Source organism: Vibrio sp. DW001 (assembly GCF_029016285.1).
GTDB lineage: Bacteria > Pseudomonadota > Gammaproteobacteria > Enterobacterales > Vibrionaceae > Vibrio.
In genome coordinates this window covers 634,388-692,058 of record NZ_CP091976.1, presented here as the reverse complement: position 1 = coordinate 692,058, position 57,671 = coordinate 634,388, and the positions used below count along the sequence as shown (strand labels likewise).

57 protein-coding genes (2 of these 57 running past the window's edge) are annotated in these 57,671 nt (G+C 41.1%); 42 read left to right on the top strand and 15 right to left on the bottom strand.

Annotated features, from left to right (window positions below; all coding sequences use genetic code 11):
- The 8 genes from fucU to L3V77_RS20460 form a co-directional block, all read left to right on the top strand.
- Nucleotides 1-251 carry the 3' portion of an L-fucose mutarotase gene (fucU, locus tag L3V77_RS20495; RefSeq protein WP_275138090.1) on the top strand. It extends 181 nt beyond the left edge of the window, so only the last 251 of its 432 coding nucleotides appear in the window; its start codon lies beyond the left edge, outside the window; it ends in the stop codon at nt 249-251.
- A gap of 9 nt (nt 252-260) precedes the next feature.
- Nucleotides 261-908 (top strand): L-fuculose-phosphate aldolase, encoded by a 648-nt coding sequence (gene fucA, locus L3V77_RS20490; protein WP_275138089.1) that lies wholly within the window; start codon nt 261-263, stop codon nt 906-908.
- Between the two features lie 51 nt (nt 909-959).
- Nucleotides 960-2,108, top strand: coding sequence for a lactaldehyde reductase (gene fucO, locus L3V77_RS20485; RefSeq protein WP_275138088.1), 1,149 nt, complete (start codon nt 960-962; stop codon nt 2,106-2,108).
- A gap of 83 nt (nt 2,109-2,191) precedes the next feature.
- Nucleotides 2,192-4,165 carry a methyl-accepting chemotaxis protein gene (locus L3V77_RS20480; protein WP_275138087.1) on the top strand — a complete coding sequence of 658 codons (1,974 nt, stop codon included), beginning with the start codon at nt 2,192-2,194 and terminating at the stop codon, nt 4,163-4,165.
- 64 nt (nt 4,166-4,229) lie between these two features.
- Complete coding sequence (locus L3V77_RS20475) at nt 4,230-5,825, top strand: FGGY-family carbohydrate kinase (protein ID WP_275138086.1); 1,596 nt, start codon at nt 4,230-4,232, stop codon at nt 5,823-5,825.
- Between the two features lie 291 nt (nt 5,826-6,116).
- Complete coding sequence (locus tag L3V77_RS20470; protein ID WP_275138216.1) at nt 6,117-6,989, top strand: patatin family protein; 873 nt, start codon at nt 6,117-6,119, stop codon at nt 6,987-6,989.
- Between the two features lie 160 nt (nt 6,990-7,149).
- Nucleotides 7,150-8,610, top strand: coding sequence for a catalase (locus L3V77_RS20465; RefSeq protein WP_275138085.1), 1,461 nt, complete (start codon nt 7,150-7,152; stop codon nt 8,608-8,610).
- Nucleotides 8,611-8,698: 88 nt separating this feature from the next.
- Nucleotides 8,699-9,220 (top strand): ankyrin repeat domain-containing protein, encoded by a 522-nt coding sequence (locus tag L3V77_RS20460; protein WP_275138084.1) that lies wholly within the window; start codon nt 8,699-8,701, stop codon nt 9,218-9,220.
- Between the two features lie 627 nt (nt 9,221-9,847).
- On the opposite strand, the gene L3V77_RS20455 is transcribed toward L3V77_RS20460, so the two are convergent.
- Nucleotides 9,848-10,951 carry a LacI family DNA-binding transcriptional regulator gene (locus L3V77_RS20455; protein WP_275138083.1) on the bottom strand — a complete coding sequence of 368 codons (1,104 nt, stop codon included), beginning with the start codon at nt 10,949-10,951 and terminating at the stop codon, nt 9,848-9,850.
- Nucleotides 10,952-11,256: 305 nt separating this feature from the next.
- Between L3V77_RS20455 and L3V77_RS20450 the strand changes: the two genes are divergently transcribed.
- The 25 genes from L3V77_RS20450 (at nt 11,257) to L3V77_RS20330 (ending at nt 33,369) form a co-directional block, all read left to right on the top strand.
- Nucleotides 11,257-12,426 carry a glycoside hydrolase family 88 protein gene (locus L3V77_RS20450; RefSeq protein WP_275138082.1) on the top strand — a complete coding sequence of 390 codons (1,170 nt, stop codon included), beginning with the start codon at nt 11,257-11,259 and terminating at the stop codon, nt 12,424-12,426.
- A gap of 35 nt (nt 12,427-12,461) precedes the next feature.
- A complete protein-coding gene (gene dctP / locus L3V77_RS20445) occupies nt 12,462-13,442 on the top strand; it encodes a TRAP transporter substrate-binding protein DctP (protein ID WP_275138081.1) in 981 nt (326 codons plus the stop codon).
- 74 nt (nt 13,443-13,516) lie between these two features.
- Complete coding sequence (locus tag L3V77_RS20440; protein ID WP_275138080.1) at nt 13,517-15,442, top strand: TRAP transporter large permease subunit; 1,926 nt, start codon at nt 13,517-13,519, stop codon at nt 15,440-15,442.
- 12 nt (nt 15,443-15,454) lie between these two features.
- Nucleotides 15,455-17,185 (top strand): DUF2264 domain-containing protein, encoded by a 1,731-nt coding sequence (locus L3V77_RS20435; protein ID WP_275138079.1) that lies wholly within the window; start codon nt 15,455-15,457, stop codon nt 17,183-17,185.
- 84 nt (nt 17,186-17,269) lie between these two features.
- Nucleotides 17,270-18,031 (top strand): 2-dehydro-3-deoxy-D-gluconate 5-dehydrogenase KduD, encoded by a 762-nt coding sequence (kduD, locus tag L3V77_RS20430; RefSeq protein ID WP_275138078.1) that lies wholly within the window; start codon nt 17,270-17,272, stop codon nt 18,029-18,031.
- Between the two features lie 83 nt (nt 18,032-18,114).
- Nucleotides 18,115-18,756 carry an RpiB/LacA/LacB family sugar-phosphate isomerase gene (locus tag L3V77_RS20425; RefSeq protein WP_275138077.1) on the top strand — a complete coding sequence of 214 codons (642 nt, stop codon included), beginning with the start codon at nt 18,115-18,117 and terminating at the stop codon, nt 18,754-18,756.
- A 679-nt stretch (nt 18,757-19,435) separates the two neighbouring features.
- Nucleotides 19,436-19,648 carry a cold-shock protein gene (locus L3V77_RS20420; RefSeq protein ID WP_195705871.1) on the top strand — a complete coding sequence of 71 codons (213 nt, stop codon included), beginning with the start codon at nt 19,436-19,438 and terminating at the stop codon, nt 19,646-19,648.
- 359 nt (nt 19,649-20,007) lie between these two features.
- Entirely contained in the window at nt 20,008-20,217 is a 210-nt protein-coding gene (locus L3V77_RS20415) for a hypothetical protein (RefSeq protein WP_275138076.1), read from the top strand.
- A gap of 556 nt (nt 20,218-20,773) precedes the next feature.
- A complete protein-coding gene (locus tag L3V77_RS20410; protein WP_275138075.1) occupies nt 20,774-21,430 on the top strand; it encodes an LON peptidase substrate-binding domain-containing protein in 657 nt (218 codons plus the stop codon).
- 58 nt (nt 21,431-21,488) lie between these two features.
- Entirely contained in the window at nt 21,489-22,127 is a 639-nt protein-coding gene (locus L3V77_RS20405) for a sigma-70 family RNA polymerase sigma factor (protein WP_275138074.1), read from the top strand.
- Nucleotides 22,120-22,833, top strand: a complete 714-nt coding sequence (locus L3V77_RS20400) for a ChrR family anti-sigma-E factor (protein ID WP_275138073.1) — start codon at nt 22,120-22,122, stop codon at nt 22,831-22,833. The genes L3V77_RS20405 and L3V77_RS20400 overlap by 8 nt, the downstream gene beginning before the upstream one ends.
- Nucleotides 22,834-22,868: 35 nt before the next feature.
- On the top strand, nt 22,869-23,813 hold the full coding sequence (locus L3V77_RS20395) for a DUF523 and DUF1722 domain-containing protein (RefSeq protein WP_275138072.1): 945 nt from the start codon (nt 22,869-22,871) through the stop codon (nt 23,811-23,813).
- The gene (gene phrB / locus L3V77_RS20390; RefSeq protein ID WP_275138071.1) at nt 23,810-25,204 is read left to right on the top strand and encodes a deoxyribodipyrimidine photo-lyase; all 1,395 of its coding nucleotides are present in this window, start codon (nt 23,810-23,812) and stop codon (nt 25,202-25,204) included. The genes L3V77_RS20395 and phrB overlap by 4 nt, the downstream gene beginning before the upstream one ends.
- 12 nt (nt 25,205-25,216) lie before the next feature.
- Nucleotides 25,217-25,648: a nuclear transport factor 2 family protein gene (locus L3V77_RS20385; protein ID WP_275138070.1), complete on the top strand. Its 432-nt coding sequence runs from the start codon at nt 25,217-25,219 to the stop codon at nt 25,646-25,648.
- Complete coding sequence (locus L3V77_RS20380) at nt 25,648-26,364, top strand: SDR family NAD(P)-dependent oxidoreductase (RefSeq protein ID WP_275138215.1); 717 nt, start codon at nt 25,648-25,650, stop codon at nt 26,362-26,364. Before L3V77_RS20385 ends, L3V77_RS20380 begins: the two co-directional genes overlap by 1 nt.
- 2 nt (nt 26,365-26,366) lie before the next feature.
- On the top strand, nt 26,367-27,626 hold the full coding sequence (locus tag L3V77_RS20375) for an FAD-dependent oxidoreductase (RefSeq protein ID WP_275138069.1): 1,260 nt from the start codon (nt 26,367-26,369) through the stop codon (nt 27,624-27,626).
- Complete coding sequence (locus tag L3V77_RS20370; RefSeq protein WP_275138068.1) at nt 27,623-28,351, top strand: DUF1365 domain-containing protein; 729 nt, start codon at nt 27,623-27,625, stop codon at nt 28,349-28,351. Before L3V77_RS20375 ends, L3V77_RS20370 begins: the two co-directional genes overlap by 4 nt.
- Nucleotides 28,352-28,405: 54 nt before the next feature.
- Nucleotides 28,406-29,686, top strand: coding sequence for a cyclopropane-fatty-acyl-phospholipid synthase family protein (locus L3V77_RS20365; RefSeq protein WP_275138067.1), 1,281 nt, complete (start codon nt 28,406-28,408; stop codon nt 29,684-29,686).
- Complete coding sequence (locus L3V77_RS20360) at nt 29,664-30,173, top strand: DUF2878 domain-containing protein (RefSeq protein ID WP_275138066.1); 510 nt, start codon at nt 29,664-29,666, stop codon at nt 30,171-30,173. The genes L3V77_RS20365 and L3V77_RS20360 overlap by 23 nt, the downstream gene beginning before the upstream one ends.
- A 3-nt stretch (nt 30,174-30,176) precedes the next feature.
- Complete coding sequence (locus tag L3V77_RS20355; RefSeq protein WP_275138065.1) at nt 30,177-30,698, top strand: chalcone isomerase family protein; 522 nt, start codon at nt 30,177-30,179, stop codon at nt 30,696-30,698.
- On the top strand, nt 30,695-31,216 hold the full coding sequence (locus L3V77_RS20350; protein WP_275138064.1) for a DUF3833 domain-containing protein: 522 nt from the start codon (nt 30,695-30,697) through the stop codon (nt 31,214-31,216). Before L3V77_RS20355 ends, L3V77_RS20350 begins: the two co-directional genes overlap by 4 nt.
- 100 nt (nt 31,217-31,316) lie before the next feature.
- Nucleotides 31,317-31,592: a nitrogenase-stabilizing/protective protein NifW gene (locus L3V77_RS20345; RefSeq protein ID WP_275138063.1), complete on the top strand. Its 276-nt coding sequence runs from the start codon at nt 31,317-31,319 to the stop codon at nt 31,590-31,592.
- A gap of 88 nt (nt 31,593-31,680) precedes the next feature.
- On the top strand, nt 31,681-32,139 hold the full coding sequence (locus tag L3V77_RS20340; RefSeq protein WP_275138062.1) for a hypothetical protein: 459 nt from the start codon (nt 31,681-31,683) through the stop codon (nt 32,137-32,139).
- Between the two features lie 216 nt (nt 32,140-32,355).
- Nucleotides 32,356-32,817: a hypothetical protein gene (locus L3V77_RS20335; protein WP_275138061.1), complete on the top strand. Its 462-nt coding sequence runs from the start codon at nt 32,356-32,358 to the stop codon at nt 32,815-32,817.
- A 117-nt stretch (nt 32,818-32,934) separates the two neighbouring features.
- The gene (locus L3V77_RS20330) at nt 32,935-33,369 is read left to right on the top strand and encodes a VOC family protein (protein ID WP_275138060.1); all 435 of its coding nucleotides are present in this window, start codon (nt 32,935-32,937) and stop codon (nt 33,367-33,369) included.
- Nucleotides 33,370-33,426: 57 nt separating this feature from the next.
- Here the strand turns inward: L3V77_RS20330 and L3V77_RS20325 are convergent, their stop codons facing one another.
- The 8 genes from L3V77_RS20325 to L3V77_RS20290 all read right to left on the bottom strand — a co-directional run bounded on the left by L3V77_RS20325 (nt 33,427) and on the right by L3V77_RS20290 (nt 42,273).
- The gene (locus L3V77_RS20325; protein ID WP_275138059.1) at nt 33,427-33,885 is read right to left on the bottom strand and encodes a hypothetical protein; all 459 of its coding nucleotides are present in this window, start codon (nt 33,883-33,885) and stop codon (nt 33,427-33,429) included.
- A gap of 10 nt (nt 33,886-33,895) precedes the next feature.
- Nucleotides 33,896-35,848, bottom strand: a complete 1,953-nt coding sequence (locus tag L3V77_RS20320) for an alkyl sulfatase dimerization domain-containing protein (RefSeq protein ID WP_275138058.1) — start codon at nt 35,846-35,848, stop codon at nt 33,896-33,898.
- Nucleotides 35,849-36,072: 224 nt separating this feature from the next.
- Complete coding sequence (locus tag L3V77_RS20315; RefSeq protein WP_275138057.1) at nt 36,073-37,047, bottom strand: helix-turn-helix domain-containing protein; 975 nt, start codon at nt 37,045-37,047, stop codon at nt 36,073-36,075.
- Between the two features lie 207 nt (nt 37,048-37,254).
- On the bottom strand, nt 37,255-38,526 hold the full coding sequence (locus tag L3V77_RS20310; protein WP_275138056.1) for a hypothetical protein: 1,272 nt from the start codon (nt 38,524-38,526) through the stop codon (nt 37,255-37,257).
- 59 nt (nt 38,527-38,585) lie between these two features.
- Nucleotides 38,586-39,380, bottom strand: coding sequence for an HAD-IIB family hydrolase (locus L3V77_RS20305; protein WP_275138055.1), 795 nt, complete (start codon nt 39,378-39,380; stop codon nt 38,586-38,588).
- A gap of 18 nt (nt 39,381-39,398) precedes the next feature.
- Complete coding sequence (locus L3V77_RS20300) at nt 39,399-40,682, bottom strand: TRAP transporter large permease (protein ID WP_195705895.1); 1,284 nt, start codon at nt 40,680-40,682, stop codon at nt 39,399-39,401.
- A gap of 9 nt (nt 40,683-40,691) precedes the next feature.
- Nucleotides 40,692-41,168 carry a TRAP transporter small permease gene (locus tag L3V77_RS20295; protein ID WP_275138054.1) on the bottom strand — a complete coding sequence of 159 codons (477 nt, stop codon included), beginning with the start codon at nt 41,166-41,168 and terminating at the stop codon, nt 40,692-40,694.
- A gap of 88 nt (nt 41,169-41,256) precedes the next feature.
- Nucleotides 41,257-42,273, bottom strand: coding sequence for a C4-dicarboxylate TRAP transporter substrate-binding protein (locus L3V77_RS20290; RefSeq protein ID WP_275138053.1), 1,017 nt, complete (start codon nt 42,271-42,273; stop codon nt 41,257-41,259).
- Nucleotides 42,274-42,558: 285 nt separating this feature from the next.
- On the opposite strand from L3V77_RS20290, the gene L3V77_RS20285 reads away from it, so the two are divergent.
- Both L3V77_RS20285 and L3V77_RS20280 read left to right on the top strand, forming a co-directional pair.
- A complete protein-coding gene (locus L3V77_RS20285; RefSeq protein WP_275138052.1) occupies nt 42,559-43,263 on the top strand; it encodes a glycerophosphodiester phosphodiesterase family protein in 705 nt (234 codons plus the stop codon).
- A gap of 15 nt (nt 43,264-43,278) precedes the next feature.
- The gene (locus L3V77_RS20280) at nt 43,279-44,031 is read left to right on the top strand and encodes a DeoR/GlpR family DNA-binding transcription regulator (protein ID WP_275138051.1); all 753 of its coding nucleotides are present in this window, start codon (nt 43,279-43,281) and stop codon (nt 44,029-44,031) included.
- Between the two features lie 85 nt (nt 44,032-44,116).
- Here L3V77_RS20280 and L3V77_RS20275 read toward each other — a convergent pair whose 3' ends face one another.
- Nucleotides 44,117-45,562, bottom strand: coding sequence for a sucrose-specific PTS transporter subunit IIBC (locus L3V77_RS20275; RefSeq protein WP_275138050.1), 1,446 nt, complete (start codon nt 45,560-45,562; stop codon nt 44,117-44,119).
- 236 nt (nt 45,563-45,798) lie between these two features.
- On the opposite strand from L3V77_RS20275, the gene L3V77_RS20270 reads away from it, so the two are divergent.
- From L3V77_RS20270 to L3V77_RS20245, 6 genes are all read left to right on the top strand, one after another.
- Complete coding sequence (locus L3V77_RS20270; protein ID WP_275138049.1) at nt 45,799-46,788, top strand: LacI family DNA-binding transcriptional regulator; 990 nt, start codon at nt 45,799-45,801, stop codon at nt 46,786-46,788.
- 109 nt (nt 46,789-46,897) lie between these two features.
- Nucleotides 46,898-48,508, top strand: a complete 1,611-nt coding sequence (locus L3V77_RS20265) for a glycoside hydrolase family 32 protein (RefSeq protein ID WP_275138048.1) — start codon at nt 46,898-46,900, stop codon at nt 48,506-48,508.
- Between the two features lie 23 nt (nt 48,509-48,531).
- Nucleotides 48,532-49,449, top strand: coding sequence for an aminoimidazole riboside kinase (locus L3V77_RS20260; protein WP_275138214.1), 918 nt, complete (start codon nt 48,532-48,534; stop codon nt 49,447-49,449).
- Between the two features lie 146 nt (nt 49,450-49,595).
- Complete coding sequence (locus tag L3V77_RS20255; protein WP_275138047.1) at nt 49,596-50,705, top strand: HD domain-containing phosphohydrolase; 1,110 nt, start codon at nt 49,596-49,598, stop codon at nt 50,703-50,705.
- A gap of 110 nt (nt 50,706-50,815) precedes the next feature.
- A complete protein-coding gene (locus L3V77_RS20250) occupies nt 50,816-51,529 on the top strand; it encodes an HAD family hydrolase (protein WP_275138046.1) in 714 nt (237 codons plus the stop codon).
- Between the two features lie 107 nt (nt 51,530-51,636).
- The gene (locus tag L3V77_RS20245) at nt 51,637-52,050 is read left to right on the top strand and encodes a GFA family protein (protein WP_275138045.1); all 414 of its coding nucleotides are present in this window, start codon (nt 51,637-51,639) and stop codon (nt 52,048-52,050) included.
- Between the two features lie 107 nt (nt 52,051-52,157).
- Here the strand turns inward: L3V77_RS20245 and L3V77_RS20240 are convergent, their stop codons facing one another.
- From L3V77_RS20240 to L3V77_RS20230, 3 genes are all read right to left on the bottom strand, one after another.
- Entirely contained in the window at nt 52,158-52,583 is a 426-nt protein-coding gene (locus tag L3V77_RS20240) for an SRPBCC domain-containing protein (RefSeq protein WP_275138044.1), read from the bottom strand.
- Between the two features lie 144 nt (nt 52,584-52,727).
- On the bottom strand, nt 52,728-53,195 hold the full coding sequence (locus L3V77_RS20235) for an SRPBCC domain-containing protein (RefSeq protein ID WP_275138043.1): 468 nt from the start codon (nt 53,193-53,195) through the stop codon (nt 52,728-52,730).
- Nucleotides 53,195-53,530 (bottom strand): metalloregulator ArsR/SmtB family transcription factor, encoded by a 336-nt coding sequence (locus L3V77_RS20230; RefSeq protein WP_275138042.1) that lies wholly within the window; start codon nt 53,528-53,530, stop codon nt 53,195-53,197. Before L3V77_RS20230 ends, L3V77_RS20235 begins: the two co-directional genes overlap by 1 nt.
- A gap of 129 nt (nt 53,531-53,659) precedes the next feature.
- On the opposite strand from L3V77_RS20230, the gene L3V77_RS20225 reads away from it, so the two are divergent.
- Nucleotides 53,660-54,280: a hypothetical protein gene (locus tag L3V77_RS20225; RefSeq protein ID WP_275138041.1), complete on the top strand. Its 621-nt coding sequence runs from the start codon at nt 53,660-53,662 to the stop codon at nt 54,278-54,280.
- 143 nt (nt 54,281-54,423) lie between these two features.
- Here L3V77_RS20225 and L3V77_RS20220 read toward each other — a convergent pair whose 3' ends face one another.
- Together L3V77_RS20220 and L3V77_RS20215 are read right to left on the bottom strand one after the other, a co-directional pair.
- Nucleotides 54,424-54,951, bottom strand: coding sequence for a copper-binding protein (locus L3V77_RS20220; RefSeq protein WP_275138040.1), 528 nt, complete (start codon nt 54,949-54,951; stop codon nt 54,424-54,426).
- 70 nt (nt 54,952-55,021) lie between these two features.
- Nucleotides 55,022-57,671: the 3' portion of an efflux RND transporter permease subunit gene (locus tag L3V77_RS20215; protein WP_275138039.1), read on the bottom strand. 497 nt of this gene lie beyond the right edge of the window; the window shows 2,650 of its 3,147 coding nt (coding positions 498-3,147); its start codon lies beyond the right edge, outside the window; it ends in the stop codon at nt 55,022-55,024.

Genomic DNA, 57,671 nt, shown 5'->3' with positions numbered 1-57,671 from the left:
TTGAGTTAGACCAATATAGCGAAGCCCCATTAATAATGATGCTAGCGGTAGAAGGCGATAGCCTCGATCCATTGGTTGAAGAGAAATATCGAGCGGCAATACACAAATCATTGGATCCAATTCCCAGTGTAGAAAGAATAGAGCGCTTTGCATTTTATGAACGCGTTAAAGATTGTTATGCCGTTGTATTAAGCGGAGAAACCGCAAAATACGGCAACATTATTTTAAAAAAGGGTGTAACCACCTACTAAGGACTAATCATGACACGTAACGAATTATCACAACAAATTATTGATACTTGTATTGAAATGACTCGGCTTGGCCTTAATCAAGGAACGGCTGGTAATGTCAGTGTGCGCTTTGATAACGGTATGCTTATCACTCCTACTGGTGTTCCATATGAAAAATTAACACCAGAACATATTGTTTATGTAAGCAACGAAGGTGAGTTTGAAGAAGGCAAGTTGCCGTCAAGCGAGTGGTTATTCCACCTTACTTGCTATAGAACTCGAGACGACGCTGATGCGGTGGTCCATAACCACTCCATTAATTGTGCTGCTGTTTCTATTCTTAATAAACCGATCCCGGCTATTCATTATATGGTTGCTGCATCAGGTGCTAACGAGATCCCTTGTGTTCCTTATGCCACATTCGGTAGCGCTAAACTTGCTGACAATGTTGCCGAAGGGATGGCAAAAAGTAAGGCGATTTTACTTCAACATCACGGTCTTATAACCGCAGAGCAAAACTTAGACAAAGCACTTTGGTTAGCGCATGAATGTGAAGTGCTTGCAGAACTGTATTTAAAAACGATGGCGATTCAAAAAGATATTCCAATTCTGGACGACGCTGAAATGGATGTTGTGCTAAATAAATTCCAATCTTACGGCCTTCGCGTAGAAAAATAATAAATCAAAGCCTGCTCTTCGCAGGCTTTTTTAACTCTTGAGGTATATGAAATGGTATTTTCTCTAAATTTACCACGGTTAGCGATGTCTGGCGTTGGCGCGGTGGCAGAGTCCGTTGACGTGCTTACACAGCAACCCGTTAATAAAGCGTTGGTTGTGACGGATAAAAATTTAATCGATTTGGGTATATTGGATTCGCTTTTTTTATCGTTGGATGAGAAAGGAGTAAGTTATGTTGTATTCGATAAAGTAACACCAAATCCAACCGCGAGTTTGGTTCGAAGTGGTCATCAATTTTATTTAGAAAATCAATGTGATTGCTTTATTGCTGTTGGTGGAGGGAGCCCTGTCGATTGTGCCAAAGCCATTCGTATTATGGCTTCTAATCCGGGAGATATCTGTGATTATGATGGTGTCGGTTTGGTCAAGAATAGTGGCGATTTCTTTATCGCTATAAATACAACCGCAGGCACGTCAGCTGAGATGACATCTAATTCGGTTATCACCGATGAAGAACGTGCAGTTAAGATGGTCTTGGTTGATAGCAAACAGATACCTGACGTTTCGGTCAATGATCCTTCTCTTATGGTTGGATTGCCGTCAAATGTTACTGCGGCAACAGGCATGGATGCATTAACTCATGCCATAGAATCTTATGTCACACCAGGTGCGCATACCTTAACTCAGCCGACAGCATTAGAAGCAATAAGACTGATTAGTCTCTGGTTACCCGTTGCCGTTGAAAATGGCAAAAATATTGAAGCTCGTGCAAAAATGGCGGACGCACAATTTCTCGCGGGAATGTCGTTCAATAGTGCAGGCTTAGGTTTGGTTCACGCTATGGCCCATCAACCAGGCGCAACACATAATCTTCCGCATGGTGTATGTAATGCAATTCTACTTCCTGAAGTCTGCGAATTTAATGCTCAAACTCAACCAGAGCGTTTCCGTGCAGTAGCGGAGGCCATGGGAGGAAATACGAGTCAACTCAATGATAACCAAGCTGCCGAGTTAGCTGTAGAGCTGATTCGTCGCCTATCTAAGCAGGTCGGTATTCCATCTGGATTTACGGAACTTGGAATTAAGGCGTCTGACTTAGGGCAATGGATAGATAAAGCGATGCAGGATGTCTGTCTAGGTGGTAACCCTCGCCAACCGACACCGGATGAAGTCAAAGCGTTGTACGTGTTGTCTTTATAGTTCACCTCTTTCTCTCTAAAGGTAGTCGGCATTTCAATTGCCACTACCTTTATTTCCTCAGTAAAGACCAAAGGTATGTCGTTATGTCTATCGTTCAGCGTACTGTGTTCGGATTTGTTTTAATGTTTACCTTGATGCTCATTATCGCAATAACGAATTATTCAAATACGATCAAGTTGAACAACCAAATAGAGCAGATAACAAGTCGGTCAAATCCGATTTTACTTGCCACATTACCGCTTCAAAAAATAATCCAAAATAGTCATCAATATTTTTCTACCTATATTTCGCAAGTAAATAGTTCTGAGCTTGTTGCAATACGTAATCAGGTTCTTGAGCAAAAAGTAAAGTATGTAAAGGCGATAGAGCATCTACAGAGCTTTGATCCGGGCACGGATGAGATTGACCAAATTAATGGTATTAATGTGTTGACCGACCAGTACTTTATCAATGTATTGCAAAGTATGTCCGCACATGAAAAATTGATCATGACGAGAGAGGCGTTAATGGTGACCAACAAAGACCTGATCAAGCTGGAAGATACGTATACGTGGGCAAAAGAGCAGATAACGGATGAGTCATCGACAAGCCGTGTTATAAAAAACAAAGTAGAATTTATTATTAGTAGTGTTGATCAAGGTTTAAAAAATATTCGTAGGATCGATAAGAATATCGATATTGCCATCGCAAAGAAAAAATTGGAGAACGATACTAAAATTGCTATTCAACGTTCTCAAGGTTTGGAAATATCAGCTCGTACTAAAGAGCAGTTTATTAGCATCATTGAGAAACTAAGAGCGATCACGCTGACGGACCATGGTTTGTTTAATAACCTTATTAAAGAACGTGCTTTGCACGAGGAAAGTACGGCGTATTTTGAGCGCGCGTCAATAGATATAAACAAGATACAGAATCAGATTCAAGGGCTAACCAATCTGGCTCAAGAAAAGGCATTAGAGAGCACTTCAGAAGCGGAGACAGTGGCCAATAGAGCGATCATGACCACGATCTCAGTCGCCGCGGTTTCAGGGGTCATTGCTTTAATCATTGGCTACACCATTGCAATTAGTATCAAGAGACCAATCGGAAAAACCAGTCCGGTATTAATAAAAATGGCAGAAGGCGACATGACTCAGAGAACCAACTATGTTGACAAAACAGAGTTTGGTGTCATCTCCAGAGCGATAGACACATTAGCAGACAATACCTCATCGATATTGAAGGAGATAGGAGAAGGCTCGACGGTGTTAGCGAAAGAGGCCTCTCGAACCGCAGAAATCAGCGAAAGAACCCTCGATTTGGTGGAGCAGCAAAAGACAAAAACTGAACTGGTCGCAACGGCGATAGCTGAATTAGAAGTGAGCTCAGGCGAAGTCTCTAACTATACGCGTAATACATTAATGGAAGTTGAAAAAACCAATGAAGCAACATTGATGGGTCAGAAAGAGGTGGTAAAAAACAGAGAAATCACGATGACGTTAGTCAACTCTATAGAAGAAGCGGTCACCTATTCTGAGCAATTAGGGAAAATAACCTCAAACATCGGCAGTATATTGGATGTTATTCGCAGTATTGCGGAGCAGACGAACCTACTTGCGTTAAATGCGGCTATTGAGGCTGCTCGGGCCGGTGAGCAAGGAAGGGGCTTCGCCGTTGTGGCAGATGAAGTTCGCGCCTTAGCGACCCGTTCGCACAATTCAACAGAAGAGATTCAACGCATGATTGAGAGCCTTCAAGAGAGCTCTACACAGATAACCAATGTGATGGTTAAAAGCTTGCAACAGACGAACAGTTGCGCGCATCAGACTCAACTCACAGAAAAGTCACTAGACGTCGTCACGTCTAGAATGAAAGATATATTTGATATGTCGAGTCAAATCGCCCACGCAGCACAAGAGCAGATTTCGGTGAGTGGTGAGGTTGCCATGTATATCAATGGTATTGCGGAAGGTGCACAGCAAACGGGTATGGAAGCAAAACAGTCTGCTGATAGCAGTGGGGTTCTGGTTGAGTTAGCCCAGCGGCAACAAACGTTAATCGAACAATTTAAAGTCTAATGGATATTCAAATTATTATCCCGTCAGATCCAGTTATCAATTTAGGGTATTAGGAAACGTTATTATGGCAAAAATAAGCACTAAGTTATTTATCTCTGAAGGGAAAGCGATTCTTGGTATTGAACTAGGTTCAACTCGAATTAAAGCTATATTAATTGGTGAGGACCAACAGCCCATCTCAAGTGGAAGTTATCTCTGGGAAAATAAACTTATTGATGATAATTGGAGCTATGACCTAGATGATGTCTGGATCGGAATACAGGCTTGTTACAAAGATCTTTACGAGAACGTTTACCAACAACATAACGTTGAGTTAAGGAAGTTAGCAGGGCTGGGTATCAGTGCAATGATGCATGGTTACCTTGTTTTTGATCGTTCAGATAAGTTGCTTGCGCCTTTTAGAACATGGAGAAATAACAATACGTTAGAGGCATCGGAAAAACTGATGTGTGTCTTTGAACACCCTATTCCTCAGCGTTGGAGCATCGCCCATCTTTATCAATCAATATTGGATAATCAAGAACATGTTCCTAACATTGACTTTATGACAACACTATCTGGTTATGTGCATTGGAAATTAACAGGATGTAAGGTACTAGGCATTGGAGATGCGTCTGGTATGTTTCCAATTGATATCGATGAAACAGCATTTGATTCAGAGCTGATGATGCGCTTTGATCATTTAGTTAAAGGTGAAGTCCTGCCTTGGAAATTTGACCAAATTATTCCTGAAGTGCTTACTGCAGGGCAGAATGCTGGTTTCCTAACAGAAGCCGGAACTCTGTTATTAGACCCTAATGGTCAGTTGCAATCTGGTTGCCCGATGTGCCCACCGGAAGGTGATGCGGGTACGGGTATGATAGCAACGAACACCGTTTCAATAGGTACTGGTAACATTTCAGCAGGTACATCAATTTTCGCTATGGTCGTACTTGATGAGAAGCTTAAAAAAGTACACTCGGAACTCGATCTGGTCACGACACCAGATGGAAAACTAGTTGCGATGGTTCATTCTAATAACTGCTCATCCAATCTCGATGCTTGGATGCAGTTATTCAAGGAAGTCGCTCATGGACTAGGAAGTAATGTTTCTCAAGATGAACTATATGAAACGTTGTTTAAAACCTCCCATAAAGGTGATGATGATTGCGGAGGTCTTATGGTGTATGGCTATTTATCTGGTGAACATTTGACCCACTTTGAAAAAGGGTGTCCGCTCTTTCTAAACCCATCAGATAGCAAATTTACATTAGCCAATTTCATGCGAGCAAATTTACTGTCTGCTTTTGGTGCAATGAAGATAGGTATAGACATCTTAGTTGAAGAAGAAGGTGTAAACCTTGAAAAAATCTTGGCTCACGGTGGTCTATTCAAAACGAAAGGTGTGGTTCAACATCTTATGGCTACCGCTCTAAATGTACAAGTGGCGACAGTAGAGAATGCTTCTGAGGGTGGGGCTTGGGGTATTGCTTTACTCTCTTCTTTTTTAATAGACGAAGAGGTTAATCTTGATTCGTTTTTAAAGCGTAAAGTATTCTTAGCAGACGACGAGTTTATAGTCGGCCCAGAGAAAAAAGAATTCGAAGGTGTGCAAGAATTTATGAGGCGTTATAAAGATTGTTTACCCGTAGAACGAGAAGCCGTAAATCGCCTCACGTAGCTTTGAGCCAATCAGGAAGTATTCTGCGTCAAGCAATGGTGGTTGCTGATACTGCTTCTAGCGCCTATATGAGCCAAGGATGCTTATCGGAGTGACTGTTTACATTCCTGAGGCCCAGATATACATTGGTTTTCCCAATGTATATCCAACCGAACCTTCGTAATCAAATCCCTCTTTCAAATGTCTTTAAATAGTTTTTAGCTATCAAAATTATAGTTTTAATCGATTTAACTTATCGATTCAATCGATATATTCTGTTGTTATTGAGTGGATTTGGATAGAGTAATGGATATGGCAACAAGTGCGCTAATTGTTGAAGGTGGGGCGATGAGAGGTATATTCGCCAGTGGGGTGTTAGATGCATTTATGGAGAAAGCGTTCCTGCCTTACGATTTTGCTATTGGTGTTTCTGCCGGTGCTACTAATTTAGTAGGCTACCTTGCCAATGCACCTCAACGCAGTTTTAATATCATTACCACATTGGCAGTAGACAAAGGTTTTTTTAACCCAATACGTTTTACTAAAGGTGGGCATCTCGTTGATGTGAAATGGCTTTGGAATGAATCCAACCAACGTTACCCTCTCGATTCAGAAGTGCTATTTTCAAGTATCCCTATGTATGCCGCGATCACAAATATTGATACGGGTCGTGCGGACTACCATCAGATAAAACCTGACTCACTGTCTAACATTATTGAAGCGACAACCGCACTCCCTGTGGCTTACCGTGAAATACCGTGTTTTTCAGGTGGCTGTTATATCGATGGAGGTGTCGCTGACTCCATTCCAGTAAAAGAGGCGTATCGACGTGGCGCCCGTGATATCACGGTGATCCTATCCCATCCCCTTAGCTATCAAATGCAACCCAATAAATATCCGTGGTTAATAAAAAGGCTGCTATCTAAACACCCAAATATTGTGAAATCTATGATGGTAAGAGCCAATAATTATAATCAATCTCTTGAGTTCATCAGAAACCCACCCAAAGAGGTGATTATTCGAGTGATAGCGCCACCAGAAAACTTTGCTGTAAAGAGGTTAACAATGAATAAAGCTACATTGCATGACGGCTACCAGATGGGGATAACTGCCGGGAAAGAGCATCTATCCATTAGAAGTGGTACTTATGGGTTGAACGAAGAAAACTGCCATTTTTGTGTTTAATTATATGATATTAAATAATTAGTAATCGATTCGAGGTCGGGTTGAAAAAGTTGTTGTTTTAGTCTGAGGTCTAAACTGATTCTAAACCACTGCATTTTTCTGTTCTGTTCACCTCAGGCAGTAACAGTCAAAAAAATGCCCTACAAAAAATGGAAATAAAATGATGAAACAAAAAAAACTGACCACAGCCAATGGCTGCCCTGTTGCAGATAACCAAAATGTACAAACCGCAGGTCCTCGCGGACCTATGCTTCTGCAAGATGTATGGTTTCTTGAAAAGCTGGCTCATTTCGACAGAGAAGTTATTCCAGAAAGACGCATGCACGCCAAAGGATCTGGCGCTTATGGCACCTTCACCGTAACGCATGACATTTCTAAATATACTAAAGCCAAGCTATTTTCTGAAGTCGGCAAGAAGACCGATCTTTTTGTCCGCTTCTCTACCGTCGCTGGTGAGCGTGGTGCCGCAGATGCTGAACGTGATATTCGCGGGTTTGCAATGAAGTTCTACACAGAAGAAGGGAATTGGGACTTAGTTGGTAACAACACTCCCGTATTCTTCCTTCGTGATCCTTTGAAGTTTCCAGATCTAAATCATGCTGTTAAACGAGACCCTCGTACAAATATGCGCAGTGCTAATACGAACTGGGATTTCTGGACATTGCTTCCTGAGGCGCTTCACCAAATTACCGTTCTAATGAGTGAGCGTGGTATTCCTCGTACTTACCGCCATATGCATGGATTTGGGAGCCATACCTTTAGCTTTATCAACTCTCAAAATGAAAGGTTCTGGGTAAAATTTCACCTACAAACGCAACAAGGTATTGAGAACTTAACCGATCAAGAGGCGGAGGAATTGATTGGCAAGAACCGTGAAAGTCATCAACAAGACCTGTATGAGTCAATTGAAAGTGGTGAATTTCCTCGTTGGAATTTGAAAGTTCAAATTATGCCCGAGAACGAAGCTGGAGATTACCGCTTTCATCCGTTCGATCTCAGTAAAGTCTGGCCACATGAGGATTACCCACTGATTGATGTTGGTGTCATGGAGCTTAATCGAAATCCAGAGAACTACTTTGCCGAGGTAGAGCAAGCCGCATTTAATCCTGCCAATATTGTGCCTGGAATTGGATTTTCTCCTGACAAGATGTTGCAAGGACGATTATTTTCGTATGGAGACGCACAGCGTTATCGCTTGGGTGTCAACCATGCGCATATTCCAGTCAATCAGGCCCGTTGCCCTGTGAATGCCTACCACAGAGATGGAGCAATGCGTGTAGATGGAAACTACGGAAGTACAAAAGCATATGAGCCAAACAGTTTAGGTTTATGGCAAGAGCAACCGGATACTAAAGAACCGTCAATGCAACTTAATGGTGATGCGCATAGCTGGGATTTCCGTGAGGATGATAGTGATTACTTCACGCAGCCTAGAGATCTGTTCAACCTAATGACATCGAGTCAACAGAAAGCGCTCTTTGAAAACACGGCTCGCAGTGTTGGTGGGGCATCGATTGAAGTCCAACACCGCCATATCTCCAACTGCTCCAAAGCAGACCCTGCTTATGGTAAAGGTGTCGCTAAAGCGTTAGGAATTGCTTTAGAAGACAGTAAACAATAAGAAAAACCGCTCTTAACGGCAGGCCTTAGCTATTGGCCTGCCGTTAATTATCACTGACTTAACCAGCGAATGCTGAAAGGGGTATGGTATGAGAAACTGGAATGATTATAAGACAACCTATCGCAGTGAGTCAGATATCTTTGATTTCGCAAGAGTTGGTGACTTTAGAGGGCTTGTAAATATTTTATCTCAACATACTGAAATAGACTTAGATGCTAAAAATAACAGAGGCTACTCCCCACTTATGCTTGCCGTTTATAATGGAGAGAGAGATTTCTGTGAAGCGCTCTTGAGAAGTGGCGCAGATGCAAACTCGATGGACTTCATGAAGAATACAGTGCTGATGGCTTCAGCTTTCAAAGGTAATGTAGACATTATAAAGCTTCTATTACAATTTGGAGCAATAACCACGAATAGAAATAAGACCAACATGAATGTGCGAGACTGGGCGTTAATGTTTGGACGAACAGAGGTTGTACAATACCTTGATAATACATTTCCTAATTTAGTTGCTTCATCGAAAATTAAAAATTTCATAAGGTTTTTAGGACTTAGCTTTCTGATGATTAAGCCGAGGATACAATCCCAAGATAAGAGTGAATATTCTTAACGTATGTAAAATATGTCATCTGAATTAATCATGATACGTAATATTGTCGGGTGGATAGGGAGATAAAGGGCTTTTTTCTGAAGTGTTCTAACGAATATAATGACCTCAACATAAAATATTGATGAATGACTGTGATCCCACAAATTAATTGTGTGAAAGACCAGCGAATGTAAGTGATGCCCATCTAACTATTCGTATTCTTGCCTATCTCCTATAATTTTATAGGAGTAGTGTGGTGTCTCAAATAACCGGTTGAACACGAAATTTCAGAGGTAATTATGAGTTTGTTTTATGTTGATAAGAAAGCGCAAAATAATGGCGATCATGAGATTCACACAGCAACATGCACTCACGGTCCTGGGGTGCAAAATTGTGATCCACTTGGCTACCATACAGCATGCAGTACAGCACTGAATGCAGCTAAAGAAATATATCCACAATCAAATGGTTGCTATTACTGCTCATATTCAAGTTACAATTCTGAAGAAAAGTAAAAATGATGAAGGGCAATTAAATCTACTAATTGTCCTTTTTTAAGAACTACCGGCTTGTTCTTTCGCGTCTAGATTCACCACAATGTAACCGTTAATTTGTAAAGCGTAGAAGAATTGCTGATACCATTCCCCTTCAAAATATCTGAGCGACCGAACCTCGTTCAATCAATTCAACCGCAACACTGGAGCGCGTAGCAGCCTTGTTTGGGGTACTAATAGTTGTTAAGAGTTTATGTAACGCTGTCTGAGCAATTTTGTTGTAATCAGTACTGATCGTTGTAAGGGGAGGCACTGATATCGCTCCCACATCAAGATTATCAAAACCTATGACAGAAATGTCTTCAGGTACTCGAATACCGACACTTGATAAAGCCTCAATTAGTGATAACGCCATCATGTCGCAGATACAAAAAACCGCTGTGCACTGTTCGAATACTTTTTCTTTTATTAATAAAGGTAAAATCTCACGTGCACCAAAATCACCTGACGGATTGGTAATTAATGCCTTACCGACTAAACCTCTGTTTGACACTACCTTATCGATATAATCTATGAAATCGATCACCGTATCGGCTCTTTGATAGTCAACGCCAGCCATGGTGAGTGCTCTTAGAAAGCCTTCTGTACGTTGGAACGTAGAATGTCTGTCGTTTGCAGTGAGTATCTTAATACGTCTGTGTCCATGTTGGATAAGATAATCTGCCGCCATGAATCCGCCAAATTCATAGTCAGGAGAAATGCTTTGGGTTTTCATATACGGATCGACGCCGTTGATGATGACAACTGGAATACGTTTTCGCGCCATTAATTGAACAATATCTTCATTAGGGTTACCTAATATTAATAGGGCTTCTGTGTCGGATAGTCTTTGGCTCGCTTGGCTTGGAGATGTGAGTTGATTGAACATCGACATTTCTAACTGAATGGAGAGCTTGCTTGTCTCTAGCTTAAGCTCGCTAAGTAGGTTGCCATAAAAGGTATGCGGAGCAAAAGCGGAATCATCACAGACAACGGTTAATTTTTTGAAACTTGAGGGTATCTCAACGCTCTTACGCTTTTTTACGTAGCCAATCTCTTCAATCACCTCTAGCACTCGTGTGACAACATCAGGCTTCACAAGGGAGCTATCGTTTAATACCCGTGAAACGGTTGCTTTTGACACTCCAGCGAGCGATGCAATTAGATCGAGTGTTGGTTTACGTTTAATTACTTGTGTTTTATCCAAGGTTTTATCCATATTTTGATTTATCTTTATTCTGCTCTAGATCTGACAACGTACATTCATTTACCGGAATTAATTTGAATATATAGTTTATCACTTTTTTTGTACTGATCGTCATTTATGAAACGTTTCATTTAATATGAATGTTTCATGGCGTGATTTTAATCACAATAAGCTAATTTGTGCCGATATACTATAGATTTTAACATGTTTAATGCAAGTTCTAGTTCGTGAAACTATTAATAGTTGCAATAGAAATGAAACGTTTCACTAAATAGGTAAATGAATAAAGACATTTTTGAACAGTTGAGGCTTGATAGATGAACCATGCTTTCGAACAGATAAAGCTAGATATTATTAACAGTGTTGAGCGTAATGCGCCAATTATCGGTTTGAGAAATCCGATGGTTGGTGCTGGAGCGGAACAATACCAATGGCTATACCCAGAAGAGTATTTTTGGACAGACTCTTTTTGGACTGGTGAGCTTTGGCTTGCTTATATGATTACCGGTAAGCAAGAATTAAAAAATATGGCTCGCATGCGTTATTCACATTTGGCCAAAATCTTAGATACCCCGCTTTGGTTAAATCATGATTTAGGATTCGAATTTAGTCTTTCTGCGGTGGCAGATTACAAATTGACAGGCAATTTGAAAGCTCGAGATTTAGCGCTAAAAGCGGCAGAGGCATTGCGAAATCGTTACAACTGGAATGGTGAGTATATTGTCGCTTGGACTGCAGGGGCTGAAGATAAAGTTCATGCTGAAACCGTGCAAGGTAAGATTATTATTGATTGCATGCAGAATCTGCCTTTGTTGTTGTGGGCTTACGAAGAAACCAATATTGAATCATTTAAGCAGGTTGCTATTGGTCAGGCAGAAACGTCACTTAAGCATCTTGTTCGCGACGATTTCAGCACTTATCACACCTTTGATTTTGATCCTGTAACAAACAAACCTTTACGCGGATGTACGCACCAAGGCTACAGTGATGAATCATGTTGGAGTCGCGGACAAGCATGGGCAATACATGGCTTTGCGCAGTTAGCCTTGATGACTGGCGACATACGTTATGCCGAGCTAAGTGAAAAACTAACCGGTTATATGTTAGATAAAATCACGGATGACATGGTACCAATTTGGGATTATCTGCTTCCTGAAAATGAAATCCAATTTAAAGACACTTCTGCTGGTTCCATTACCTCTGCAGGTCTTTACGTTTTGTCAGAGTTCTTTAATAAATGTGGTCAAAAAGACAAGTCGGAACGATACGCAAAAATTGCAAGCCAGATGCTACTAGCATTACGTGAAAATTATGATCTGACGCAACAATTGGATGCTCAAGGTTTGCTTTCTAATTCAGCTTCGTCGGTTCCGCATGCGATGGATAGAGATCTACCTTATCTGGCAAATGCGATGCTTCCTTATGGTGATTATTACTATTTTGAAGCGACTTTGCGAGCAGCAGGGCATACCCATTTTTTTTGGTAGACAATAAAAATATACAAAATAATAAAAGGTGATATATGAAAGGATTTAACACAAAACTTTTACTTGTTAGTGCCTTAGTGCTGGCCTCTAGCGGCTTACAAGCAAAAACCTACAAATTTGCCACAAACATTCCAAGTAAAGATGCAGCAGGCACACTGTTGACTGAGCTTGGTGATAATATAAAAAATCGTACCGAAGGTCGCGTTAAGATTCGTTTCTTCTGGAATGGTACGTTAGGTGGACAAGCACAGTACTTACAACAGGTTCAAAGTGGGGTTATCGATTTAGGACTCGTTAATAGCGCAACCTTAGAAAATTTAGCGCCAGAAATTACTGGGGTTAATTTACCGTATGTGTTTAGAAGTTTAGAAGAGTATGAAGATACGATGCTAAATCCCGAAGTGGCGAAAATCATTGAAGATTCGGTTGCGGCCAAAAAGGTATACCCTATGGGTTTTCTTAGCAACGGATTTAGAAGTATTTACACCACGAAACCTACTTCATCACTTGAAGAGCTTGAAGGACTAAAACTTCGTACATCACCTAGCGATACTTACATGACGCTTATCAGAGCTTTAGGTGGAGTACCTACACCAATGGATTTTGGTGAAGTTTATCCTGCTTTGCAGCAAGGAATTATTGATGGTGCAGAAGGCGGTTTAGCTGGTCTTTGGGAAGTGAAGTTCGGAGAAGTATCTAAATATGCTTTGCGCACAGAACATACACGATTGACTGATTTCCTTATTGCAAGTGAGAAATTCACAACATCAGTAAGTGCCGATGATATGGTGATTGTGAAAGCAGAATTCTTAAAGACAACTAAGAAATCATTTGGTGCAGTAGCGGCTCAGATTGAGAAATCGGAAGCATTAGCAGAGTCAGAACTTGGTGTACAGTACACTGAAATAGATAAAGTGCCGCTTATCAAACGCATGCAGCCAATGTATGACGACGCACTTTCCAATCCAGTTAAAAAAGAGTTGCTGGAAACTATATTTAGAATCCAAGGACGTTAACGTTCAGGACTGGCAAGCTATCTATCGGTTTGTCAGTCCTCTCATTTCTAACGTATCGCAACTAGGATATTCAAATGAATCAGTTAGAGTCAGAAATTCCAAAGGTTTTCAAATGTAAGCCTTGGTCTTTCAACCAAGCCGTGGAAAAAACATTAAAGATAATTTTAGTTTCATTGCTTGCAGTAATGAGTATTCTCATCGTTTATCAAGTTGCCGCTCGTTACATATTTAACTCGCCTAGCGCAATGTCTGAAGAGTTATTGCGATTTTCGTTGATATGGTTGGGCATTTTAGGCGCTGCTTTGTGTTTTATGAAATCGACACATTTGAGTTTGCCGCTATTACTAGATTATGTCGGACCATCTACAAGACAAAAGATGGAACTGTTCAATCAGTATATGTATGTACTACTTGGTGCGACAATGATGTGGGGTGGTTACGTAGCATCCGTAAAAAACCTGAGTATGTTGACCCCAACGTTACAAGTTCCACTTGGTTTGGTACAAAGTGTTCTCATAATCAGTGGTGTTTTGATTGTTAGCAGTCAATGTTACAAAGTACTGCAAGAGGTAAAGCGTAAGCCAAGTCAGGCCATTATGTTGGCTATTTATGTCATTGTTTCTCTAACCACCTACTTTGGCTTCTCTTATGTAAAGGGCTTGGATGACTTTGATACCTACCTATATGACAATATTGAGATAATTTCCTTTTTCACGTTGTTTATCTCGTTTTTGTTCTTCTTGCTTATGGGGACATCAATTGCCGTAGGCCTTGCTTTTTCAGGAATATTTACATTATTTCTACAGATTGAATTTGTTGATCTTATCGGCACAACCAGTGAGAAACTGTTTAGTGGACTAGATAGTTTTGGTTTTTTAGCTCTGCCATTTTTCATCCTTGCAGGGAATATTATGAATCAGGGTGGCATTGCAAAGCGGCTTATTGTTTTTGCGATGTTAGTCGGTAAACGCGTGCCGGGAAGCCTTTGGCAAACAAATATTGTTGCTAACATGATGTTTGGTTCATTGTCTGGTTCGGCTATCGCAGCATCAACAGCAATTGGGGGAATCATAACGCCAATGGCTAGAGAAAAAAATTATGATATGCCTTTTTCAACGGCTGTTAATGCTAGTTCATCTATCGCTGGTATGTTGATTCCACCAGCGGGTGCGTTTATTGTTTACTCGATGATTACTGGTGGAAGTGCGTCAATAGCTGCACTATTTTTGGGCGGATATATCCCAGGGATTATCATCGGTCTAAGCGTTATGTTGGTAGCTTATCGCTTTGCTAAAAAGAACAATTACCCAGTAGATACCACTCATTACTCACTTGGTGATGTTACGCTCATTATTGGACGCGCACTGCCCAGTATGTTACTTGTATTTGTGGTTATTGGAGGGATTATTGGTGGCATGTTTACTGCCATTGAAGCCTCCGGTATCGCCGTTATTTATAGTTTGGTGCTGGCGATTTGCTATAGAACTTTGACCATCAAAGGTTTGATTAAGACTCTTTATGATTCCGCATTAAGTACCTCGGTTATTTTGTTTTTGATTGCTTGCTCTGGTCTGATGAGCTGGTCGATGACGTTTGCAAGTATCCCAGAAACTGTCGGCGAAATGTTGATTGCGGTAAGTGATAATAAATATGTGATTTTGTTAGTGATTAATATCACCTTGCTGTTGGTTGGTGTATTTATGGATATGGCACCAGCGCAGCTCATCTTTACACCAATTTTATACCCTGTGGTCACGGAAATGGGTGTCGACCCAGTGCATTTTGGCATCATTATGATTTACAACCTTTCCATGGGTATTGTGACACCACCTGTAGGGACCGTATTGTTTGTGTCGTGTGGTATCAGTGGTGAGAAGATTACCAATGTGATTCGGCCCCTTCTACCTATTTTCTTAGTGCAGTTTATCGGACTTTTACTGGTAACTTACTTTCCTATAATTAGTCTGGGCTTGCCTAGGTTTTTTGGACTTATTAATTAACAGGTAGTAGCAATGAAGTATTCATTATTTTCAGAAAATCCTCTGGTTAGCAAGGCTGATTTTCAACAGTTGGTGAAGGACTTATTTGAGCCATTAATACCCTATTATCAGACACAGGGTTCCCGAATAGATTTTGATGAAGGGGGGGCTTGCTTTGATATGGTTGCCGCTTCACTAGAAGGTGTCGCTCGACCATTATGGGGGCTGGTACCTCTAGAGATTGGAGGAGGTAATTTTGAACACTGGGGTTTGGTTCGTAAGCTCATTATACAAGGAACAGACCCCAATTCCGATGGGTATTGGGGTCTGTTACATGATGTAGACCAACGCAGCGTAGAAATGGCAGCGATTGGATTTTTTGTGGCTTTGTTACCACAACAGGCTTGGGAACCGTTAAGTACAACCGAGAAAGAAAACTTGGTGCTTTGGTTATCCAGTATTCAAGATAAAGAAACATCTCATAATAACTGGCTCTTTTTTACACTAATCGTTCAGCAAGCTTTAAAAACAGTTGGGCGCAGCGATCTCGTTGATTTAAAAATGGAGCAGAAGTTTTTAGAAAAGTTAAAGAGTTGGTATTTAGGTGATGGTTGGTATGGTGATGGTGATATTGAAACTGTTGACCACTATGGTGGCTTTGCTTTGCATTACTATGGCCTTATTTATGCAAAAAAATTTAAGTACAAAAATGATGATTTTTCCTCGATTTTCAAATCGAGAGCGGATGCCTTTGCCATACCATTTAGTTATTGGTTTGCAGATAATGGTGACACACTAGTCCAAGGACGTTCGCTAACTTATCGCTTCGCTTGTTGTGGTTTTTGGGCGGCGTATTCCATCAGTGACAATACTGTTTTTAGTCCAGGTCAAATAAAAGGGCTGTGGGCAAGGCATCTACGCAGCTGGAAACATAAGCCAATTTTCACCTATGACGGTATTCTTACCCGTGGCTACGATTATCCAAACCTACAAATGTGCGAAGTATATAATTCACCAACATCCCCGTATTGGGCTATGAAAGCGTTTTTACCTTTGATGCTCGCTGATGATTCTATTTTCTGGAGTAGTGAAGAACAAGCGATAGAATATCCTGCAGTCGTACAGCCTATGCCGGCAAATAAAACTATCGTTCAACGTATTGATGGCAATTCAATTGTTCACTATGGAGCGGCTATCCATCCAGGTTTTCAACTGGATAAGTACAATAAGTTTGCTTATTCAACCTTTGGTGGGATGGATGTTAGTGCTTTGTTGTATGCAGAAAAGTTGAGTTTTGGCGACAATATTTTAGCCTTTAGTTTTGATGGTGGTTGTAATTGGCAGATGCGACAAAAGAACATCGAGGTAAACGTCGATCAATCAAGGCTCAATATAACTTGGACATCAGGGAAAGTTACAGTCACAACCACCATCGATGTTTATGACAGTGGGGAGTGTGTTCGTACGCATCGGTTTGACAGTAGTGAGGATTTATGGGTAGTAGAGAGTGGTTTTGTGGTCGGAAAATGGTATCAAGAAGAATTAATCTTGAATTCAAGTACAACTGATGGTTCAGAGATCATTATTCAAGGTAGTAACGGGATATCTGCGATAAAAAGCCTAGATAATCACCTTAAATCTGCGCACGTAACCACACGGGTTAACAGTGATGTGTCGTTTCCCCGTAGTGCGGTTCCATTTTTATTAACCAAGCTAGAATCGGGAAACCATACCATATCAAGCCAATTTAAAATGTGTAAGTAAGTTGGCAACGATAGCTTTTTCACGGTTGCCCGCTCACCAACTAAACAATCAAGAATCAAACAAAATTTGTTAATAGGAAATATCATGACTCAAGATTCATTCAATTTAACTGGTAAGGTGGCGATAGTTACTGGCTGTGATACTGGTTTAGGACAAGGAATGGCATTAGCTCTGGCTAAAGCTGGGTGTGGGATTGTGGGTGTCAACATTGTTGAGCCAATAGAGACAATGGAAATGATGGCAGAGCTAGGGACAAAATTTGTTGATGTTCGCGCTAACCTGATCATAACAACCGATATCCCTAATATCATCAAGTGCAGCTTAGATGCGTTTGGCCGAATAGATATACTAGTTAATAATGCTGGCATCATTCGAAGAAACGACGCTATTGAATTTAGTGAGCAAGATTGGGATGACGTGATGAATATCAATTTGAAATCGTTGTTCTTTTTATCGCAGGCGGTTAGTCGTCAATTCATCGCTCAGAATGAAGGTGGAAAAATCATAAATGTAGCATCGATGCTGTCCTTTCAAGGGGGAATTAGAGTGCCTTCATACACGGCATCTAAGAGTGCGGTTATGGGGATTACTAAAAGCATGGCAAACGAGTGGGCAATTCATAACATCAATGTAAATGCGATTGCCCCAGGCTATATGGCGACCAACAATACTAAGGCATTGCGTGCAGACAAAAAACGTAATCAGGACATTTTGGACCGCATTCCAGCGGGCCGATGGGGTATACCTGAAGATTTAGCTGGTCCGTGTGTCTTCTTAGCGTCTGCAGCTTCCGACTATGTTAATGGCTATACCATTGCTGTCGATGGCGGATGGTTAGCGCGTTAACATAAACTCTATAAATAATGCATATATTTTAGTTGTTTTAACAAAAAAAAATTTTGAAGCGGTATTATCCGCAGGAGCATAGAATGAAAATCGCATTAATGATGGAAAATAGTCAAGCTGCAAAAAATAGTATTGTATATGGCGAACTTGAAAGTGTTGTTAAAGAGGAAGGTCATCGAACTTACAACGTAGGAATGTGCGATGAAAACGATCATGCATTAACTTATGTTCATCTTGGAATTATGGCAAGCGTGCTTATTAACTCAAAATCCGTGGATTTTGTGGTTACAGGCTGTGGTACGGGACAGGGGGCGTTGATGTCGTTAAACATCCACCCAGGTGTAGTTTGTGGATATTGTTTAGAGCCCTCGGATGCGTTTTTGTTTAATCAAATTAATAACGGAAATGCGTTGTCTTTGGCGTTTGCAAAGGGGTTTGGTTGGGGGGCAGAGCTAAACATTCGCTATATTTTTGAAAAAGCATTCACTACAGGGGAATGTGGTCAAGGATATCCTATCGAGCGTGCAGAACCACAAAAGAAAAACGCTGTTATTTTAAGTGAGGTTAAACAGGCTGTCGTTAAAGCTGATTATATTGATACGCTACGTTGCATCGCTCCTGATCTTTTGAAGACGGCTGTTAGTGGTGAGCGATTTCAGCAATGCTTTTTTGACAATTGTCAGATTCCAGAATTAGAGCAATACATACGTGAAGTGTTGTCATAAATCGAACGGAAAAACGAGTCAGTCGATGACAACCATAGTGATATTCCAATAGTCTTCAAACTGTAGAGAATGTTGTTCGCCCTGCTATAAGCTGCAAGGGCGGTCTTTCTCACAAAAGGTATTGCCTGTAGTTAGCAGTGTTCTGGCTTTGACTATTCGTTTCGTGTAATTGGCTAACCAGTTGAATAAGCGAAGTTTCCTTTACTTTGGTTATTCAACTTAGTTACGCGATTGTTTCACGGTATGTTCGTTAATCGAAAAAAACGTAGACGACTGTTAATAAAAGCTCTGTGGACTGTTTTCCGTTCGTTTTATTCCACTTCCATAAGTTGGCCATCGAAGTCATTTAAGACAGTATGAACATCACTCAGCTCTGTGAATCACTAATCCATACTATCAAACCTTTTCAAGATATCTATGTATACGTAGTGATAGTCGTCACCATGCAATTAATTCAAAATAAACCTTTACATTATTTTATACTCAGGTATTATCCATCTCGCTCTGTTGATCAGAGTTATTAATGAAACATAAGTAAAAGTAAAGCCTCAGAATTTCTTCGTTATTGTTGTTATCCTCAGTTTTTCCCTTACGCTTCATCGTCACATTTAATAATTCAGCTATCAGCGCATCGCACTATTGCGATAACTTATTAATCTAAAATATTAAGGGACACAACATGTCTAATAAAACAACTGGTATAGTAAAATGGTTTAACGAAGATAAAGGTTTTGGTTTCATTACTCAAGACAATGGCGGCGCTGACGTATTCGTTCATTTCCGTTCAATTGCATCAGAAGGCTTTAAAACGCTTACTGAAGGCCAAAAAGTATCTTTCGAAGTAGAGCAGGGCCAAAAAGGTCCTCAAGCGGCTAACGTTACAGCGCTATAATTTCGTAAGACGACGCAAATAGTATCATTACTATTTGCGTCATCTAAACCACTAATAATAATCAATTTATACCATATATTCGAAAATATAAACATTTCAAACATCTGCTTTTCCATATGTCGTTACGTTTCTTATTCACTTCGTTATATTCTAATAAATAAAATCATTAACATTAAAAATTTGCAGTATAAAACCATATGTAGAATTACTCTATTTTGGCTTAACATGCTGATAATAAAAATAAGGATACTTATGTCTCGTTCAATCGGTCGTAAGCGATTTTGGTTTCAAAATAGCCGAAATCAAAATAATAAAATAACTAAATAATTAGATAATCAAATAAAATTAGAGGTAATTAAATGATAGTGAGCTTTACTATGTTAAAAGGCGAAATCTCTTGGGACGCTCCCATCCATCAATTGAACAGTGATATATTATTACGACATATTCGATTGAATGGCAATGTCGATAGTATTGATATTGAGCTTTCGTATTGTGAACAAACCTGCGAAGGTGATATCACCAATAGTAACAATCAACTTATTGGTAATTTTTCAATTTCTTTTTAATAGCTCAGTCCATTCTGAATTTCGTTTATTGTAACAAATAGTAAACCTGTCATTTGGCTCTTACTTAATTACCTTGAATATTTTGTCACTCTGTAAGTCGTAGTGTTCTAACATCCTCTTTTATAACAATAATGTTTGATATTTTGGAGGAATAAAATGCCTCTCTTTTCGTTGGAAAAACGCTTCAGTTATATATCTATTCGCTCTAATTATACCGTTTGGCTTCTATATACATTAATGTCAGTCGCATTAATTATGTTATTCAAATGAATGCGATTCTACGGACACACTTCATCAGGCCAGTTATATCAAGCTAAGTAAGTCCATGTTCAACATGGATGTCATTCCCCCTACGATTCAAGACATCCTTGTATGCATTGTAATAGGCCTCCCGGCCCATTGATGTCGGCCCGATAATAATCCTATTGCTGATCAGTTAATTTTCCAGATGGGTATTATTTGGTGGAATTGGTATAAATCAATATTCTACTCTAAATGTGATCGTTCAACGCCTCCCTTACGTAATGATAATATCAAACAAAACAAGAGAGTCGTCGTGAATAACTCCAAACAAGAACGTAATCAAAGTAGAAGTGAATCTACTCAATATCCTGTATTTCCACTCCCTATCTTTATACTCCCTGGTGGCATGCAAAGACTGCGTATTTTTGAGTCTAAATATGTCTCAATGATCGCTAACGCTCAACAGACGGATGGTTTTGTTGTCGCACTCTATCAAAAAGAGAGAGCTTTTTTAGTTCCTGATTGGGGGGTTCATGTTCAAATCGTCGATTTTGATCAAGGTGAAGATGGCATATTAACGGTCGATGTACTTGCCGACGGTATGGTTAGCATATCCAATTTCGACGAACAACAAGGCGGGTTGTTGATCGCTCAGACTTTTTCTCTGCCGCATTGGTCTTCTAATAAAGGTGTTATTTCAACAAACTATGATTCCTCCGATAATGGCCCCATTGAGCAGGTGCAATTCAAGTTATCTTCTGTTTTAAAAGGAGTATTTAATTCACATTATGAACTCAGTAACCTATACCAAATACAATTCTTTGACTATCCTGAATGGGTATGTGCACGTTTGTTAGAGATTATCCCTCTGTCCCTGACTGAAAAAGAGAGGTTTGTTCAACAACTAGACTATACACAACTTACAACGCTCCTCAGTATCTTATGCGAAAAAGAATTAAATAAAGATTGATCCTTTTTATCCGCCCCAACGTAATGGTTAGTATCTATTTTAAAGGGGTGTTGTTCAGATGCAGCAGATTGAGGTAAAAATCGAACCGATAGCGAGAGGATTTCCCATTACTCAGCCTACCATTACGTCGGCGCACCCAGAATTGTCCGACTGGTTATCCTTGGTGGCACAAGACCAAGACAAGGACGCATTTACTAAGCTGTTTCGCTTTTTTTCACCTAAAATTCAACGATTTGGCATCAAACAGCACGGCAACGAAAGCCAAGCTAATGAATTGGTTCAAGACACAATGACGAATGTTTGGAAAAAAGCGCACCTTTATGATGCTAGTAAGGGGGCTGCAACGACATGGATTTACACCGTTATGCGTAATGCCTCATTTGATCAACTTAGAAAGATAAAAAGCAAAGCCGAGCAAAACCTTGGTGACGATATTTGGCCGATAGAGCAAGAATTAAGTAAGAATGACGACCTGTCAAATCCATTTGGTGACCACCTGATGGCAAAGCAACTGGAAAAAATGGTGGGTAGCTTGCCGGTTGCTCAACGGGTAGTGGTACAAGGGGTTTACTACCAGGAGCTTTCGCAAGAGCAGTTATCACAACAGTTAGGTGTTCCAATAGGAACCATAAAATCACGGTTGAGGTTAGCATTGGAAAAAATTAGACAGCAAATGGGAGAGCAAGACAATGATTAACTATCACCCAAGCGAAGCTGTATTAAAAGAATTTGTAGCAGGCGAACTGCCAGTCTCTGTTTCTGTTGTTGTCGCAAGCCATGTAGAAATGTGTAGTGAATGCCAGTCTCTCGTGAGTCAATTTACAGAGAAGGCAGCAATGGACGCGTTTGATGTGAATGAGGAGACGTTGAGTACTGAAGATTTTGATTTCAGCTTTGATGAATCTGGCATCGATATTGTTACGCAGCAAGAAGAGATAGTTTCACTAGAAATGCTTGAAACGATTACGGCTCAGCCAGTGGAACAGGCACCAATTTTACCCGTCACAGTGACGGAAATAGAAGTATCGAACACTCGTGTAACCTTGCCAAGAGCAATTAGATCCATCTCTTTAAAAGAGTGGCAAGGGATAGGGAAAATTTCGCGTGCGAGGTTGAAGCTTGATGATGATGAGCGACGTATGAGCCTATTGCATATCGCTGAAGGAGGTAACGTTCCTCATCATACGCACAAAGGTTATGAAATAACCTTATTGCTTGAAGGCAGTTTTGAGGATGAAATGGGCAGCTATCACGCAGGCGATTTTATCTGGTTAGACGGTAAGCATACCCACAATCCAATGACAAAAGAAGGCTGTGTTTGCTTAACCGTTTCAAGTGATGCGCTTCGATTTACTCAAGGGGTTAGTAAGCTGATTAATCCACTAGGAAAATTGATTTACTAAGTGAGTTTTAAATTATATGAGGCGGGACTTCCAATATGGATAAAAAACTACAAATAGGCATCAGTGCGTGCGTCGTAGGGCAGCAAGTTCGGTATGATAAAAGCCATAAGCGTTCGCATTTTTGCATGGAAGAGCTGAGTGAATTTGCCGATTTTAAGCCCGTCTGTCCCGAGGTCGCGGTTGGATTACCTATTCCACGACCAACAATAAGGCAGATTTCTAACGGGGATGTGATAACCGTTTCTCGTCCCGATGGTACAGGAGATGTAACAGAAGCACTTACCCAGTTCGGTCAATCCCAAGCTAAACAGAATGATGATCTGGCTGGTTTTATCTTCTGTGCTAAAAGCCCAAGCTGTGGTATGGAAAGGGTCAAGATATATCAGCATGATGGTAAGGGTTCCAAGATGACGGGCGTTGGTATGTTTTCGAAACAGATAATGCAACATAACCCATTATTACCTTGTGAAGAGAATGGTCGCCTCAATGATCCTATCATTCGAGAAAATTTTATTACTCGTATCTTCACCTATCAAAAATGGCTCGATTTAAAAGCCAGTGGTTTTACCTTACATAAACTTATTACATTCCATAGTGCACACAAGTATCTGGTCATGAGTCATCATATTGAAAGCTATAAAGGCCTAGGTCGGCTTCTTGCTGATCCACAGCAACCGATTAATGAGGTGGCGGATGAATATATATCAATGTTGATGGAAGCATTAACCATCAAGGCCACTCGACGCAGCCACACTAATACTCTGCATCATTTACAGGGTTATTTTAAGAAGCAGCTAACCAAAGAAAAACGCAAAGAGTTGAATGATCAAATTGATGCTTATCGAGAAGGCCTCTTGCCGTTATTGGTTCCTTTAACCTTGATTAATCATTATTTACTCGAATATCCCAACGACTATCTATCAGAGCAAACCTACTTAAATCCACATCCTAAGGCGTTAAAATTGAGGTATGGCTATTGAGTACACTGCTTTGGTTGAGGCGAGATCTTCGCATTCACGATAACCCAGCATTATGTAAAGCCCTTAAAATGGGGGCGTCTAATGCGGTCTACATATCGACACCGAAGCAGTGGCAACAACATAACCTTGCGCCCATTCAAGCTGATTTCATCCGAAGACATCTACTATTGGTTGCGAAACAATTGGCAGAGCATGGTGTGAAACTGCATTATTTGGAAGCTTCGGATTATTGCTCTCAGGTGCAGGTATTAAAAGAATTTTGCGATCAGAATGCTATCGACAGTGTCTGCGCTAATCGAGAGCCAGAGATCAATGAGCTCAACCGAGATACACTTGTTCAAAACACGGGTATAAACCTTATTCTCTCTAACTGCGATACTATCTTGCCGGTAGGCAGTGTGCTTAATAAACAAGATGAGATGTATAAGGTATTTACACCATTTAAAAAAGCGTGGTTACAGCGCCTACAACTTACCGGTGTTGAATGTGCTATTCCCCCTGTAAAGAATGCTGAGACCTTCATTTATAATTCTTTGACATCGATTGAATTTGATTATCTCAAAGCGGATTCATCACGTTGGCCGCTCAGTGATGAGGTCATGCAAACAGTGGTGCCTACTTTCTTCGAAAATAAGCTTGAGTATTATGCTGAAAAGCGAGATTTTCCCGGGATTAAGGCAACATCTGGTCTTTCGCCTTATCTTGCTATTGGAGCGATTAGTTCACGATGGCTTGCGCTACAATTAGTGCAGAGGCAACCGGAGATTGTATATGATTCAGCTACGCCCGGTTTTGCATGGTTTAATGAACTAATTTGGCGAGATTTCTACAAACATCTGTTATTTCACTTCCCTGAACTAGCAAAAGGACAGAGCTTTCAGCTCAAATACCGAGACATGGATTGGCAAGGTAATCCCATGCACTTTCAAGCATGGTGTGATGGTCGAACAGGTTACCCGTTAGTTGATGCCGCCATGAAGCAGTTAGTCCAAACCGGTTGGATGCACAATCGTTTGAGGATGGTGGTAGCAAGTTTCCTAACTAAACACCTGTTAATAGATTGGCGACTCGGGGAGGCGTTCTTCATGTCACACCTTATTGATGGGGATTTAAGTGCCAATAATGGCGGCTGGCAATGGGCAGCAAGCACCGGTTGCGATGCTCAACCATACTTCAGAATATTTAATCCGATCACTCAAAGTGAAAGATTTGATCCTAATGGCGACTTCATCCGTAGATATGTTCCAGAACTGTATGATGTGCCCAATAAACATATCCATTTTCCACATCAATATTTGCAATTAAATGGCAACACAACGCAGTACTGCAAGCCCATCGTCGATCACAAAGAAGCAAGGCAGAGGGCGTTAGATTTTTTCAAACAATATTAAGGATGATCTTAAATGCAACGCTCATTGTGGTTACAAAAATTTGTTGATGTTTACAGCGAGTTAGGGACAGATAATCTCATTACTTTACAATCTATTTATCATCCTGCGGTTACGTTTATCGATCCGCTTCATCGAGTCGACGGTGTAAAAGATCTTATAGACAGTTTCGAGAGCAGTTACACAAATATTATTCAGTGTGATTTTGTCATTCAACATGTGTTTGAATCGGACAATGAAGCGGCTGTTTATTGGAATATGACGTTTCGTCACAAAAGCCTGAATGGTAAAAAGCCTATCTCTGTTATTGGCCACTCCCATCTTAAAGCGCAAGATAACCTAGTGATATTCCACCGCGACTACCTAGATGCCGGGGCGATGATATATGAACACGTCCCTTTTATTGGTGCATTCGTCAAAATCATAAAGCAGAGAGCGGGGCAATGATGCGTATTTTAATTACAGGTGCTACATCAGGTATAGGGAAGGAATTAGTCTTAAGCTATGCCAGCAAAGGGGCTGAAGTGATTGCTTGTGGCAGAAACCAAGTGAAATTGCAGCAGTTAACAGTTGATCGGCCATTCATTACACCGCTCTGCTTTGATTTAACAGATTATGAAAACTATCCCACAATGGACGATGATTTTGAGCCGCTTGATATGCTCATTTTTAATGCTGGTGACTGCGAATATATTGATGATGCACTCAACTTCGACGCCAAGAAGTTTGAGAGGGTAATTAATATTAATCTGATTTCGATTGGTTATGGTCTTCAAGCGTGGCTTAAACACCTCAAGCCCGGTGGTCGTTTAGTCTTGGTAAGTTCCAGTGCCGGATTATTGCCATTGCCTCGAGCTGAAGCATATGGCGCATCAAAAGCGGCGCTAAGTTATCTAGGAAAAACGCTGTCGATAGATCTAAAAAAGCACGATATTAACGTCACCGTGGTTCACCCTGGTTTTGTAGAAACACCACTGACCGATAAAAATAGCTTTGATATGCCGATGATTATCTCTAGCCAAGCGGCAGCAGAAAAAATCATAGAAGGCATAGCCAAAGGAAAACCAGATATCAGTTTCCCGACATTATTTATATTTATTATGAAATGCCTTCGCGTATTACCTTCGTCACTTTGGAATAGACTCGCTACAAGGATGGGTTAGCAATGACAAATAAAAAGATCGCTATTATTGGTTCAGGTATTTCAGGACTCACTTGCGCTTATCTATTAGACAAACAGCATGACGTTACCGTTTTTGAGAAGAATGATTATGTAGGTGGTCATACCGCAACAGTTGATATCGTTCACCAAGGTCAAGAGTATGCCATTGATACTGGCTTTATCGTATTTAACGATAGAACTTACCCTAAATTCAACCAATTGCTGTCACAGCTAGGCATCAAAAGACAAGCCACGGAAATGAGTTTTAGTGTGCACAACCGTCAGACTAAGTTCGAATATAATGGGCATGGTATCAATGCGCTTTTTGCACAACGAAGTAATGTGTTCAAGCCGACGTTCTGGCGTCTAATTTCAGAAATTATTACGTTTAATAAGCTTTGTAAAAAGGCGTTTCGAGAAAACAATATTAATGAGAAACTTACCCTAGGTGGCTTCTTACAACAGCATCAATTTTCAGATTTTTTTTGTCAGCATTATATCCTTCCAATGGGAGCGGCGATTTGGTCCACAAGTTTGGAAGAGATGGAAAAATTCGAACTTAAATTTTTCATCCAGTTTTTCTATCATCACGGGCTACTTAACATTGTTGATCGACCGCAATGGTATGTCGTTCCCGGAGGCTCACGAGTTTATGTTAACTGCATCCAAGAGAAACTCAGTAATGCCATAGTGACAAACGCAACTATAAAGCATGTTACACGGCATAGTGGCGGCGTGATTATCACTATGGAAAACGGCGAGGTACAGAGTTTTGACGATGTCATTTTTGCCTGCCATTCAGACCAAGCTCTAAACCTTATCGCTGACCCCACTGAACAAGAAGTCGAGGTTCTTTCTGGTATTCCTTATAGCCGAAATGAAGTGGTACTGCATACCGATACTCGGCTACTACCTGATAGAAAACTGGCATGGGCGAGTTGGAACTATATGCTCGATGGCGATTTATCGCGGCCTTCATGTGTTACCTATAATATGAATATATTGCAGGGTATTCAAAGCAACGACACGTTTTGTGTCACCCTGAATCAAACGGAAGCAATACAGCCAAGCAAGGTGATACGTCGTTTTATTTATCACCATCCGATACTGGACGAGTTAAGTGTTAAGTCACAAAAAAAACGTCACTTAATATGCGGTAAAAATGGTTGTCATTTTGTTGGGGCGTATTGGTACAGCGGTTTTCATGAAGATGGTGTACGCAGCGCAATTGATGTAACTGAACGGTTTGGACTGTCGTTATGAATGATCACAGTGGTATCTATTGGGGACATGTTCGTCATCGTCGATTTGGCGAGGTAGCACATGAATTCAGCTATCAACTTTACATGCTGGCTGTCGACCTAGATGAGTTAGCCGAATTGTCACGCCGTAGCCTAGTATTTGGTCAACATTGGTATAACCCAATTCGATTCTATGAAAAAGATTATGTAAAAAATGAACCTGGCACGTTGAAGCAACGTATAAGTCAAAAAGTAACACAATTAGGGGGAGATTGGTCTGAGAACAATAGAGTTACTCTACTGGCACAAGGCCGATGTATGGGGATCTATTTCAGCCCAATTAACTGCTACTTTTGCTATTCAGAAGCGGGCGAGTGTCAATATATGTTAGCGGAAGTGAGCAACACCCCATGGAGACAAAGACACTACTACTTGGTGGATATGACCGGAGACATGAAGGTGAAAAAAGCTTTTCATGTCTCACCATTTATGGAGATGGACATGAATTATCATTGGAAGATATCACCACCAGAAAAGAACACCTTGGTTCACATAGAAAGCCACAATCAAGGGAAAGTGTTTGATGCCACTCTGGCGTTAACTAAACGTGAATTTAGTGCAAAACAGCTATGGAAGACAATCAGCGCGATTCCGATGATGACCTTGAAGATTGTAAGCGGTATTTATTGGCAGGCACTAAAGCTGTTTTTGAAACGAGTTCCTTTTGTCGTGCACCCAAATAGTTAATGAATCGTTTTTCAGTGAATATTGGAAATATTTAGACTCGCAAGTGAGGTTTACATGCAACAAATAGCAAAACAGGATCAATCTTTAGCCTACCAGAATGCCACTAGCCGCAATGACGCTATGGGGAAGTATCGACGTTTGATTTTTGCTCTACTAAGTAAACTTGATGAGGCGAGTGTTGAAATTATCGAGGGTGACGAGCATCTTATTTTTGGTGAGCGATCGGCCACATTAAGTGGGAAAATTGTGGTGCATGATCCGAGTTTTTATAAAGATGTCGTACTCAATGGCAGTATTGGTGGAGCAGAGGCCTACATTGACGGTAAATGGACGAGCCCAGAGTTAACCAACGTTATTCAAGTTTTGGCGAGAAATCAATCACAGCTAGACCAGATTGAGAATAAGGTTCAGTGGTTTAGTCGATTAAAAAATCGTTTACTTAGCCGTAAGAATGCCAACACTGAGCAAGGTTCAAAACGCAATATCCTGGCTCATTACGATCTCGGTAACGAGCTTTATACACGCTTTTTAGATCCTGCAATGCAATATTCCTGCGCAATTTATAATGCACAGGCCTCCACATTGGAACAAGCCCAGCAACTTAAAATGCAGACCATCTGTGAGAGACTGGACTTACAATCGGGCGATAGCGTAATAGAAATTGGCACGGGATGGGGAGGATTGGCGATATACATGGCTCAACACTACGATTGTCATGTTACCACTACCACTATTTCTGATGCCCAGCATCAATATACCGCAGATAAAATTCAGCAGCTTGGCCTTGATGACAAGATTACTTTGTTGAAAAGTGATTATCGCAAACTCACGGGGCAGTATGACAAGCTTGTTTCAATTGAGATGCTTGAGGCGGTAGGACACGAGTATCTTTCGACATTCTTCAGCAAGTGTTCAGAGCTGCTTAAATCAGATGGAAAAATGCTTGTTCAATCCATCACTATTGCTGACAGTCGCTACGATAGCTACCGTAAAAGCGTCGACTTTATCCAAAAATATATCTTTCCGGGTGGATGCCTACCCTCTGTAGCGGTCATGACCGAACAGATGGCTAAAAATACCGATTTGGTGGTGCATGAAATGCATGATATAGGCCTTCACTATGCACGTACATTGGCGGACTGGCGTTTAGCTTTTGAACAACAATGGGATCAGTTAATCGACCTTGGCTACAGCGAAGAGTTCAAGCGCTTATGGTTGTTCTATTTATGCTATTGCGAAGGCGCTTTTTTGCAAAGGGTCATAAGTACACATCACGTGGTTGCTAGAAAGCCACGTTTCAGAGGAAAAAGTGATGAAATTGTTTTGGATTATTAATCTTTTTTTATTCCAAGCCAGTTGGCTATGTGCGGCTTTTTTTACCGAATACGCCAATCAGATAATGCCATTATTGCTTATCCTTCATTTTGCATTATCACCAACACGCATCAAAGATCTTAGATTACTAATGCTGGTTCCTATCGGATTGATTGCCGATAAATTTCAGTTAGAACTCGGTGTATTTAGCGCTGGTGACAGCTTTTTTCCTATCTGGTTATTGCTGCTATGGATAATGTTCATTATTAGCTTGAACCATAGCTTACGTTGGTTAGATAACCGTTCGATTCCAATGCTTATGTTGGTGGGTGCTATTGGCGGCGCGAGTAGCTACTGGGGAGGCATAAAGACGGGTGTTTTGGTTCCTTTGTTGCCAACGAGCAGTGTTGTTCTTTCGTTAATATTGGTTTGGACGCTTCTTTTACCGGTGTTTGTCATTCTTAAACGCTATGTAAATCAACCGGCCAAAGCACATGTTTTGAGGTGATGTATGAAAATATGGACTCTAATATTGCTACTGCTGACGGCTAGCGTAACGGCCTCTCCTATTAGCCATTTAAATAAAGTAGGTGAAGGTGAAATGACTTACCTGTTCTGGACCATTTATCAAGCGGAGTTTTACCGGGATGTAGAACAGGAAAAAGACAATGCGATGATGGTGATTCTAGCAAAAGGTGAAAATGAAAAAGCGCTTAAGATTGAATACTTTAAATCAATAAGTAAGCGGGCACTTATCGATGCGACTATCGACCAATGGCAACATTTAGGTTATCGACAGAGCAACATAGACAAATGGGCCGCGCCACTTGAACGAATTTGGCCAGATGTGGAACCAGGCAATACCATTACTATTCGCGTGCAAAAAGATGGCCAGAGTCAGTTCTTCTTTAATGATGCACCGATAGGTGTGATAGAGAGCCAAGATTTTGGGGATGCTTTTCTTTCAATTTGGTTATCGGAGAACACGTCAGAGCCTAAACTACGTCAACAATTATTGGGGCTTAATCAATGAAGATATTGACCATTTTTTCTCTCGTACTGTTACTTACTGCATGTGGCAGTGCCAGTTTAGAGGAACACAAAAACACCACTCCAGAGCTGAAGTTAGAACAATTTTTTGATGGAGAGCTTAAAGCCTATGGCATGGTGCTAGATCGTTCGGGAAACCTATTGCGCCGTTTCAACGTTAAACTTCTCGCGTCATGGCAGGGAGATGAAGGGGAAATAAAGGAGTGGTTTGAGTTTGATGATGGTGAGACGTCGACGCGTATTTGGCAACTGAAAAAACTTGGAGATAATGAATATCAAGGTACAGCAGGTGATGTGGTCGGTATTGCGAATGGCAAAACGGAAGGGTCGGCTCTCTACTGGGAATACGAATTAGAGATCCCTGTGGATGGCACGATCTATGAAGTTACTTTAGACGACTGGATGTTTATGATTGATGAAAAGCGGTTGTTCAATAAGACGGATATGTCTAAATGGGGCTTTCATGTCGGCGAAGTGATCCTTTATATTGAAAAGTTATAACGGTTTGACAATGATGCGTTTGTTTATCTTGGCAACTATTTGAATGATTGCGTTAAAATGTGTGGATACCCTAGCGACCATGTTCGAATGAAAATTTATTATGAAGCTGACCGATATTCAACAAACCATCTCGAGTTTTACCTCTATCGAGCAAGCGCTAACCTATTTTGAGATCGACTTTGACCGGCGGTTTATAGAGGAATATGGTATGCAAGTGATTAAGCGCTTTAATGGTTACTTGCTCCTAGAAAAACCAGAGGACTGGTTTGCAGCCCGTCGCGTACTAAGAAACGCTTACTGTAAAGTGCAGCGAGGCCGATTAGACGCGAGTTCTCGTTCTGCATGTCGAGGATGTACATCCTGTCTGCGTCGCTAAACATGGCAAAATAATGCGCCTAATCAAATAAGATAAGCCATCAGCGAACTATGCTTGCTTATCCGGCCCTTTCAAGAAAAGCATCGCCATGAAAAAAAACCATAAGTTTTCGATTGTTCTACTGCTTTTTTCTGCCTGTCTAACTTCGCATACATATGCCCAAAGTGACCACGACTATTTGCTACGTCATGTTGAGGTCGTAAGTCGAGATTATTTCTATATTCATCTTGATGAGTCGACTAGCGATCTTATATTGTCTGGTATGGTGGGTGGAGAGCATCAGACACACTACCGATTATTGGGCTTTTTAGGCGATCATTTTCAGGTGAACATTGAGTCTATCAGTGGTGTTACCTATTCGGCTATAGATGGTGAGGGGTTGGTTTTTCAAGAAAGCAATGACGGTACCGAGATAAGGGTAGTTTGGGATAGCGTTTGGATAGATATTGCTGTCTCAGCTAGCTCCTTTACCAGTGATTTTGTTGTGACAATAAAAAAAATCGACGATCGCAGTGAAGAGGCAATTGTGAACGTAGGTAATCAATAGAGAAAATGCGACACAATGTCGTTAAGCTGACAGCAATCTAACGAGGGTCTTCATTTTATTGTACTAAAAGTGTAGAGTTCTCTTATAACCATATTAAAATAAAGGTTAATTGTGTTCATTCATAAATGGCTGCTATGTGGCTTTCTTTTTGTTAGCGTTTTATTGCCAAGTACCTCCTACGCCTCTGAAAAAGTACGTTATCGGGGGGTGCAACAGATGTTTATAAAAGATAAATTCGGTGAAATAGATAATGATTGGTGTATCCCATGCGCTTGTCAGTTTGATAAGAATAGAAATAGAGAGGCAAAATATCTGCCCTACAATGGTTACTTGTGGGAATGTACGAAGTTTGACAACAACGGTTTTTGTTTATCCACAGAACGAAACAGTGTGATTGGTAGTGACGGTTTTATTGATGAAGAGTGCGCATTGTATGCTCCTACTAAAGAGCAAATCGCGAACGAAATGGAGCGAGAACGTTTAGTTGCATTGGACGCAGATTCAGCCTTTGCGGAATTGAGTGTTAAAGAACTTAAAGAACAGCTAGAGTACTTGAACAAATCGAAGGAAGAATATAAAGGAAAAGGCGATACGTCTCAGGTACTGCTAAGTGAATATTTGATTAATGTTTATGAGAATAGATTAGGTGAATTAAAAAGGTTAGAACTACAACCATAAATTTTCGTTTTTCGTATCGGTAAAGAATAGCTCGGGCAGGAATACAAGCTTTGATATGGGGAAGCTTTCAGCCAATTCCCCTAGTTTGCAGTCCATCATTGATGGTTTGACTAAACCATGGTCAGATACACTGACATTCAACACATATTTCAGGACAAACCTTCCATGCTACTAGGTATCACTCTTGGTTCCAACGACCTTACTAAAGCGGGTATTTTTTATGACCGACTTTTAGCGACTCTTAATATGGTACGTACCATGGAAGAAGATGATGAAATTGGTTACGGGCCAGAAGGCGGACCAAGCTGCTTTTGGATATTGATACCGTTTAATAAACATACCGCAACGAGCGGGAATGGTACACAAGTTACCTTTAAAGCGGCCACTAATGAAATGGTAGAAGAGTTCCATCGTGTCGCGTTAGCTTTCGGCGGCACAGATGAAGGGGCTCCGGGGTATCGCTACCGACCAGATTATTTTGGAGCGTATTGTCGTGATTTAGATGGCAATAAGTTGCACGTGATGCATGAACCAAATCTCGTAGGGCAATAGAATAGTAAACAGGCTCATTGACTTTTAAGTGAGCCTGTTTTGTGTTGGATCGACCGCTTAATAGTTAAGCTCAACCAATCCTAGTTGTTGAGATTGTTCATAAGAGATATTTTTCGAGATTAGGTTACTTAGTGCATACTCAGAAATCACCAAGACGTGCTTATTGTCTTGCGGAGCTAATGCATGTACTTCTACCTTGCCCATTTTGGTGAACTTGCTCCATAAATGGCTATCCGCTAAATAGATATACCCTTCTTCAGGTAGTACTTCCTGATTATTTTTAACAAACAGCTTTAGCCACCAAACTGCGCGTTGTAGACCCTGTGCGCCTTCGACATTTTTTGGTTTAACTATTTGATTATTTGCTAACGCTTTTTGTGTCGCAATAACCACATCTAGAGAGCCAGGATAGCTCTCAGTAAATGGATTAATAAACTGACCATCGTAAGAGCAAGCCCAACTAGGGCTTGCTCCTAGAACAGAAAGTATCAATAATATTTGCGTTAATACTTTCATATCTGAGGCCTTACGGTGTGACAATATTGAACCAGAACTTGAATTGGTCCAGCATACCAATAAAGTCTTTAAACTTGCTTGCGTCACCATCGATGACAAGATCACCGTCGGCAATTGCTTTCTCAAGCGTAATACTACCTATTTGCACATCATCTAGAACGGCCTTTGAGATTTTCAAGCTGACACTAGGATCGTCAATGAGTATCTTAGAGTAGTTCAACACGGAGTTCTCGATGGTTAGTGTGTATTGCTCATCTAAATCAGTGAAATCGATGTTCATTGAGAAGTTCATACCTTCGGCTTTTTCTGGAAGGATTCGAACGGATAGATAGTCGAATAGCATCTCTGGAGGCATGTTTCGGATGATATCCGGCGACGCTGTTGTTAACCCGCCGGTTTCTGGCGTGCCGTTACGCAGTTCGTAGGCACCTTGTAGGTACACAGAACGCCATGGCCCAGATTCTGATTGGTAACCTAGCTGCTCGTAAGTATCAGCCAATAGCTCTTTTCCTTTGGTGTTTGGGTTAGCAAATACCACATGTTTAAGAACCTCCGCAACCCAACGGTAATTACCTTTGGCAAAATCCTCTCTAGCTTTGTCTAGTATGGCTTTCTCTCCGCCCATATATTCAACGTATTTAATAGCAGCATTGGTTGGCGGTAGGTTGTTCAAGTCGGAAGGATTACCCGTATACCAACCCATATAGCGTTGATAGACTGCGCGGCTGTTATGACGCAATGTGCCGTAATAACCACGTGTGGCCCAGTTGTCTTCTAGTGACTTAGGTAGTTGGATGATTTCTGAAATCTCTTCACCCGTGTAGCCTTGGTTCATCAATCGAACAGACTGGTCATGGGTGTACTTGTAGATATCACGTTGTTTCTTAAAATAACTATTGATGTCTTTCTGGCCCCAAAGTGGCCAGTGGTGGCTTTGAAACTTAACCTCTACTTCGTTACCCCATAACTCAATGGTTTCATTTAAGTAACTAGACCATTTTAGTGCATCTCTCACTTGAGCACCGCGAAGTGTTAAGATGTTATGCATTGTATTGGTGGTGTTTTCTGCCATCCAAAGGGCTTTTTTCTCTGGAAACCAAGTGTTCATCTCTGTTGGGGCTTCGGTTCCTGGTGTATATTGGAATACCATTTTAACGCCGTCTACCGTGCGCTCGTCACCTGTTTTGTCAATAAAGTCGGTTGGTCCAATTAACGTAGCGACACCGGTGGACGTTGTTTGTCCAAGCCCACCATTAACGCCACCAAATTCATTACGTGGTAGTAATGCACCGTACATATAAATGGCACGACGCCCCATGGCGTTACCTGCGATAACATTTTCTGATACGGCGTGTTCTGTAAATCCTTGCGAAGCAATAATTTCGACCTTACCCGAAATAACATCTTTTTCATCAACTAAGCCACGAACACCACCAAAATGATCAAGATGACTATGGCTGTAGATAACGGCCTTAACTGGGCGTTCACCCAATTCTTGATTGACGAAATCCAATGCAGCTTTTGCTACTTCTTGAGATATAAGCGGATCAAAAACGATCCAACCCGTTTTACCTTCGATAAAGGTAACGTTAGACAAGTCGTAACCACGTACTTGATAAATGCCGTCGGTAACCTTAAACAGTCCATTGATCATATTTAATTGCGCGTTGCGCCAAAGGCTAGGATTGACGCTGGCAGGGGATTCCTTATCTAATGAAATATACTTTTTATAAGATTCTAAATCCCATACAACGTCGCCCTTTTCATTTTTAACGGTGACAACGTCTTGTGTTGTAATCAAACCGCGTTGAGCGTCGTCAAAGTCCTTTTTGTCGCCAAAGGGGAGAGCATTGAGAACGTTGTTATTCGCCTCTATCGTCGATTGAGTCGCTGGCTTTGAATCAATCGCCATTGCATTAGCAGAAACCGCTATTGCAATGAGTGTAACGACATTTTTTATCATACCTAGGTCCTTCTTTCTTGTTGCTAGTAAATGTGACATTTAAGAGTTTCGTCTTGGTCGAAAGTGAAAGATCCAACTATCCAATTATTTATTTTTTATATGTAAGAATAGAAAGTTAGACGTTATTGTCAACTAATTAACACATTAGCAACATCATGGGTGATTGATATGCATATTCCGCAAGATGTCTTGCATTCGCAATTACGGGACAATTTAGCAGGGATCTAAATCTGTTTTCGAAGGGTTTCTGATGGTAGTTCGTTAAAGAAGGTTTGATACTCGCCAGCAAAGCGGCCTAATTCTAAGAACCCCCATTTTAGTGCAAAATCAACAACTTTACTTTTAGTCGCGCTAGCAGCAATAAGATCGCTATGGACCTTGTTGAGACGGACTATTCGTAAGTAGCGGTTTGGCGTCATGCCTAAATATTCCTTGAAACCGTATTGTAGGCTACGCTCACTCAACTGTGCCACAACACACAGTTCAGATAATGTGGGCATTTGATGGGCATGGTAGTTCAGGTACTCAATAACCTTATGTACTCCCTTAATTCGTTGGGGTTGCGGTCTGAGTGTTTCTTCAATTTGGTTGGTTGGAGCTAAAACATCCAGTGTAAGCTGCAATATCGCTTCATTGAGTACGCGACTAACAGACGGATAGTTAAGTAAGCGGGGATTGTGTCGGACCATCTGCATGACTTTTTTTGAACCCAATGTGTATCGCTTGAGTGCCAACGGGTCTGAAACGGCCGCTTTGCTTGATAACCAGTTTTTAGGGATATCCTTTTCGGTTAATTGACGGATATTTTTAATTAAGCTTTCACGATTGAACGCGGTGCAAATGTAATCGATATGGTTAGAAAAATTGATATCCCATACACCACCTGTCGCCTGTATAAATGAATTTTTCGGTCGGGTTTTTCCACAATAGGTTCCGTCTGTGTCATGGGAGTTGATAACAGCAAAAGGAAGAAAACGACTTGCAGGAGCGGCCTGAATCCTAGACCCAACATTGAGTTGTTCCCTAAATATCTGAACATCACCAAAATTGAACTCAACATACTGAGCATTCAACTCTCCAGCATGAAGCTGGATGTAGGATCGATTTTTATTTGCTTGAAAGTTCGCTAACTGGTCAATGTCTGCGGTTTCTAATAATCGAACGTCTTGGCGAGTGTGTTGGTTATCATTCATAATCATAATGGAAGCATTCAGAATTAATACGTCAATAAACGGAAGTATTGAAAAACTATATGCAACACAATGTAGCATATAAATATGATCAATTCATTTACATTTGAAGCTTCAATTTTGTATGGTTCTTTGACGATCCTTTCTTGTCAGCTCATGCGCCGATAAGAAAGGACTCTGCGAAAGTTCAGTGGAGTGATTGATATTTTGATGTGACTAAGACCAATTAACGGCTTCTATTTTCGCAATATTTGAATGGGATACTTTGATTCTATACCGTTCTATCTTGTCGTCATTGAGGCGAAATACAAGGTTAATATCGTGCAGCATAGAAAATTTATTTCGAATCAATTTCCCATTTTCATAGGAGGTATGCCTTAATGTGGTATCGGGTAATAACACCAATAAGGTATGTAGATTTATATCCATTGTGTCTCTAAGTTGGGTGAAGCCATTCATGAAACTGTCATTAATCTCGTACTTTTTTTTGTAGTAAATTACGACTTCGTCGGCGTCTTTTTTTGTGTATTTCCCTTTTCCTCGCACAGATATTATCTCATCATCAGGTATGACAAATTCGGCTAACTCGTAACATTGACCCACAATTTTATTGTAACTATCGTATAACACGGTTCTACCACTAAATTTTCCTTTGCTTAGTTTTTTTGCAATATAAATCCGGAATAGCTCTTTAAACCGATCTTTAAATATATAACTAAAACAGAGTGCCATCAGTAGAGCAAACGAAACCGTGCCATATCCCAATTGAACATAAAAGACGACTAATGTCGTCAATAGCATAGACAAAAATGCACTGAGACTAAATGCGGCCTGTTCTCGTAATACACCTAGCGTACTATTTTGTTGGGTAATATTGATTGATTTGCAGAAATAATCTTCTTTTCTGCGTATATACTGAGCCTCTTTTGATTTTAAACCATAGTTGTCTCTTCGGTATTCTCGTTCAGAGCAAGCGAACTTAATCAGTTCATCGTAAATAGCCGTGTTTTCGTTATTTCCTTTACCAGCATGGCAAAAGGCGAGCGTTATTTGTTCTGCGTAATAAGAACAGAGCTCATCTGCACTTCGAAAATCTTTAATATTATCATCGGTTGTGGGTGTATTTCGTAGATCATTGAGTAGTGTTCGCGATACGTCTAGAAACTCACTCAAATTATTTTTGGTTTTGTCCGTTTTTTGGGTAAGCCTAGACAGTTTCAACTTAAATGTTTTCAGAAAAATTGGAAAATCGATCGTACTGTCGGAGTTTGCTCTCTTTTGTTTAAGGAGTGGAAATTTGGCTTTTGAAATTGAATAGTGATAACGAGATGCCTTAAGATCGAGCAAGACGTTAGCACCGATGTCTCGCTCTCTTATTCCCATATCATCAGGTAAAAACATGAACATTTCGAGTGAGGAGATTTTATTTTTATTGACGGTTGCTCTTATTTCCATCGAGGTATCGAGTATCTCAAGATCTAGTTTCACGCGATAGATACCTCCGTATGAGTTGTGTTTGTCGGTTGGAATATTGAATATTGGTGGTTCTAGATAAATCCTTTTAACTGCAAAAGTTGTTGTGCAAATTCGGCGAAACCATAGCCTCCTGGTTTTGTCATCATGACAGGAGGAGGCGATATCAATCTGTCCCAGTAATGGGAAAGATTAGCAACCCCGACACTGTTGGGTAGGGTTGCAAACATATGTTGGTCATTGAGTGAATCGCCAACATAGCAGCAGCGAGAGAGGATATCTGCGTCGGTTAATCCCTTCTCGTGGAGGAATCGCAACGAGGTTAATTTTTTGGAGTGCTCGCCATACCACGCGTTAATGTGGATAGAACTGGCGGTTGCATGAGCACCCAATGCCGTTATTTTGGAGACGACCTCCTCGATAATGACGTCGCTTACTTTAGGACAGTTTTGTCCTATATCGATGGATACTTCGCATAGACGGTAAGATTGATCAAGCGTCAAATTGAGAGCTGGATAATCCTTTAGAATTTCTAACACCTGATGTTTCAATTTATCCTGCAGGTGTTTTAACTCATCTAACTTCACATCGGCTTTGATAGTAAGATAATTGTCTTTTTTCTCTAATATAAATGCCCCGTTTTCACCCAGAACTGCGTCTACAGGCCAAAGTTGAGCAATGTGATCACACCATCCAGCACAAGCGCCTGTTACGGCAACAACTTTTATACCTGCTTGCTGTAAGTTGTCGAGTGCTATTAAGGTCTCTGGGGGAAGCTTGCCTTGCCAAGTCAACGTATCATCGACGTCTGTTAGGACCCAGCTTACCGTTTTCCATTCTTTGGTTAGCTGATTCGTTACCGATTTCATATTCTATTCCTTAATGAATTATAGCAAATTCGGTAAAAACATGACCAAACCTTCTGAGTAGGTCAGAATCATGAGCACGGTAATAAGTGCGAGCAGCAGTGGCGCAACTTCACGAACAAAATCGGCCACCCGTACTTTAAGAATTGAGCATACTGTAAACATCATGGAACCGAATGGCGGTGTGACACCGCCAATCATGATATTTACAATAACAATGACACCAAAATGAACCGGATTAACACCAAGATTAAGCACCGCAGGTAGAAGCAACGGCGTCAATATAATCATGGCTGCGCCACCTTCTATAAACATACCTACAACCAGGAGTAGCACATTAATTAATAGCAACAGTATTAGCTTGTTATCCGTTAGTTGAATCAATGCGGACGCCACGTTTTGTGGTATCTGCTCTAGGGTCATATAATAACCAAATACCATCGCGCCAATAATGATGAACATGACACTACTTGTGCCCTGAATTGTCTCTTTCAGAATCATAGGAATATGACGGAATTTTAATTCTCGGTAGATTAATGCGCCTATTATAGTGCATAACAAAACAGCGATAGCACCCGCTTCCGTTGGTGTAAATAAACCAAAACGCATGCCGAGAATGATGCCAAAGGGGATAAATAGAGCAGGGATGGCCTTGGCAAAAAAGTGAAAGCGCTCTTTTGCAGGTGCGGGTACTGAACGAGAGGGTTTATAGCCTCGTTTTTTTGAAATAATGGCGATGGTAAAGATCAATGACCCGGCCATTAATACCGCGGGCACATAGCCGGCGATGAACATGGAATGGACAGACACGTTTGCCAGCAATGCAAAGATAATCAGGTTTATACCCGGTGGAATAACAGGCGCAATGCTCGAAGATGCCGCCGTTACGGCTGCGGTGAATGGGAGATCATAACCACGTTTGGTCATTTCTGGTGCCAATATCTTTGACTGCATCGCCGCATCGGCATTTGCAGAGCCTGATATTCCGCCCATCAACGTACTAAGTAATACATTCACATGTGCTAACCCACCCACTTTATGTCCTATAAGTGAATCTGCAAAGGATAGTAAACTTCGGCTGATCCCAGCGTAGTTCATGATTGAGCCAACCATGATAAAAAAGGGTATCGCCAATAAAGGAAAAGAAGAGGCAGAGGATATAAATCGCTGCATCACTAAGCTAACTGGAATGGACGTATTAAGAAAAAGAAAGTAGACCAATGATGATGCGATTAATGAAAACGCGATGGGTACATTCAATAAAAATAATACAAACAAGAGGATAATCGGTAAATAAATGTCCACTTCAACCACCTAGTGCGTATGTGTCGACGAATTTTCATCTGAACTTTTCAAATCATCTTTGATAAATTTCAGGGTATGAAATGCCATTAGAGAAAAGCAGACAATCAGTACACCATTAATGGTGAAATAAGACATTCCCATCACAGGTGTAACTTTGGTCGACAGCATGGTGTAATCAAAACTTAAATAAGCCAAAATTACATTCAGTATTAATAAGAAACAGGCTATTACTAGGCGGAACGGTCGTTTCGCGCTGTCGGGCAACAAGGTCATTATGACATCGACACCCATGTGTAATTTGTGTTTGTAACAAGAACTGATGCCAAAATAGACGGCCCAGATAAAACAGATGACAGATAGCTCTTCGCTCCAGGGCACAACAAAACCGAAGCCGTAACGTAAGAACACGTTAATGATGACCATTAAAACCGTAATAGAAATGGCAACTGAAGCTAAGATTTCTTCAATGTTAGTTATAAAACGCATTTGTACTCCAAGAATCTATCTAAACGAACTAATTACAACGCCTTGTTGGGCTTTATTAGTAACAAGGCGTTGTAAGTCGTTTATTGAACTATTTGTTAGCGCGGATTTTCTCCAGTTCGCCATTAATCGTTGCGTGAATACCTTTGCTCCATGATGGGAACTGGTTATACACGTCAGCGGTTAGCTTACCGAATTCAGCCGTATCAACTTCGTTGAATGTCACGCCTAAGTCTTGAAGTTTGTTCATGTACTCTTCATCAAGTTTCACTAATTCGCTGGTATTCGAAATCGCGCCAGCTTCTAGCTCTTCCATCACAATTTTCTGTTGTTCAGCCGTTAACTTGTCCCAAACTTTTGGCGAAATGTATAGGCCAACAGTACCTAAGAAGTGTTTAGTAAATGACATGTTTTTTGCCACTTCATACATCTTAGTTGAGTACATAGTTAAGATTGAACCTTCTAGACCATCGACAACACCTTGCTGAACGCCAGCATAGGTTTCTGGGAATGGTAATGAAGCAGGAGAAGCGCCCATAGAGGCGAGTGTACTGATGAACAGCTGACTTCCTGGTACACGGATACGCATGCCTTTCATATCTGCAGAAGATTTGATCTCTTTATTAGTGATCATATGACGGAAGCCGAACATGTAGTCTGCGGTTAGAATTTTTATGCCTTTTTTCTCAACTTGAGCTGATAGATCAGCAACAAAGTCGGTTTTCATCATGGCAAGATATTCATCATATGAGTTGTAAAGCATTGGGCCGGCAAGCGCTGCAAAGTCAGGTACAAAATCGCCAAGGTAGCTTAGATCTTCAACCGCAATCCAATCGGCACCATTCACCACCTGCTCTAGGTTATCTTTGTATACCGGTAATTGACCACCTGGGAATACTTTAATATTAACGCCACCATCCGTACGTGTACGGATTTTATCCGTCACTTTGATCAGCTCTTTTGTTAGCAGTTCGTTTTGGGTAAACACCAAGCTCATATTGATATTCACTGGCTTTTCTGACGCCGCCATTGCGGTTTCACTTCCAATGACGCCATATCCAAACAGCGTTGCTGCTGTTAATACAGTACCCAGTAGTAGCTTTTTCATTATCTTAACCCTCTAGTAGTTAGGTAAAGTGTTCCTGTTTTTACCGCGCTCGTATGTGAGCTTTTGTTCACGTTTGTTATTTTCTAATTGTTAGATTACTTACTTTATAGTATTCATTATTACATTCATATGAACATTAAAACATTCATATGAATGTTGTGATCATGTTATCAAATTGAGGTCTAATATGATTTTTTCACATCTTAAGCTTGAATTTAAACAGTGTATTTGTAAAATTGCTGCTTAAGATTGTGTGGTTATAAAATGAAAGTATAGAAGGTAATTATGATTGTAGGTCATCGTGGCGCAGCGGGTCTGGCTCCGGAAAATACACTCGCTGGAATTAAAAAGGCGGCTGAAGTTGGTATTCGTTGGATAGAAATAGATACTCAGCTAACTGCCGACTGCATCCCAGTGATATTTCATGATGAAATTTTGGAACGTTGCACTAACGGAACGGGCAAACTAGCCTCGTTGACACTCCGTGAATTAAAGCAACTTGACGCCGGTAGTTGGTTTGGCGATTCATTTAACAATGAGACCGTTCCGACGTTGGAAGAAGCGTTACAAACCTGTTTAGATAACGACCTAAATATGAATCTAGAGTTGAAGATTCACCATAGCGAACAGGTGGTACCTTTGGCTAAAAAAGTGGCTGAGATAATTAAGTCTTTCGGTTTCCCATATGACCGATTATTACTTTCTAGTTTTTCCCTGCATGCTTTGGAAATGTGCCAGTCATTATTGCCTGAAATATCTCGAGGCTATATCACCAAAGAAGAATCGACTGACTATCTGGACAACGTGAAACATCTAGGTTTATATAGCGTTCATGTTAAGCAAGATCTTCTCACGAGTGATATGGCGAAATCGATCACAGACGAAGGGTATGTTCTCAATATATGGACACTCAATGATCCGGAAAAAATGACCACGTTTGCACAAATGAAGGTAAAGAATATTATCACGGATAACCCGGAACTTTTTTAACAGGATTGAACCACTATGGAACTGACCTTTCGACAGCAGGAAATACTTGGTTATCTCAAACAACACAGTGATGTTCAGATCGATGAACTATCAACTATGTTTGCGGTTACCACACAAACAATACGTCGAGATGTCAATTCATTGTGCGAGCAGGGTTTAGCTCGGCGAGTGCATGGTGGACTGAGCCTGCCTGCAAATTTGACGAACACGACCTACCAGTTTCGCAGGGAAGTGGAATCTGATATCAAAATAGCGATTGGTCAAGAGGTAGCGAAACAGATCCCTGAAGGTTCAACGGTAATAATGGGTATTGGTACGTCGGTAACCTACGTGGCTGAGTTTTTGACTGGCTTGAAGGCGCTTAGAGTGATTACTAATAACTTGCAAGTAGCTAGAATATTTGAAAATAATCCGAACGTTGAAGTGTATCTATGTGGAGGATTGGTGCGTTGTGATCATCAAGATGTGGTTGGTCATAGTGTTTTAAAGTTCTTTGGTGATTTTGAAGCTGACATAGGTATTATTGGTTGTGGCTCAATAACGCCAAACCTGTCTGCTATGGAGCATGAACCCCAAGAAGCAGAGATTTCAAAAGCGATTCTTGCCAATTCTCGACAAAGCTGGTTGCTAGCTGATGCAAGTAAATGGGGTCGTTTTGCTTCGGTAAAAGTGGCAAACCTTACTTCTTTTTCTCGTATTTATACCAACAAAACTGGCTTACCTTCTGATTTGCCGATTTATTCATCGAATGCCGCTATTGGCGTTTAGTCGTTTTTGACAACTTCGTCACTATTCTTGTCAGACTAAATTAACAAAAGGGCACGATGAGTGCCCTTTTAAAATTCAGGCTAACTTACGCGGTTGCTTTGGTGCTGGCACGGCTTTTTGCTTTGTTTCTCTGAGCTAAAATTAATGTTAAGCCAAAAGAAATAACGAAAGCTATGATCATACCAATAATGTAATAACTAAGATCTCCGGGACGAATAGAGATGATGCCTGGTAGACCGGCCGCTCCTAGCGCGGCAGCTTTAACATTAAATAGAGTAATGAAGGCACTTGATATTGCCGCACCAGTTATTGCTGCAATAAATGGATAGCGAAGTTTTAAATTAACACCAAACATAGCCGGTTCTGTAATGCCTAGTAGAGCCGTAATGCCAGATGGTATTGCAATCCCTTTTGTTTTGATATCTTTTGTTGAGAAACCAACAGCTAAAGCGGCAGCACCTTGAGAAATATTAGACATTGCTGCGATTGGGAAAATAAACGTTCCCCCTGTAATGGCAATATCCGCTAATAGTTGGGTTTCTATAGCAATGAAACTGTGGTGCATACCAGTGATAACAAATGGAGCATAGATTAGGCCCATTACTGCACCACCAACAAAGCCCGCTGAATCGTAAAGCCAATTTAAGCCATCACCCAACAAGAAACCAATATCGCGAGTGAATGGTCCAACGATAGTAAAGGTTAAGAATCCAGTAATAAATATCGCTAACATTGGTGTTAACAAATTATCCAATACAGACGGAATAATCTTGCGTAGACCCATTTCAACCTTAGCCAGAATAAAAGCTGACACAAGTACTGGTAGAACAGAACCTTGATAACCGACTTTTTGAATTTCGAAGCCAAGAATATTCCATACTGGAATGGTTCCGGATACGCTTGCTCCGCCGAATCCCCAGCCGTTTAATAGGTCTGGATGAACCATTAACATGCCAAGTGCTGCGCCCAAAAATGGGTTTCCGCCAAATTTGCTACTTGCAGAGAATGCTAACAATACTGGAAGGTATACAAAAGGCGCGTTAGCAAAGGTGTTTATCATATTGGCCAAATCAGCTAACCCAGGATAGACATCAATTATCGATTGTCCTTCAATAAACAAGCCTGTTGCAGTCAGTAGGTTAAATATTCCCATTAATAAGCCGCCAGCAACGATCGCTGGAATAATAGGAACAAAAATATCGGATAGTCCCTTAATTGCCTGTTGAAGAATGTTCTGTTTTTGAGCGCCTGCTGAAGCGACTTCACGAGTGGACATCTCTGACATACCCGTAAGTTTTGCCAGTTCAGCATGAACTTGGTTCACGACTCCAGAACCGAAAATGATCTGGTACTGACCCGCAATTTTAAACTGCCCCTTAACGCCATCAAGTGAATCAATGGTGTCTTCATCTATAATGGACTCGTCTTTCAACGCTAGACGAAGTCGAGTAGCACAGTGTGCTAAAGCTTCGATGTTTTCTTTGCCGCCAAGCAAGGTTAGTAGTTCTTTTGCAATTTTAGGATAGTTCATTATGTACTCCAACCAGTTATTGGTCTTTCAAATTGTTTTTTAAAAGTCGGGAACGTTTGCAGAAATGATATTTAAAGATTTATAGCGTTTCGTCAAAAGAAATGCTCTTTAAATGTGATTAAGATCTATTATTTTGGTCACAAAATCATCAAGTAGACAATTTGCACACTATCTATTCCCGAATTTTGTTGAGAAAATTGGTAACAATTGCAATTCTGATAGGTATTGAGGTAAGAATGGTTGGATTACATGATGTAGCCAAATTGGCTGGCGTGTCCAAATCGACAGTTTCTCGAGTCATTAATAATGAATATGGCGTAAAGCAAAGCACCAAAGAGATGGTGCAGAAAGCGATTGATGAGTGTGGTTACCTAGTGAACCAAGTAGCAAAGGATTTAAAGTCTCAAAAAACCAATCTTATTGGAGTTATTGTACCGACACTCTCTTCGAACTCGACCGCTCAAGGCGTTGATGGCCTCAGCTATATATTTGATAAGAATGGAAAACATGTTCTTTTAGCGAACAGTCAACATCAGCATGATAAAGAGGTCGAATATATTCGCCTTTTTAATCAAAAACGGGTTGAAGGCATTATTTTGTATGCGACACATTTAGGTGATCCGCTAATGAAAGCCATTAGTCAGTCTCAGGTTCCTGTTGTTCTCGTCGGCCAAGATGGCTCCATTTATGATATACCGAGCGTGATACATGACGATGTGCGAGTTGGTTTTTCTGCTGGCCAACGATTAGTAAAATCTGGATGTAAAAATATTGGATTTATTGGCGTTTCGAGTGAAGATATTGCTGTAGATTCAATGCGTTATCAAGGTTTATCGCAAGCTCTGCTTTCATTGGAAATATCGGCACCAATTTTTCATAGTCGAGGCGAGTTTTCTATCGAATCTGGGTACGAACAAATGAAGGATTTATTATTAAAAAACAAAGATATAGATGGGGTTTTTTGCGCTACGGATAGAATTGCAATCGGGGCGATAAAGGCAATTACAGAGAGTGGAAAAACCGCTGGTAAAGAGGTCAAGGTTGTTGGTGTTGGCAATGATGAGCTTGGAATGGTCTCTAGCCCGTCACTGTCTACTTTTCATTACGCCTTTGAAGCAGCTGGAGAAACAGCCGCAACAGTGATTCTTGATTTAATAGAAGGAAAACAACAGCTTATGAGTAAGATAGTGTTAAGTTTTAGAGTGGTTGAACGTCAATCCTGTTAACGTGTTCTAACTATTTTGTGACGCTGGTCTCATGAGAAAAATATTTTCTTGAGGTCGGCCAATTTTTTATCTATGGTTGCAAACGTTCCCAATTAATTATGGTCACGTCATGTTAGATGCTTATATTGAAAACTGTGGTGGTATTTCTAATGTTAACCGTATATTGAGCACTCAAGGGCGGTTAATATTAGAAATTGATAATGATGAATGGCTATCGGAAGGGCTCACTGGGCGATATTGTTCAAGTATGTCCCAAGTCAGTATCGATATACGCGATAAAATCGAACCATCTGAATTTATTCGAATTGGAACAGAGATTAGAAAGAGGCAGCTCGATGCAATCACGAAACTGGGCAATCCGAAAAAATGCGAATTTAGACCAGATTGGCATATCTCTCCTCCAATGGGTTTGTTGAATGACCCAAACGGTTTTATCTACCACGGAGGAACCTATCATCTTTTTTATCAATGGTATCCTTTCGGGTGTGTACACAAAGACAAATTCTGGGCGCATCTAACCAGTACAGACTTAATTAACTGGCAGCAGCAACCCGTCGCGTTAACGCCCTCCGATTGGTTTGATAGCCACGGAGTGTTTTCTGGGCACGCCATTAGCACTCCACAAGAACTGATGATCTTTTACACGGGTAACGTGCGTACTGGACCGGAACGAGAGCGACACACTACGCAATGTCTTGCGGTGTCCACTGATGGAATAAGTTTTGAGAAATTGGGCCCTGTTATTACAGGTCTACCGGAAGGTGTCACCTCTCATTGCCGCGATCCTAAAGTGATTAAAATAGGTAAAGAATGGTGGATGTTAATAGGTGTTCAACGCGAGGATTTGGTTGGTCGCTTAGCTGTCTATAAATCGTATGATTTGCATCATTGGGACTTCGATAAACTGTATGGTGATGAACTAGGGAATTTTGGGTACATGTGGGAGTGCCCTGACCTTTTTGAACTTGATGACCAGCTTCTTGCCGTCATTGGTCCTCAAGGTATTCAATCCGACAGCCATTATCATACGGTTGCTCATCACAATGGTTTCCTCAAGGCATCGATTTCCGAGCAAGGTGAGTTGTCGATGAGTGATTTCACTAATTTAGACCACGGATTTGATTTCTATGCCCCACAGACACTTGAAACACCAGATGGGAGAAGAGTGCTCACTGCGTGGATGGGTCTGCCTGATGAGATAAATCAACCAAGCGTTGATAGTGGTTGGATCCATCAATTGTCTTCACTTCGTGAGTTGACCCTTGCTGACGGTAATCTTATTCAAAAACCAATTAAAGAACTTGAAGCTTTACGTTCATCACTATTGGAATTTGAACTCAATAACGCTTCACTCGATTTAAAAACCAAGTCGTTTGAATTACAGGTTGAATTAGCTTGGGGTAGCGAGTTGTCTTTGTTCAAAGATAGCCTGAATGAGTGCCTAATTTCTCTTGATGAGAGCAGTAAAACGTTGTTTCTGAACAGGGTGAATACTTTGATCAGAGAAGGCGACACGATAAGAGAGCGTAAACTGAATAGCGATACTGTTACGTTGCAAATAATGGCCGATAACTCATCAATCGAAATCTTTATTAACGGCGGAGAATCGGTAATGAGTAGCCGTATATTTACGCCAGCAACAGCAACCGAACTAGCGCTAAAAGGGCGTGCGACTTTCCGGTTTTGGCAACTATCTTCTGCGAAGCTGGGTATAAAATAATGACAGAGAGAAAGGATCAAGAGATGAATCGAATTTGGCTTTCGGGCGACGCCGTTGTTGACCTTATTCCTGATAGCGAAACAACATACCTAAAGTGCCCGGGAGGCGCGCCAGCCAATGTTGCGGTTGCAACGTCAAGATTGGGTAATGATTGTGCTTTTTTTGGACGCGTAGGCAATGATCCGCTTGGTCGATTTATGAGACAGACGCTGCAAGACGAAGGGGTTAATATTGAAAACCTGCTTTTAGATGAAGATCAGCGAACATCTATGGTTATTGTTGACCTAGATGACAACGGTGAGCGCAGTTTTACTTTTATGGTAAAGCCGAGTGCCGACCAGTTTTTGCAGACCAAGGATATTCCAAAATTTCAGGCGAATCAGTGGTTGCATCTATGTTCAATTTCTCTTGCAAATGAACCCAGTAGAAGCTCTATGTTTGAAGCGATTGAAAGAATTAGATCTGTCGGTGGAAACGTGAGTTTTGACCCTAACTTACGGGATGAAGTGTGGGCGGATCCTTCAGAAATTAAGTCAGTGGTATTAAAGGCGTTGGCGAAAGCCGATGTGGTCAAGTTTTCTGAAGAAGAACTATTGTTCCTGACAGATGCTAAGACCCTTGAACAAGGAATTAAGCAGCTCGAAAAATTTGATAACACACTGGTGCTTATTACTATGGGTGCAAAAGGCGCATTGGTCATTCATGATGGCTCTGAGAAACGGATCTCTGGTAGAGCAGTCAGTCCAGTGGACACCACTGGGGCAGGAGATGCCTTTATTGGTGGACTGCTCGCTCGATTAGCTCAGAGTAACAACTGGAGTGACTGCGAAGTAGTAGCAGAAGCTGTGTTATGGGGCAATGGTTGTGGTGCCTTAGCCATTACCAAAAAAGGGGCAATGACAGCATTGCCAACCAAGGAAGAGTTAATGAAAACCATATGAAATTAAATGTTGATAGTTAGAAGTTGCACAGCATCAATCATAGGGTGCTAAGGTACAATAATTGCTGCACTAGATAATTTGCCACTAAAATATCAGTCACATTTGCCAGTTGTAGTTATTTAAGACAATTATTGTGAGTATCAACAATGAAGAGCTTTACCCCGCTAGATTTGGATAATGAACTTCTACTCGATGTGGTCGATGAAGTTGATCTTCTTTGTGAAGATAGTGCCAATACATTAGTTTTGCTGAGCCATGACCCGAAAAATAGAGACCTGTTAGATAAATTATTCCGTTCTGTTCACACCATCAAAGGTGATGTTGGCCTTGCGAAGTTCGCTCCTCTTATTCCTCTCTTATCTGCCCTTGAAGATATTCTTGGATTAATGAGAGAGGGAGAAATGCAGTATGATGATTTAATATCAGATCTTCTGCTTAGTATTATTGAAGAAGTGAAATCGTTTGTTGATGACATAGCGAATTTAGGTAGCGTTATGTACGACGCGCAGATGTATATTGCAGCAACTCTAATGATGGCCAAAGTCCAGCCCGATAATATAGGTGACCATGAAGAATTGTTGACCAATTCGTTACATATTATTGAGCCACCGTTTACCAACAACATTGAACCTGCGCTTTTTTCTCAGGAGTTAGATGATCTAAGAATTGACTGGTCAGGTGAAGTCGAGCCTGATTTGATTTTTTTTCATAGCATAATGAAGCCTGTTGAAGATCGAGTAGATAATTGGGAAGGACGCAGTAGTCGCCAACTAAAATTAGCATTGCTGCTAAATCAATTCTCAGGAAAAATTGTTGATGAGCAACAATTAAGAGCGGCGGTTTATCTGCATGATTTAGGTATGTCCATTCTACCTTTGGCATTACTGAGACAAAAAACAGCCCTACTTGATTCAGAGGTCGCCTGTCTTCGAGGTCACGTACAACGCAGCGTTAGCTTTCTTTCAGAAATGCCACACTGGACAGAAGCACGGCAGTTTATCCTAGAGCATCATGAGCGTGCTGACGGGAAAGGTTATCCGCAAGGGCTCAGTAATGTTGATATCTCTCACGGAGGGAAGATTTTGGCCCTAGTGGACGCATTTGAAGCCATGACACATGCCCGCGCCCATCAAGTTCATACAAAGCGACATATATCCCATGCTCTGCAAGAAATTAATAACGCAAGCGGCAACCAGTTTTGTCCTTACTGGGTAAACATCCTCAATAAAGTTATGGCGTCTATTATGACCAACTAGTACTACTTGCTAGTTCAAATTAGGATGCAAACTTGTAATGGGCTATTTTTACTTGGTGACGGTTATCATGGCTTAATGATGATTAACAAGAAGGTGGGGAAGGAGTCCATATGAAATTAGCCGCAATCCTGTGGGACTACGATGGCACATTAGTCAATTCTGCGCCTAAGAATATCGATATAACCAAATCCATACTGTCCATTGTCGCCCCTCACTTGACGGGAAATAATCTGCCCAAATATTTAATGAGTGAGACGGCTTACCATATAGCGAATCATGCCGCTAAAAACTGGCAGGAATTATATTGTAAATATTATGGGCTGACAGAAAGTGAGATGCTAAAAGCAGGGTCACTTTGGGCCGAGCATCAAAATAGCAATCAAACCGCCGTGCACTTATTTGATGGAATTGATCATACTATACGGCAGTTTTCTCACATTCCTCATGGTATCTGTTCGCAAAACTCGCAGCAAAATATCTGGCGTGTATTAAGAGACAACGAACTCGATGATTCATTCCGGGCGATTATTGGATACGACGACGTAGATAATGAGTCGCAGAAACCACATCCAAGTGGTGGGATAAAATGTCTTGCGAAGTTGTTTGATGACGTTGTAAACAAATGGGTCATGTATATTGGTGATCATGAAGCTGACGCTGAGTTTGCAAAGAATATTGAAGCTGAGCTAGGGAATGGTTTGAAAGTTGTCTCTGTCGCAGCAGGTTACAGTGGAGCGAACCCGGATGAGTGGCGAGTAAAACCTGATCACGTAGCGGCAGATGTTTCTGATTTACAAGCGATAATACTAAAATACAGCGAGTAAAATACAGTCTAAATACTGAAAACGCAGAGATCAAAAATGCTTTAACTGCGTTTCCTCCTCTGCTTAAAACCATTCATTATGATGGTTACAATGACAAGGAAGAGAATATGAAGCCGTCATATAAAGGTCAATGTTTGTGCGGATCTATTAAGTTTGAAGTCGATGAGATTCAAAAAAAGATGGGGCATTGTCACTGCAGTATGTGCCGTAAATTCCATGGTGCGGCATATGCCACCTATGGAGAAGCTCGTAGTGAGCATTTTAAATGGCTCTCAGGAGAAAAGCTGCTTAAGACATACGAAGCTTATAATGGTACGAGAAGACAGTTTTGCTCGACGTGTGGATCTAGCCTACGCTTTATTCCCTCGAACGATACTGGGGAATTTGTTGAGTTTTCTTTAGGCGCGTTGGATACGGATATACCCCATAAACCTGACGCTCATATCTACACTAAATATGGTGCTAATTGGTGTGAAATATCCGATCAGCTTCCAAGGTTTGAAGAAGGGCGAAACCACTGAGTTTCTAAAAGCGTTAGTGAGTAACATGAGTCTCTATGGCTATAGATATCGGTTGAGAAAAGCTGTCTCAACCGATATCTGGTAACAAAATGGTTGTCATTAAGGAATCATATATTCGGATCATGTGGGTGCGGCTGTCCGATTTTGGTTTCTAAGTATTGTTTTAGACTGATAACTAGAAAGAAACCCCATTTAGCGTTGCAGTGTTGGTAGAAATCATCCGGTTGTTCCCAACCGTGGTGAGCGAATCTAAGGCATGATCCGCGATCATCTTCAGAGATTGAGAAAACAAATTCACCGGTTTCAACCCATGGCCCACCAGTACATTGCCATCTCACTTCTTTATCGGTTATCGATGAGAGTAACGTCATCACGACTTGATGTTCTCCATTCGGGCCAAATGAAAAGGTGAGTTCATCACCTTGCTGTTCCGTTTTCGTCCACCAGTTCGATAATCCTTCTGTGGTCGTTAACGCCCGAAATAGTTGATTAGGTGATGATTCGATGACTATTTTGTGAAGTATGCTATACATGCGTATCTCCTAGTAAGATAAATAGTTAACCATTAGGTGTACTATTTATCCGTAATAAATGAGCGAATTGCTCATTTTGAGTTTATGTTTAAATATCTAACACTCTAAACAAGTTCATTGCGATTTTTTATAGGTGGAATGAATTTAACGTTGTTGCTCTAAGAGCGTACTGAGACTGTCGAAACTACTCATCCAGCCAAATCGATGCCCATTAAATGCAACGTCGTCAGGTAATTTTTCATGTTTAAGTTGTAACAATGTTGTTTGTCCTTGAGGGATGAAGTTTAACTCAACGATGGTGGTCGCTTTGTGTCCAACACTGCCTTGGCAGGACTGATTCTCAATCTCCCATGTAAAGATTAGTGTGGTTGGTTTATCGACTTCAAGGTACTCACCGTAGTGCCTTATGAGGTTTTTATCTGGTGACTCAATGGTGATGTCATAGCGGCCATTTTTTTGACAATTTGATTCAACTTTCACAACCGAGAAGTGTTCCGGTCCAAACCATTGCGCGAGCATTTCGGCATTTGTCCATGCGGCAAATACGCGTTCTATTGGGGCTTTGAATACGTGTTCCAGTTCAAGGGTCTCATTAAACGTTAGTCCGCTCATTATGATTGCTCTTCCTTCGCCAAAAATACATCCAGTGCATTAAATTTGTTATTCCAAAACTTCTCGTAAAATTTCATCCAGTCAGAGGCTTGCTTTAACGGCTCGGGGTCGAAGCGGCAGTGGTGTACTCGACCATCAATGGTTCGTTTTAATAGTCCTGCATTCTCTAACACTTTGACATGCTTAGTAATCGCCGATTTTGTTATGTTGAAGGGTATAGATAAGTCTGCAATAGACATCTCGTCTTGACCTAGTCGTATTAACATCTCGCGGCGCGTTGGGTCAGATAACGCTGAAAAAACCTGAGAGAGTTGTTGTTCATTATAGTTAACCATATGGTGTACTATAGTTACTGAATGTATTTTGATCAAATTTTTATTTTCTTGTACATGACGCTTGATGATGCTGGTATATCATGCTAAATCAAACACTCTCATTTTCAAAAATGTATTTAGAGGTTTCCCATGAATAAACTTAGATTGAAGGCTGCAGAGCGTGATTTTTTGTTGCAGTTCCCTCAAGGTTTTTCTGATCCTGAAATGGCCAAAATTGCTAAGAAACATCGAGTTCCTCAGATGATAGAGCAGTGTCAGGGTTTGTTCTCTGCGGAATCCTTCAGCAAACCACAACTGATTGCCGAAAACATGATCAAGGTGATCAGTCGATCTTCGATGGTTTCCTTGTTCGAAAAGCCTAAACTGCGAGATTGGGTAAAGGGAATGACACATGATGAAAGAGAAAGCTATGCATACGCGCTGAAAGATATGTTGCACGGCGACCAAGAATACGGCTTTAACATTATGGGCGATTTGTTAAGGCCTGCGCGGTTAGCCAAATGGTCACTGATGACCATTATTCCAAACTACTATGCGCCGCTTGATGAAGTTTTTGTAAAGCCGACGACGGCGAAAGGCGTAATAAAGTATTTTGAACTGAAAGACTTAGAATACAAACCTACTCCTAGCTATGAATTCTATGTAAAATATCGCTCGCAAATTATTGAAATGAGGGGGCTTGTCGATGACTCCCTTAAGCCGAACAATGCGGCTTTCTGTGGTTTTTTAATGATGACCACGAGCCAATAGAAATAGATTCAATTATTGGATTGTATCGACGCTCTATATTGTCAATAAAGCGTCGATAAGAACTTACGTTACCGTGTATTAGCCTATGTTTACTGTTTATGTCTAAATTAATTAAACGATTGTTAACGTGGATAATTCATGGTTTAGAGTGTCATTTTTTTTATCATTCCAGATTCAGCATGCCCCGGAATATTACAAGCTAACTCTACGTTTTTTTCTCCGTGGAAGTGCCATAAGAGTTGTTTTGCTTTTCCCGGTTTAACGGTGACCGCATTGCCACTATCGTGTGCGTGATTACCCATGGTCTTCATCATTTCACGATGCTCAATCTGCTCACTCGCACTACCGATAGAAAACTCATGGTCAATTTCTCCTGTGTTCATAATCACGAATTGAACCACGTCATTGGTCTCAATTTTTACCTCTTTCTTGAATCGGATTTTCATATCGTCAGATAAAAGAACGTGTACTACCTTCGTCGGTTTTGCACCTACAGCAGGCATGCCAACATCCGTCATTCCTTCCATTGCCATGCCATTAGAATGATCCATCGTCATTTCTGTCGAGTGGCCCATTGCGCTGTGATCCATCTTGTTATGTCCTGAATTTGAATCCGCTATTGCGGCACCAGTAATGGTGATAAGAGCTAAAGTAGTCAGTGATTTTTTCATGTGTATTCTTCCTATAATAATAATATTCGCTTTGAGCACAACCAATGAGAATGCGCTCGGTAAATGAGATTTAAGATGGTGTGATTGATCTCGGTAATCGCTTTATTTCGCGTTGTTTCCAGAGCTTAAATACGGCTGGTAATACCAACAATGTGAGAAGGGTTGCCGAAACCATACCGCCAATCATTGGAGCGGCAATGCGTTGCATTACTTCAGAGCCAGTTCCCGTTCCGTACATGATAGGGATTAAGCCAATGATGACGGTTGCAACCGTCATCATTACAGGACGTACCCGCAATCCAGCCCCTTCGATGATGGATTCGAATAAGTCCGTTGATGTGAGAATTTGGTCTCGTTCAGCAAGATCAAGTTTACGGTGGTGCCAAGCCTGATTGAGATAGACCAACATGATCACACCTATCTCAACCGCGACACCGGACAGGGCAATAAACCCAACACCAACTGCAATTGAGAAATTGTAATTGAGGTAATGCATGAGCCATAGCCCTCCAACCATTGCCAATGGAAGTGTTGCCATAATGATCAACACTTCTCCCACTCTTCTGAAGCTTAAGTAGAGTAAAAGCATGATGATTGTGAGCGTAATAGGAGTAACAACGCTTAATCTGGCTTTTGCTCGTTCCATATATTCATACTGTCCAGACCATGCTAATGAATACCCTGCAGGTAGGTTAAGCTGCTCAGCCACTACTTTTTGTGCTTGAGCAACATAAGAACCCAAGTCTCGCCCTTCAATATCAACAAACACCCAGCCATTCGGACGGGCATTTTCTGTTTTTATCATTGGAGGGCCATCTTCAAATCGTATGTCCGCGACATCAGCCAAGGCGATACGAGCACCATTTGGAGTTACTAAAGGGAGGCTTTGGAGCTTATCTACCGAATCTCGGTAAGATTGTGGGTATCGTACGTTAATTGGGTAGCGTTCCAACCCTTCCGTTGTTTCACCGACGTTCATGCCTCCAATCGCGGTTGATACCACCTGCTGAACCTGTTGAATACTCAACCCGTATCGGGCTGCCTGCTTACGTTTGATGTCTATCGTCACGTAACGCCCCCCGGCAACACGCTCTGCATAAACAGAAGCGGTTCCTTCAACTCCGTTTAATAATGGTTCTAATTGTGCCCCAATTTGTTCAATAATCTTTAAATCGGGCCCGGCTATCTTTATTCCAATAGGTGTTTTTATGCCTGTTGCCAGCATATCGATACGAGTCTTGATCGGCATTACCCAAGCGTTCGTCAGGCCGGGAAATTGGATGAGACTATCCAACTCTTTACGCAGTGATTCTGTTGTGACGCCTTCACGCCACGCTTCTTTTGGTTTTAACTGGATGACGGTCTCTATCATCGTTAATGGTGCAGGATCGGTTGCACTTTCAGCGCGTCCAACTTTCCCCCATGCGGTTTCAACTTCCGGAACGGTTTTAATTAATTTATTGGTTTGTTGTAAGAGCTCTCTAGCTTTACCGATAGAGATACCCGGATAGGTTGTTGGCATATACATGAGGTCGCCTTCATCCAGTGGCGGAATGAATTCACTGCCCATTTTGGTTAATGGAATATACGCTGACGACATGATGATAAACGCAACGATAACCATGGATTTAGGGTATTTCAGGCTAAGATTTAATAGTGGACGATAGAGTGCAATAAGCGTTCTGTTTACTGGATTTTTGTGTTCAGGTAAGATTTTACCTCGCACAAAATAGCCCATTAATACAGGTACTAAAGTTATTGAAAGCCCTGCAGATGCGGCCATTGCAAACGTTTTGGTAAAGGCAAGAGGGGAGAACATCTTCCCTTCTTGACCTTCTAGCGCAAATACAGGCACAAAACTAAACGTAATAATGAGTAATGAGAAGAAAAGTGGCGGTCCCACTTCTTCTGCTGCACGCCCAATGACTTGCCAACGGTTTTTGTCTGTTAATGGTGTACGTTCGATGTGCTTGTGTACGTTTTCTATCATGACAATAGCGCCGTCTACCATGGCGCCAATGGCGATAGCAATTCCACCAAGTGACATAATGTTGGCATTTATTCCCTGTGAATGCATAACAACAAATGCCGATAAAATCCCCACCGGAAGGCTTAACGCAATGACCAAGGAAGAGCGGATATGAAACAAAAATAGCGCACATACAACAGCAACAACCAAAAACTCTTCCGCTAGTTTTTCCCATAGGTTCTGTACCGCATTGTTGATCAATGTAGAGCGATCATAGGTTGCGACGACTTCAACCCCTTCAGGCAAGCTCGATTGAAGTTGAGTGAGTTTCTCTTTCACGTTGGCAATAACGTCACTCGCGTTCTCGCCGAATCGCATGACAATTACGCCACCAACGGCTTCCCCTTCACCATTAAGTTCTGATATTCCTCTGCGCATTTGAGGACCCAAATTGATATCAGCAATATCACCTAAAAGAAGCGGGGTTCCTGTACTGGTCACTTTTAGCGGAAGGGACTTGATGTCTTCAATACCAGAAAGGTAGCCTGTGGTTCTGACCATGTGCTCTGCTTCAGCGATTTCGATGACAGAAGCACCGGTTTCCTGATTACCCGTTTGAATAGCCTGATTCACTTGTTGTAGCGTTAAGTCATAGGCTCTAAGTTTCGCGGGATCAATTTGAACCTGATACTGCTTCACCATACCGCCGACCGTTGCTACTTCGGAAACGCCCTTAACCGTTTGAAGTTCA

Coding starts and splice junctions, on each gene's coding strand:
- fucA (WP_275138089.1), top strand. CDS start 261: ATGACACGTAACGAATTATCACAACAAATTATTGATACTTGTATTGAA.
- fucO (WP_275138088.1), top strand. CDS start 960: ATGGTATTTTCTCTAAATTTACCACGGTTAGCGATGTCTGGCGTTGGC.
- L3V77_RS20480 (WP_275138087.1), top strand. CDS start 2,192: ATGTCTATCGTTCAGCGTACTGTGTTCGGATTTGTTTTAATGTTTACC.
- L3V77_RS20475 (WP_275138086.1), top strand. CDS start 4,230: ATGGCAAAAATAAGCACTAAGTTATTTATCTCTGAAGGGAAAGCGATT.
- L3V77_RS20470 (WP_275138216.1), top strand. CDS start 6,117: ATGGCAACAAGTGCGCTAATTGTTGAAGGTGGGGCGATGAGAGGTATA.
- L3V77_RS20465 (WP_275138085.1), top strand. CDS start 7,150: ATGATGAAACAAAAAAAACTGACCACAGCCAATGGCTGCCCTGTTGCA.
- L3V77_RS20460 (WP_275138084.1), top strand. CDS start 8,699: ATGAGAAACTGGAATGATTATAAGACAACCTATCGCAGTGAGTCAGAT.
- L3V77_RS20455 (WP_275138083.1), bottom strand. CDS start 10,951: ATGGATAAAACCTTGGATAAAACACAAGTAATTAAACGTAAACCAACA.
- L3V77_RS20450 (WP_275138082.1), top strand. CDS start 11,257: ATGAACCATGCTTTCGAACAGATAAAGCTAGATATTATTAACAGTGTT.
- dctP (WP_275138081.1), top strand. CDS start 12,462: ATGAAAGGATTTAACACAAAACTTTTACTTGTTAGTGCCTTAGTGCTG.
- L3V77_RS20440 (WP_275138080.1), top strand. CDS start 13,517: ATGAATCAGTTAGAGTCAGAAATTCCAAAGGTTTTCAAATGTAAGCCT.
- L3V77_RS20435 (WP_275138079.1), top strand. CDS start 15,455: ATGAAGTATTCATTATTTTCAGAAAATCCTCTGGTTAGCAAGGCTGAT.
- kduD (WP_275138078.1), top strand. CDS start 17,270: ATGACTCAAGATTCATTCAATTTAACTGGTAAGGTGGCGATAGTTACT.
- L3V77_RS20425 (WP_275138077.1), top strand. CDS start 18,115: ATGAAAATCGCATTAATGATGGAAAATAGTCAAGCTGCAAAAAATAGT.
- L3V77_RS20420 (WP_195705871.1), top strand. CDS start 19,436: ATGTCTAATAAAACAACTGGTATAGTAAAATGGTTTAACGAAGATAAA.
- L3V77_RS20415 (WP_275138076.1), top strand. CDS start 20,008: ATGATAGTGAGCTTTACTATGTTAAAAGGCGAAATCTCTTGGGACGCT.
- L3V77_RS20405 (WP_275138074.1), top strand. CDS start 21,489: ATGCAGCAGATTGAGGTAAAAATCGAACCGATAGCGAGAGGATTTCCC.
- L3V77_RS20400 (WP_275138073.1), top strand. CDS start 22,120: ATGATTAACTATCACCCAAGCGAAGCTGTATTAAAAGAATTTGTAGCA.
- L3V77_RS20395 (WP_275138072.1), top strand. CDS start 22,869: ATGGATAAAAAACTACAAATAGGCATCAGTGCGTGCGTCGTAGGGCAG.
- L3V77_RS20385 (WP_275138070.1), top strand. CDS start 25,217: ATGCAACGCTCATTGTGGTTACAAAAATTTGTTGATGTTTACAGCGAG.
- L3V77_RS20380 (WP_275138215.1), top strand. CDS start 25,648: ATGCGTATTTTAATTACAGGTGCTACATCAGGTATAGGGAAGGAATTA.
- L3V77_RS20375 (WP_275138069.1), top strand. CDS start 26,367: ATGACAAATAAAAAGATCGCTATTATTGGTTCAGGTATTTCAGGACTC.
- L3V77_RS20370 (WP_275138068.1), top strand. CDS start 27,623: ATGAATGATCACAGTGGTATCTATTGGGGACATGTTCGTCATCGTCGA.
- L3V77_RS20365 (WP_275138067.1), top strand. CDS start 28,406: ATGCAACAAATAGCAAAACAGGATCAATCTTTAGCCTACCAGAATGCC.
- L3V77_RS20360 (WP_275138066.1), top strand. CDS start 29,664: ATGAAATTGTTTTGGATTATTAATCTTTTTTTATTCCAAGCCAGTTGG.
- L3V77_RS20355 (WP_275138065.1), top strand. CDS start 30,177: ATGAAAATATGGACTCTAATATTGCTACTGCTGACGGCTAGCGTAACG.
- L3V77_RS20350 (WP_275138064.1), top strand. CDS start 30,695: ATGAAGATATTGACCATTTTTTCTCTCGTACTGTTACTTACTGCATGT.
- L3V77_RS20345 (WP_275138063.1), top strand. CDS start 31,317: ATGAAGCTGACCGATATTCAACAAACCATCTCGAGTTTTACCTCTATC.
- L3V77_RS20340 (WP_275138062.1), top strand. CDS start 31,681: ATGAAAAAAAACCATAAGTTTTCGATTGTTCTACTGCTTTTTTCTGCC.
- L3V77_RS20335 (WP_275138061.1), top strand. CDS start 32,356: ATGTTTATAAAAGATAAATTCGGTGAAATAGATAATGATTGGTGTATC.
- L3V77_RS20330 (WP_275138060.1), top strand. CDS start 32,935: ATGGTCAGATACACTGACATTCAACACATATTTCAGGACAAACCTTCC.
- L3V77_RS20325 (WP_275138059.1), bottom strand. CDS start 33,885: ATGAAAGTATTAACGCAAATATTATTGATACTTTCTGTTCTAGGAGCA.
- L3V77_RS20320 (WP_275138058.1), bottom strand. CDS start 35,848: ATGATAAAAAATGTCGTTACACTCATTGCAATAGCGGTTTCTGCTAAT.
- L3V77_RS20315 (WP_275138057.1), bottom strand. CDS start 37,047: ATGATTATGAATGATAACCAACACACTCGCCAAGACGTTCGATTATTA.
- L3V77_RS20305 (WP_275138055.1), bottom strand. CDS start 39,380: ATGAAATCGGTAACGAATCAGCTAACCAAAGAATGGAAAACGGTAAGC.
- L3V77_RS20295 (WP_275138054.1), bottom strand. CDS start 41,168: ATGCGTTTTATAACTAACATTGAAGAAATCTTAGCTTCAGTTGCCATT.
- L3V77_RS20290 (WP_275138053.1), bottom strand. CDS start 42,273: ATGAAAAAGCTACTACTGGGTACTGTATTAACAGCAGCAACGCTGTTT.
- L3V77_RS20285 (WP_275138052.1), top strand. CDS start 42,559: ATGATTGTAGGTCATCGTGGCGCAGCGGGTCTGGCTCCGGAAAATACA.
- L3V77_RS20280 (WP_275138051.1), top strand. CDS start 43,279: ATGGAACTGACCTTTCGACAGCAGGAAATACTTGGTTATCTCAAACAA.
- L3V77_RS20275 (WP_275138050.1), bottom strand. CDS start 45,562: ATGAACTATCCTAAAATTGCAAAAGAACTACTAACCTTGCTTGGCGGC.
- L3V77_RS20270 (WP_275138049.1), top strand. CDS start 45,799: ATGGTTGGATTACATGATGTAGCCAAATTGGCTGGCGTGTCCAAATCG.
- L3V77_RS20265 (WP_275138048.1), top strand. CDS start 46,898: ATGTTAGATGCTTATATTGAAAACTGTGGTGGTATTTCTAATGTTAAC.
- L3V77_RS20260 (WP_275138214.1), top strand. CDS start 48,532: ATGAATCGAATTTGGCTTTCGGGCGACGCCGTTGTTGACCTTATTCCT.
- L3V77_RS20255 (WP_275138047.1), top strand. CDS start 49,596: ATGAAGAGCTTTACCCCGCTAGATTTGGATAATGAACTTCTACTCGAT.
- L3V77_RS20250 (WP_275138046.1), top strand. CDS start 50,816: ATGAAATTAGCCGCAATCCTGTGGGACTACGATGGCACATTAGTCAAT.
- L3V77_RS20245 (WP_275138045.1), top strand. CDS start 51,637: ATGAAGCCGTCATATAAAGGTCAATGTTTGTGCGGATCTATTAAGTTT.
- L3V77_RS20240 (WP_275138044.1), bottom strand. CDS start 52,583: ATGTATAGCATACTTCACAAAATAGTCATCGAATCATCACCTAATCAA.
- L3V77_RS20235 (WP_275138043.1), bottom strand. CDS start 53,195: ATGAGCGGACTAACGTTTAATGAGACCCTTGAACTGGAACACGTATTC.
- L3V77_RS20230 (WP_275138042.1), bottom strand. CDS start 53,530: ATGGTTAACTATAATGAACAACAACTCTCTCAGGTTTTTTCAGCGTTA.
- L3V77_RS20225 (WP_275138041.1), top strand. CDS start 53,660: ATGAATAAACTTAGATTGAAGGCTGCAGAGCGTGATTTTTTGTTGCAG.
- L3V77_RS20220 (WP_275138040.1), bottom strand. CDS start 54,951: ATGAAAAAATCACTGACTACTTTAGCTCTTATCACCATTACTGGTGCC.